Consider the following 43,392-nt stretch of genomic DNA (forward strand, 5'->3'; position numbering starts at 1 on the left):
CCAGGGTAGCTCGTTCCTCCCAACCCTGGGCTTTGAGGCGCAATCCCGTTGGGATAGGGAGGAAGCCCTCCGAACTTGTGGGTAATGCTCAGGGCACGACACCGCTTTTCCTCCACGCCACAAATCCATGAGCGATCCACCCTGCCAAAGGTCCCACACGAACCCCAAGGAAGACCGCGACCTCTGAGGGGTAGAAACAGTCCCATTTCCGTCATCCCTCCCGGCTCCGCATCGCGTCCATTGCGTCCATCGCGGTTTAAAACTCGGGCCTTCCGTGTCCGGCCGTGCCTTAGTAGCTTTGTGTGATAAACTCCCTCACAAAAGACCCGAGTGCCCCATTTCAAGGCAGCCGCCCCACAGAAAAGCGCCTCGCCGCAGGGTCTGGATTCGGAAGCCCCTGACACCCTTTGATTTTGACCAAAAAGAGCCTTGCCATTTGATCGAAAGAACCTTTAATTGGGGGCTCTTCTTGGCGGCTGGATAGCTCAGTTGGTAGAGCAGAGGACTGAAAATCCTCGTGTCGGCGGTTCAATTCCGTCTCCAGCCACCACTTTCAAAAACCCCAATCGATCGGCGGATCGATACCATCGGAAGACGATCAGGCAGAAACATTGAAATGCGTTCGGAGGTGCGGTAAGCATCGCGTATGCTTCACAAGATCCTCCTGGTTTTGGTGGCCTGGGTCACAAGTTCATCCGTCGCACTCGCAGTCACCAACGAGCCCGTGCGCGTCTTCATGCCCGACGGCCAATTCAAGTCGCATTTGTTGCGGGTGTTCGTCACCAAGGATCTTACGCAAGCTGACAAACCCGTCCTGAGCCTGCTGTCGGGAGAATACCTCCTCAAGCAGCGGGCGAATGGTTTTGCACAGGAGGCGCCAGCCGTTGAAGTCGCTCGATTTCAAAACTGGACGGAGCAGAGCCCGACCGGAATCCACATCCCGCACACCGGCACGCTACTCCTTTTCGATCTGCGAGCGACCCCGTTTCCGTTCATCAAGGCATGCATCAGGCCAGACGACCTACATGCTGCCCAAGTTTCTGGACAAACCAAAGTGAACCGGTTGGTGAAGGATTTCCACCATCCGAATTACGGCGCGTGCTCGAGACGACTGCGATGGATGTGGAGTCGGAGGTGTAGGCTCTGCATCAACTCCGTTACGGTTCTGTGGTCGAGGATCGCGCAGGGGGAGGGGGTTTGTCCTTAGAAACGATGCACAACCTTGAATCTGTTTTTAGGTGATCCCTTAGGTGATCGGCCCCTTCGCCGATACCTCATTTGTGGAGACTCGAATCAAAACATCACTCAATCGCGTCAGGATGACCTGCACCTCAGCATTAGCCATCCTCTTACTCCTGGCAAGCGCCCCGGACAGTCATGCCAAGAAGCAAAACTGCGAGCTTTGCCAGCGAGCCATCGCCGACGGCGACAATATCATGATCATGAAGGACAAAGTTCGCAATGTGAAGAAGTCCATTTGTGAAACCTGCTCCAAGCTGGAACATACGTGCACGTTGTGCAACATGCCGATCTATGACAAAAACTATACCGATCTTGGGGACGGCCGGATCTTTTGCAGCCTCGACTCCAAAGATCTCATCATGGATGACGCTCAGGCGGGGCCGATTTTCGACGGGGTCAAAATTGACCTGCAACGCATTTTTGCCCAGTGGGCGCCTGTCCCCGATAAAGGGATAAGCATCCATGTGGTCAGCCAGAAGGAGTTTATCAACGCTCACCGGGACAGCCCCTACAGCCCCGATGCAGACGGATTGCTCGGCATCACCATCTCCAGGAAACCCTCCGCCACCGAATGGGTTCACCAGATCTACATCCTCAAAGGACTCGGAACGGCCCAGTTTACCGCCGTCGCTGCCCACGAAGGAGCCCATGTCTGGCTCAATGAACATGGCACTAGAATTCCTGCTTTGCACGCCGATGCTCGTGAGGGCTTCTGTGAGTTCATCGCCCGCCAAGTGATGTTAGACCGGTCAGTCGGCGATGAGGTGAAGCGCATTGAGAAGAACAACTATTCCCGCGGACAAATCGATGCGTTTATTCAGGCCGACACCCGTTATACGTTCCATCGGACCATTGACTGGGTGCTCAATGGTGCGGACACCTACCTCAACACAGACAAGCTGGATCGCCTGCTGGTGCTCCGAGAAGGAGTCAAGCCCCTCCAGCCCCATCAACCGAAGGAAGCCATCTCCTCCATCCCTTCAACGGTGACGCAACCCTCCGCGCCCACAGCAACATCCCCACCGGTTCCTGACCAGCTGGTGCTCAAGGGAATCAGCCGCGCGGGTCGTAGCTCGTTGGCCTTGATCAATAATCGAACTCTGGGAGTTGGAGAACAGGCAAAGGTGCGCATCGGGGAGAGTTCCGTGGTCATCAAATGTCTCAGCATTAACGCCCAGTCGGTGGTGGTTCAGTGGGAAGGCACAAATCGGAAACAGGAGCTCGTGTTGAGCGGGCCGTAGCCCCACGGTTCGCCCACGTCGCGGTGGGTTAACGGTCGAATCCTGACTCCGATCATGCTGCCCAACGCGCCTGACAATCCATAAGCTGCGGTGGATATTTGAATCCAGGACGGACCTTAGTCCCAACCGACCCGGCGATGGAGCTTTCCTCGATGGAGTAACTTTCACGCCAAGTGCGTCCATGCGTCCAAGAATCCTGGTGCAACCGCGGGGCGGGGATGTGGAATCAGGAAGCAAGGCATCCGTATTCGTAACCAAAACCCAACCTGCCCCCGAAATAACGCGGAAGAAAAAAGGCACGACGAGGTTCAAGCTCTCCAACTTCATTCCACTCCCGATCTCCGAGAGCGTCTCAGTTCAAAGACCATGATGACGCCAGCCATCAATGGGAGGCCGCAGGGCAGAATTCCAGCGACAATCAGCATGCGCTGAGGGTCGGTCTCACCAACCAGCCTGACTTCTTCCGTTCGATCCCCCGAAAAGTGGAACTGGATGCGACTAGGGAAGTCGAAGAGTTTGTTTTGAGCGAGAACGGCTTTGACTGTGAACAGTTCGTTCTCGGGCTGGATGACGTAAACGGGGCGCTCCAGGACCTTAAGAAAGGGAGCGCGATACCGGTCGATGACAACACCCTCCACTACCGCATACAATCGCTTTCGCTGGAATGCCCGATACTCTTGATAGGTGGCGTAAATCACTGGCGCCAGCGGCAAGGCACCCAAAAGGAAGAGGATGATCATCGACCATGCCGGATGCCTCAACATGCCGGCTCGAACTTGCCTGCGCGTCTCCTCAGAAACTTCAATATACATCGCACCTTTGAATCCTAGGAACTCTTCATCAGATGATGAGGACAGATTTATCTGTTTTCGGTAGGTTGGCGAACCAAAAGAGATCCGCAAAGGCTTGAGGGCCTTAGGACGGATCCCTACGAACGAATTTCTGAGCCTAGCCCCTCACCCACCCTGTATCCGTCCGCCTCTTTCGTCTCCTTTCGTTTCTTGCGGCTAATGCTGGAGTCCCTGCTAACAAGGCCCTCGGTTATGAGTAACAGATCCCTTCGTGGCTTTGTGGCTTCGTGTGATATATTCGGCCGTCCCCTTGGGCATCCCACCGATAGGCCGAGACGGCCCACACTACAATTGTGGCGTCGTCCGGAGGCTGAGCTTACCGCTCACTCCGCAAACGATAGAATCGCTGCGACGCTACCCGGGCATCCGGATCCGCGTAGGTGCTGAACCCGGGGGCTGCTTCTTCGTGAGCGACGGGCTGCCAGTCCATCAAATCATCCGAAGCTTCGACGGTGATCATCCCCTGCCCTCCGATCCATTGAATTTGGAAGGAGCCATCCGGGAGCAGGCTCCCTGAACTGATGAACTCCAGGGGCATCGGTGGACCCACCACCAGTTCCGCAGCCTCACTGAGGACGCCTCCTGCGCTGTTTTTCACCAGGACGGTATAGGATCCAGCATCGGAGGCCGAGACCCCATGCAGGGTGAAACCAGCATTGGTCGCCCCCGAAAGTGCCACTTTGTTTTTGGACCACTGGTAGGTGGGGCTGGGTCGGGAGTTGACCGCCACGACGAAGGTGGCGCTCTGGCCGAGCGGCACGATTTGGTTGGTGGGCTGTTGGGTAATCACCGGCAACACCGCCGGCTTCACGGTAAGCACTGCCGCCGTGCTGGTAACACTCCCAGCGCGATCGCTCACGACCACCGTGTAGGAACCTGCGTCGGTTGTCTTGGTGACCGGGAGTGTGTAGACCGATCCTGTCGCACCGAGGATGTTCGCGGTGCCTTTGCGCCATTGATAGCTCAACGGAGCATTCGCTGTGGCGGTGACGTTGAAAGTAGCGCTTTCTCCGACCACCACCGTCAGATTCGTAGGTGCCTGCGTGAGGGTTGGGGGAAAGATCACGGTCAAGCTCGCGTTGGTGCTGCTCACTGAGCCCGCCAGGTTGGTGACGGTCACCGAGTAGTCGGCCACATCCGTCGCCTTCACTGCTGCGATGCTAAACGTTTGCGACGTCGCTCCCGTGATCCGGATACCTCCTTTGAGCCACTGATAACTTAGAGGTGCGGTGCCGGTCGCCAGTACACTGAAGCTGGCGGTCTTGCCTAGGTTCACGATGAGGTTGGTGGGCTGCCTGGTCAGCTGAGGCGGGACTAACACCTTTAACGTGACGCTAGTGCTGGTCGCTTTTCCAGCCACGTTGGTCACCACAACGGAGTAGCCGGCTGCGTCCGTTACCTGAGCGCTCGGAATGAGGTAACTGGCACCCGTTGCTCCCGGGATGGGAACCGTGCCTTTGAGCCATTGATAGCTCAGCGGCGCATTGGCCGTTGCCGTCACCGTAAATAGGGCACTCTGACCTAGGATGACGGTGAGGTTGGTGGGAGCTTGTGTAATCGTTGGTGGCACCAGGACCGTGAGCGTGGCGTTGCTGCTGGTAATCCTCCCAGCCACATTGGTGACAGCAACCGAGTAGTCGGCAGCGTCCGTTGCCTTGGTTACCGCAATGCTAAACGTTTTACTGGTAGCTCCCGCGATCTTTACTCCTCCCTTGGACCATTGATAGCTCAGCGGCGGGGTGCCGGCCGCAGTGACACTGAAGCTGGCTGCCTTGCCGACGATGACCGTAAGATTGGTCGGCTGCTGGATCAACGAAGGAAGGGCCAGGATGGTAACCGATGCGACGCGGCTGGTGACGCTGCCTAACGCGTTCGAAGCCACACATCGAAACTGGTGGCCCGACAGGTTCGTGGTCGTGTTTGGCAACACTAACTGAGGCGATGCCGCTCCCACAAAAACCTCACTGTCAACAACGTTGCTCCACACCGATAGGCTCACCGGTTTCCGTTGCCATTGATAAGTTGGCGCCGGGTTTCCCGTCGCAACCGCCGATAAGGCGAGGGTCTGGCCGACGAGAGCTGTCTCGTTGGTGGGTTGCTCGCTAAAGCTGGGGGAGATTCGATTGGTGAGGGTCCGCACATCAAGTCCACCGACTGTTCCGGACACGAGATCCCACCAGCCGAGAAAATTCTGATTCGCATCAATGGCTGCTTCTCGGACGGGTCCCACTTGGGGAGCAAGAATGAATGCCTGCGTGATCAACGCCGCCGTCCTCCCCGGAACGCTCACCCGAAGATCCCATTTCAACTCTCGACAATCCACAAAATCACCCGCCGGGACAGTGACCCCGCCAATCAGGCCTATCGTTGAAGTGAGTGAGACCACGCCCCCAGGGATAAGACTGCCACCCACCAGCAATTGGGAGCTGGATATTAGAGAACCCCCGCGCAGCGCAGTTGCCGCCGTCAAGATCTGAAGCCCGGGCCTGAATTCGATCAGGAAACCGGAATCCGTAAGGGACTCCAGACGCAACACCCCATCGCCTGTCGAGAGCCGCGCGACAGTTCCGCCCTCAGTGATGCTGAAAATCCGCCGAGTTCCTGCGGACCCGCTCATTGCTACTTGTTCCTGCAAGCTTTGACCCGCGAACTGAAAATTCCGGACATCACCCTCGTTGAGAGGAAACCAAACCTGCACCGGATCCTGTGCCCGACAGACCGATGAGAACATCAACGATAGAGCGAAGACGCAGGTCCAGCCGATCGGAACTCCGGCTCGTTCGCGGAGTCCGAAAAGGTCGAAACAGAGCTGAGGTTTCGATTGACTCAGCTGCCCATTGCTTGCAGTCATAAACGCACTCCCGGTTTCCACCACCGTCGCAGCATTGCTCACGATCGGCGGGTTCACCGTTCAGTTTAGCTGACCTGGTGCGTCACTCTTCGCAGCTGTTGTGAAAGGTCGGTCACATCTTGTTCGCCGCTCTTAACGGGGCTTCAACCTGAAAAACAGATGACTCTCCTCGAGACTGTTCGTGATCACAAAGCGACTACCACGTAGCGTCGCAGTAACCATCCATCGGGCGACGCGTGCTTCGTGATGAAGGCCCTCCATATACCGCAGACCCTAACTGAAATCGCCGAGAGCCTCCACACAAGATTGCAAGGTCTCGAACTCTGGCTCCTTCAGCTCCAAGTCCGACACATATCAGGAAGGGTTTGAGCCACGTTTGAACGGAAGACCGTAATCCCTCTCAGAGTGATGAGCTGATCCATCCAAATCCTTGCCCCTCCGCGCGATCCGTGAAATCCGTGGTTACAACACCGTTTTCAGGTTGAACGCTTGCCTGATCGAGAGTTGAATAGGTCGTGCGCTTGGCCCGGTTTACATCGCTGCTTCTCTTCGCAGCCTGCTGGCTTTTCCTTGGAACAGCCGCGGATCGTGCCGTCCCCTCAGCGCACCTGACCCACAGGCTGTCCGTTTCGACTCGCGAGGAGATCCAAACCTCTCAACAGACGGTTCCACATCGCCAGCTCAGCATCGCGTCAACCAGTCTCAAACAGCAATGCCTGCTGCCGAATAGTATCAAGTTTTCGTCGCCTGTCCGATGGGAACACCGATCCTTGGAGTGCAAACCCGCGTCGTTCGCAGCGGTCGAAATTTCCGCACCACCCGAGTTCGCGAATACCTGGTATTTTACTCTCCGGACCGCGCTCCACCCCCGAGCGCCTTCTCCTGGCTAGTCTTTCCTTTCTTAACGTTCCTGCGGGTCACTCTCTCACGCGCCCCCTCCCGATCGCTCACGCGCTCAGTGGACGCCTTCCTCGTAGAGACCTGCACTCACATTCGAATGACGGCGGGCGATTGCTTACCTGCGCCTCATTGCACAGGCACCTCATCCGTCAACAACCTCAACTCCATTTGATACATGAAAAACGAGACCTGGATACTCCTGATACTTGCAGCATTGCTGCTAGGCACCCCCCTTTGGACGTCGATTTCCGAACGCATTTTTGGCGCTAAGAAACCGAGTCCCCCCAAGAACGATGACATGACGAAAGAGCCTCGAGAGTAGCCAGCTGGTTAGACCAGGGATGGCTTATAGAAGCGGCGAACGACACCGATACGCCGCCCTCGAGCCATCCCTGGTTAAACATGGAAACGTGTCGGGGAGGAAGATTCACCGTTCTTTGATAATCCAGCTGCTCATCCTGAGAGCGCGCCGAGTTGACCCCAGGCCTGGAGGCAATACGTTCACCAAGACCGCCCCAGCACTCCAACCCCGATTTCCTGAACATCTATGAGCGCCCAATTTCCTTCAGAAGAATCAACCGATGGCAGTTTTCAGCGGCAGGAGGACGCGTTCCGAAATTTCGTCGCTGCGGATGCCTGCTCCGCCTTCCCCCTGGAAGCCGGCCGCTACCATCTTTATATCTCCCTCGCTTGTCCCTGGGCGAGTCGCACGCTGATTGTCCGCAACGTCAAAGGGCTTCAGCAAGCCGTGGGGGTGACGGTGGTGGATCCTGTTCGCGATGAGCGCGGCTGGGCTTTTCGGGACGGACCCGGACATAGTCGCGATCCCATCAATGGCTTCAACTTCCTAAGCGAAGCCTACGCCGCCTCCAATCCCAATGTAGCGGGGCGTGTTACTGTCCCGGTACTTTGGGACAAGCAGTCTCGACAGATCGTCAACAACTCCGAGGATGACATCTGCCGAATGTTCAACGACACCTTCGACGCCTTGGGCTCCGGCCAGGTCAATCTATTCCCCCAGGGCATTGAAGCCGAACAGGCGAAGCTTTCGACCTTCCTTTACGAATCCGTGAATATCGGAGTCTATCAAGCGGGTTTCGCGACCACCCAGGCTGCCTATGAGAAACCATGCCGGAAGCTTTTTGCCGCCCTCGACGCGTTGGACGAGCGCCTGGCCACGCGACGATTCCTCTTCGGCGCTCAGATCGTGGAGGCGGATTGGAGGCTCTTTTGCACGCTCATTCGATTTGATGCGGTCTACCATGGGCACTTCAAATGCAACGTCCGAAGAATCATAGACTATAAAAACCTGCAGCCCTACCTCATGGATCTCTATCAGCAGCCTGGCATAGCCGAGACTGTCAATTTCGATCACATCAAGCGTCATTACTACATCACTCATCCGGACATTAACCCGACCCGCATTGTTCCGATCGGCCCGGTGCTGGATCTCATGAAACCACATGGCCGTAACTCGATGGAGGCCTGTTGACATTGGGCAGGGTGAAATGGAAGGTTGCGCCTTCTCCCAGTTCCCCCTCCGCCCAGACCTGGCCGCCGTGGCGATTCACGATACGACGAACATTAGCCAAGCCGACTCCGGTTCCATCGAAATCCCGAGCCGCATGAAGGCGCTGAAAGAGACCGAAAAGCTTGCTGACGTAACGCATATCAAAGCCAGCCCCGTTGTCCGCAATGATAAATTCCAGCTCGTGACTTCCCCGCGGCTCACAGCTTACGTCGATGATCGCCAGCTCCCGGAGGCGCGTGTACTTGACAGCATTGGAGAGAAGGTTCACCCAGACCTGCTTAAGGAGTCCACGGTCCGCGAGCACCTCTGGCATCTGGCCGATGCGCCACTCGATTCTTCGATGACCTGTGTCCCTTTTGAGTTCGACCAAAACCTCTTCAAGGAGCGAGTTCAAGGAGAACACGGCTGGCTGCAACGGCACACAGCCTAAACGGGAAAACGCGAGCAGATCATCGATCAGGAGCCCCATGTTCTTGACCGACTCCCTCAGACGCTGCAAATAACCTCGACCCTCCACGCTCAATAAGGACGTTGAGTCACCTCCCAACAGTTCCGCGTAGGCATCGATATGGCGCAAGGGCGCACGCAGGTCATGCGCTACGGAAGCGTTGAACGCCTCAAGTTCACGGTTGGCATGTTCGAGCTGCACGGTCCTCTCGATGACGCGCTTCTCGAGATCCGAATTGATCTGGCGCAGTTGACGCTTCGCCTCCTCCAGCTCCGTTGTCCGGAGAACCAGCTTTTCATTCGCATCAAGGAGCTGATCGCGCGAGCGTTCCAATTCGAGGTTGCCTTGCTCCAGCTTGTCTACCAGAAGCTCGCTGTATTCCTTCATGACCAGCAGATCAGCTCCCAGGCCAGCCGCCACGGGCTCCGAGGGCCGGACCGTCGTGGTGATCACATTCAGCGAATGCAGAATGGCCTGCATCGAACTAGGCTTGCTGATGAACTCATCGGCTCCAACCTCACGCGCCAGTCTCTCATCGGCTGAAGACGTATGACTACTCGTGTAGACGATGAACGGGAGCCGTTTTAACTTAGGGCTTTTTCGAATCTCATGACAGAGCCTGTACCCATCCATACGGGGCATGAGTATGTCGGAAACAACCGCGTCTACCGGCTGATTTTCCAGGACGTGCAGGGCTTCAACGCCATCGGCCGCCTGCAACGCGGAGTGACCTTCCGCTTCCAAGTTGAGGCGAAGTAGTTTGCGGCTTATTTCGTGGTCATCGACAATAAGGATATTCATACGTGCTATACTGTCAGCAGCCGCGCCGAGCAGGACCCCTCGAGTGCCCTGGGCTTCAGCGGGATCGCTCCCTAGCACAGCTGCTGTCGTCGCCGCCAGGTCTGTTCAATAAACTCAGCGATCTGCGGAAGGATCCGACGGGTATCGATGGGTTTGGAGATATACGCATCACAGCCTGCGTCCAGCGCCTTCTGCTCATCTCCCTTCATTGCAAACGCCGTAAGCGCAACGATGAAAACAGGCACACGCAGCACCTCGGCTTTCAACTTGCGCGTCAGGGTCAGGCCATCCATGCCCGGAAGTGCGATGTCCATCAGAATGAGTTCCGGAGTCATCTTCGTCAGGAGTTCGAGCGCAGATTCCGCATCAACCGCCCCACAGACTGTATAGCCCTCGAAGCTGAGCAGTTCAGTGATGAGCTTCAGGTTCGTTGGATGGTCGTCAACAACGAGGATCGTCGATTTGACGCTAGGAATCTCGGGACGTGTGTTCATGGCACAAAATGCTTAGGGCTTCCTGTTCATGTCGGCTGCGCTCAAGGGCAGCAGCACGGTGAAGGTGCTTCCCTTACCCGGCTGACTTTCCACGCTAATACTGCCACCCTGAAGCTCCACTAATCGCTTCGTAAGCGCCAGACCCAAGCCAGTTCCCTCGAACCTGCGACCCTCACCCGCGTCCAACTGCTCGAACTCTTTGAAAAGTCGATCCAGATCCTCACGTCGGATCCCGATACCACGGTCGGTTACCTCGATCCGTAGCGCGCGACCCTCTTGTGCACTTGCAGTTATGTCCACTTCACTGCCGGGTTGGCTGAATTTCACGCCATTGGAGAGAAGATTGTAGAGCACCTGCTTAAACTTCTGCTGATCGAGCCTGACCTCGCCCAGCTCCGGAGAGATGTTCATAACAGTGGAGACCTGCTTCTTGCGCGCCGCTCCTTGAATGACCGCCCGAACCTCATCGATCGCCTGTCGAATTTGAAATGTTTCCGGCGACACATCCATTTTGCCCGCTTCGATTTTCGCCAAATCCAGCACATCATTGATGAGCTGGAGCAAATGGCCAGCGCTGTGGAGCACGTCTCCCAGATACTCTTTTTGTTTCAAATTTAAGCTTCCAGGTTTCTCGTCCACGAGGAATTCGGAGAACCCGATGATGCCGTTTAGCGGGGTCCGCAACTCATGCGACATGTTTGCGAGGAATCGGTTCTTGGCCTCAGCTGCGTTCTGCAGTTCCAAATTCCGTTGATGAAGGTCTCGCTCAATACGCTTACGATAGGTGATATCCCGAATCGCGCTCATGACGAGCCTTCCTTCGCTGGTGTCGAGCGGGCTGAGGCTAATCTCCACCGGAAACTCTGTCCCATCCTTGCGCAGTCCTCGAAGTTCAAGCCCCGCGCCCATGGCCCGGGTTCGGGGCTCGGCCGAGAAAGCGTCGCGGAATCCGGGATGACGTTCTCGGAAGCGTTGCGGTATCAAGATCTCGATGGGCTGCCCCAGCAATTCCTGTCTTGTGTAGCCAAATAAAAGTTCCGCTTGGGAGTTGACCAACACCACCTTGCCCGTTTCGTCAACGATCACCATTCCATCAGGCGCCGCCTCCAAGAGGCTTCGGAACTTTTCCTCCACCTTCATCCGCTCTCCCATTTCTCGCTGGGAGGCTTCGTGGGCGGCCCGCAGCTCGGACGGACTGGGTAATGCCAAAGCATGCGGCACCAGCCTGGCAAGTAAGACGGCGGTGGGCACCGACGCCAAAGCCGTGATCGCCTTAATGGTTCCGCTCAACCAATACGTTGGATACCAGATGCTCCACACTTCCATCAGATGCGTGGCGCCACAGGCCACGATAAACACCGCGAAGCAAAGAAACATCCAGTTGAAAGGGAGGTCCCGCCTCCTGCGAATAAAGTAAATCAGCGTAAACGGAATGGAGAAATAGGCCAGCGTGATGAGCAGGTCGGAAATGATGTGAAGCGAAAGGATGCCAGGCTGCCAGAGATAGCAATGACCATGCGGCATGAAACCGTCGGAAGAGAACAGTTTTTCAAGCATGCCTGCCATCGGTCCTCCCAACATCAGTCCTCACGCCTAGCCTCCTGCCCAAGCTTGGAATGAGTGCTCTCCGCCTCCGGCGGAGACCCAAGGTCTCGTTTTGTGCCGATATCATCTTCATGATACATAGCCTGGTTTGGCAGAGTCCCCTGCGCCCTGGTCACGAGAAAAAGCTCGTATCGACCAGTCCAATCTTGCTCTGCCTATGACAATAAATGTTCAGTTCGAAGTAAACTGGCAAGCTAATTGACCAGCATCGCAACGATTGCCGTATTATCGTGGAGAGAAGAGCGGGACCACCCAGCTGCAGGAGTTGAGTTGAAACCACCCGCAGACCGCCACCCATCGAAGCCATTTTAGCCAGGAACTCACCTACGGATGCCCTCGATGAAAAAGCGGAAACAAGAGGCACAAGTCACTGCCTGCCCCTACACGGCTGATGGCCAGGGCTTTTTTAGGGATCTTACCTCACGGCAGCGGGGAGGCCACCCGGAGTCGAAAGAAAACCTTGGCATCCCCCGAAAGCTTCGAGATCCGCATCTGCACCCCTCCGGCCCCGGGCAGAATCGCGGGCTCTTCCTCAAAGGGGGACGGCAGGCGCCTCCAATTCAACAGGTCGGAGCTGACTTCAAGGGTCCATGCACTAAAATCCGCCAGCGGAAGATCAATCCGGAGACTGAGGGTGGAGGTTCCATCCGATTCCAACCGCAGAGTGGGTCGAAATTCTTGATGGTCATCCAACTGACGCAGGTAGGCGGTGAGGTTGGCTAGGTCGGTCGCCGAAAGGCTCACTCCACGATGGGCCAACACGGCATCGGCAAGGGTCGCCGCCGAGCCATCATGCAAATAAGGTGGAGTCGACCACAGCCCGCGCAGAGTCGGGGTGTCCAAGCCAGCCAGGGGCGATCCCAATCGGCCTCCGCTCGATGGCTTCAGGGTTCCCACGTCATGGGCGACCCCAATGGCACTGTCGGTCATCTGGCTTCCAGCGTGGCAGCTGGCGCATCCCTCCCGCTGAAACACCATTTGTCCAGCGATGCCGGCAGCACTCAGGCTCCCACCCGAGTTGCGTTCGGGGCTGGTTCCGTGGGACGTCAGCGATTCCAAATAGGCCGCCAAGGCATCCAGGTCAGCACTCAGACCGGCTTTGCGATCTCCCATCGACTGAGAGCGGGTACCCCCATGAAAATCAGCGTCCGCCATGAGCCCCCTGCCCAAGGCGAATCCTCGGATCTGTCCTTCGAAATCCTGCACCTCGTCAAAGTTTCCCGTCCAGTGCAACGGACCTTGCGCCGTCCCGCCGTGGCCTCGGAGAACAATGGTGTTGCGAAGACCTTCCCCAAATTGGGTGAAATCCCAGGTCCGACCATCCTGCCCACCTTCGTTGTGACAGCTCGCACAGCTCATGTACTGCTGGAAAGCCAGGCGGGCATCGCGGGCGTCGTAAAACAACTGCTTACCGCGGAGAACAGCCAAAGGAAGTTTCTCCTCGCCGACGCACTCCAGGATGACGGGCGCGGGCGGAGGCTGTTCCGCTCCGTTCTGAAGTGCAGCCACATCATGCACGGTAACAGTGCGGTCCATGAAGTTGTGCGCAAAGAGGGTCGAACCGTCAGGCGACAGGACCACCCCCTGAGGTGCGCGGCCCGCCGGGAACCGAAGGATCTCTCGCTTGCTCCAGGCATCCACCACCGCAACTTCCCGACTTCCTTCAAGGGCCACAAAGAGAAACAGCCCGGTCGGATCAAAGACGGCGGCGCTGGCCATCCCCGCATTATCGAAGTCCACCCGACCCGCCAAATCCTCCACACCCGTCCCGATCACCACCCGGGAAACGATGCTGCGCAGGGTCATGTCATGGGTCAGCGGAGTTCGGCTTCGCAACATCCCACGCAGGATGTTGTCCTGCTTCGATGGGATCCAAGCGGACAAGCCGTCCGGCGAAATGGCCGCGGCACCAAGATAGTTGGGAACCCCTCGCGCCGAGTTGGAAGTGTCCGGTCGCTCGCTGTGATGAAGAATGTTCGTGGCCAAGATGGCCAGGCTGGATGGCTGGAGAACCAGCATCTGCCCGCCAAAGGAAACGCCGCCCACCCGGGACTGAGGTGTAGCTGTCTGCTCGCCCGGCTGAGGTGGAGTGATAAAGCGCGTCGCCAACAAGCGAGTCGCCCCCGCCGAAAGCGACAGATGCCGCACATGCAAACCCACTCTCGCTGAAGCAAGCACTTCTCCCGTCGAGGGCCGAAGCTGCAGGATCTGCCCCCCCAATTCCAGAGCCACATAGGCGCGCGTACCGCCGGGATCGAACACGAGGCCGAAGGGCCTGGACCCCGCCGGTAACTCCAGCGTGCGAACCAAGGAAAAGTCCGACCTGAAGACACTGATCGTGGCGCTCTCCGAGTTCACCACCCACACGCGACGATCCGGGCCGAGGGCAACTGTGCGCGGTTCCCTTCCAACCGGCACCTCCGCGAGACGGGACCGAGTCGGCACATCAAAAATGGAAACACTATCGTTGTCAGGGTTGACAACCCACAGCCGCGGAGACACTCCAGTCTGTTCCTCATACAGCAAACTCGCGGAAGCCACCGGACGGCCGGCAGTGGGCGACCCAAACACGCCCTGTCGAAAGCTGGCCGTCACCTGACGTCCCGTGTCGTCTCTTGCGGTGACCACGACCAGGAACCGTCCGGGCGTCGAGAAGGTGTGACTCACCGAAGGAGAATCCGAGAAAACGGAGTCGGGGGTGCCATCCCCAAAGCCCCACTTGTACTTCACGTTCAATCCCCCGTTGGCTCGCGCGGTCAGAGATGCCGCCGTATTGACACGAATCGCCGGCCCGGCCAATGGATCCAAGGTCAATGTCGGTTTGACCTCCCACGCCAGCTCGACCCTGACCGCAGGGGTGTTGCCGTCCGAAACGCTGATAATCGGCGTGTAACGGCCCGAAGCCGTCGCAGCACCCGAGATCAATCCCGAAACAGGATGGATCGTGAATCCCGGGGGAAGGTCAGTGGCGCTCCATTGCAGTGGGTCGCCGTTCACGTCGGATGCCTGCATCTGCAAGACGAACGGCGCACCCACCACCGTAACGGGGCTGGACGGCGGAATGAGGATCGGTGGGGAGGGGGGTGCCAGGGTGTTCACCGTAAGGCTCCACGACTCAATGTCGTGATGATTGGTCAATCGCCCCGTCGCTCCGGCAAACCCGAACCACGCCTGCTCACCAACCGTGGCCGGCAAATCGACCTCAACCGTCATCACCGAGGTGCTCGGACGCTGGCTAACGACGCCTTCAGCTAAATACACCTCAAGCCGCCGAGCGGGTCCATCGTAGGTTACCCACAGGGTGTGGCTCTGTTCATTCTCCAAATCCCAGCCCGGCGTCCAAGTCGCGACATGATTCGTGGTGACTCCATTCAGCAGGATACCCAGATGATTGCCATTCGGATCTCCGGATCCCTGATGGTTGTCAACCTCCACTGCCACGCTCCGTTCCACCCCGCGATACGCCAAATTCCCACCCGTTCCGCCTAGAGCATCAGGGCCATTGCCCTGAACCACAAACGCAAGCCCGTCCGCACCGTCGGCCGCACCGTGAATGCGAAAAACCCAGCGCGTCGCAAAAGAGGTGTCGGCCCCCATGGGAATGGCCGAGGAAAGGTAAGCAGAGCCCGCTTGAAGGGCGGCATTGGTGGCGAGCTGGAGCACCGAGCCGAGGATCGCGGCCTTACCGTTGAGGGTGAGTCCGGTGGCATCAGCAAAGTTGGCGAACTGCCGGTGCAGATGAAAGGGATCCACCACCCACCGGAAGACCGCCGTATCCGTCGTGTTTCCATCCGTCAAAGTAACGGTCACACGAGCCGACGCAGTCACCGCTGGAACACCGGTAATGAGCCCCGTACCCGGATTCAATGAAAGCCCGCTCGGAAGCCCGACGGCCGTCCAGGTCAAAGTGCTGCCTTCTGGACCGCTGCCCACGAGTTGCAAGTTGATTGCCCGTCCCGCCGACGAGTTTTGATCCCCTAGCGACCCAATGTGAACCGCCGGATTCGGATCTACCTGAACAATCTTGGAAATCGAATGGACGCCCGCTGAATCGAGGCCGAAGAGCATCCAATACCCTGGGGTCATCACGTTGAGGTTGGATCGGGCAGTAAGGTGGTAGACTCCGGGGGCCGACTCCACAAACGGAAGCGAGAGATAACGAAGATCGGTGTTCACCGAGTGGGTCATGGCCGACAGCTTGATGAAGCTGAACTTGCTCATCCCAGGCGTCCCGGAAACCGTGAACGTGGTCGCGACGCCGATCTTCAATGGAGCGGTGTCCAACCGAGGACGGCTCGCCAGGCTGCCATCCGGATTGAACAAGTTGGGGGGCGTGTAAATCTGCGCATCCCGATGGTCCGCGGAGTTTCCCGCCAGCCCACCTCCACCCGACAGAATTCGACCATCCGGTAGCAAGAGCGCAAACGAATGGTAATTTCGGGGAACCGAGGCGTCGGCGGCGGGCCGCCACCTCCTCGTGCTAGGGTTCCAGATCTCGGGTGTCAGGATCGACCCCGTGTCGCTGAATTTACGTCCCGAGGTGTTGCCGCCGAATACCATCACCTCGCCGTTGGGCACGAGGACCGAGTTGGCAAATTGCCGGGGAAAGGCCATGGAGGCGTTGGATGCAACCGTGGGGGGAGTCGCGCTGAGGTCGATGGTGAAGGAAGAACTCGAACTGGTTCCGGTGGTGGTGTCATTGGGATTTTGAGTCGTGTTGACCCCTCCGCCGGCCACCAAGATCTTCCCCTCGTCGTACAATGCCCACACGCCCTCCTTGGGATACAGGCTTCCCGGCACTCGCGCGCCCGCAGTGGTGAGGGCTCCCCCTCCATCGGAGTCGATCCAATGCATGGTGCGGGTTGGCCCGAAGTGCAACAATCGGCCGTTGGGCGCCAGAACCAAAAAAGGATGCCAAATGTTGATGTATCCAGGCTCCCTTAACACGATGTTCCAATCGATGCTCGGCAGACGGCTCCAGCCAACGGACTCATCCCAAAGCTCAGTGGTGCTAGATCCTCCGCTGCCGCTGGCGGTGAACGCTTGACCGCTGGGTAGCGCCACAGTGGTGTTGTACCAGCGACGGTCGTTCATGTCCGTAAGCGGCGTCCAGGTGTTGCTCCGCCAATCAAAGAAACTGGACAGGACTGTCACACTCCGACCGCCATTCACTAAAAGCCGCCCGTCGGGTAACAACACCAACCCACCGCAGAACATATCATGCGAAGGATGATTGTATTCCTCAAATCGTCCGGTGGCCGGATCCCAAGTGGCGGCATAGGTAAACTCCGGTCCGTCAGGAAAAGTGGTCCTCTCATTCGAAGCAAAGCTGAGGATGCGTCCGTCCGGAAGAGTCGCTACCGAGACAGGAATATGCGGCGTCCACCGGATGACGGCACTCCAGTCTCCCAACACGATCCGCTGGGTGGGAAGTGGTGGCGGGGGCGCCGGCGGAGGCGGAACAGCGGGCAACAACGACGCTACCTCCGCGGCAAAACGATCATCTTCGGCATGGCTTTCGAAGTCAGCGTACAACCACGCGGGTGTGAGCAAGACAACATAACAAGCCAATACGACGCCGAAATCGAGGGAACAGCAACCGTGGTTTGCAGTGATGCGGTTCATTGGAGTTCTTTCAGGATGCCGCAGCGGCCGTCCTGGCTCATATCAGAGCCATCCGCGCCTGGCAATCTCCGAACACCGGTGGCGTGGGAGTCCGCGGGCCAAAGGCCCAACACCATCCCAGCCTGGGGTGACAACCCCAGGTTCCTTCCCCCCACACTCGCTGAGGGCTGACAGCCCGCACCATCACGGGAATCACCCGCTGAATTCACCCTAAATCTCTCCCACTTCCAAAAACACCCGCTCTCCCTCACGGCTTCGCCAAGATCGGTCCGATATACTCGGTAGCTACCACCACGTCATCGAACCAAACCTGAATTCGATGCCCGGACTCCTTCTGGGTAAACACATAGAGCCAGACATAGTTCACCTTCAGTTCGGGCACGGTTCGCCATCGATAGCCCTCGAAAGGGGCGCCACCTTCCGGCACGGTAATATATTCCCGATCCCCCTTGGCATCGCTCCAACGAACCCCATTGCCACCCTTACCCGGCTCGAACTTGTCGAAAGTCCAACGGCCTTTGGGAAATCCTTTCCCGAGATGGGCAACGAGTTTGCCATCGATCCATAAAGCCTGCTCCCCGTTGGATTCACCCACATCGTTCATCTGGATCATCTGTTCGATGCATATCCAGCGCCCCTTCTCGACCTTGAGCTTGGGATCATGGATGAAGCTGTTGCCCCAGGTTTGACCGCGCGGCGGACTTCCACGCATCTCGCACCAATAAGTATAGAAATCCCAGGTCCACGCTTTGCCAAAGGGTTCAATTCCGGACCAGAATGACTTCGCGCCATCGTTACGGATTCCAGCCTTCACACTGGGCCAAGGGGTCGCCGGAAAACTGCCGCCCAGACATGCCCCAAAATGATGCAATTCACCCGAGTTCGTGGCGAACTTCACGTAATAGCGGGCGAAGATGCGATCATACCCGAAGCCGCCCTTGGTGTTCTTGAGGCGCCGATAGAGAGATCCGCCCGGCCCACTCTGCCGGTCCATCAGCAGCGAGTGCCTGCCCGAGCTGCCCAGCGGAACGTCGTCCGCGAAACTCAGATCACGCTTCGCTCCTACGTTCTCCCATTGGGCCGCCAACGTCGCCACGTCTGCTTGTTCAAACGCCTCCACCTGAACCACCCGAGGATCGCCTGCAAGCCCAACGTCGCCAGGATACTGAGATGCCAGTCCCGGCCCGGAAGGAAGCCCAGCGGCGCCGCTAAGGCTGCCAGAGACCAAGCCAAATGTGATCACCACCACCATCGCCCACAACTGACTGGGGGCAGGCTTCATCTGGGTTTCCAGGATTAAGGGGGAACCAATCGTTCGTCGTTTCATGAATTCTTAGTGGAGATCGAGGGAACTCGAAAACCTTATCACGACGCTGCACCATTCCAAGCGCGATCAGCTCCCTCCCAGGAACCACGCCTCACCACGCGGCAAACTCTGCCCGCCCCCTCAGAGAATCCCCCCATCACCAGGCTCAGGCCCTCGGGATCGGCTGATGGTTGATGGCTGATGCTGGTCCAACAAAAATAGACTCGCCTAAGCCCAGCCCACGCCTCTATACACGGTGCATCGAAATTACCCCCGGAACGAGTTGTGAGGGTCCAAACTCGTCGCAGTTAACCCAAGTGTTGGAAACCGCAGCGAATCTGCATCCGAACGTGATTCCAGCTCCAGCAGCAATCCAAACCTGCACCTAGCCATGGCTACTTCATCGACACCATCCACCTCAACAATGGACCCTGCCCCCTCCCTCTCCACCCAGAAGGTGCTCCAACTGGAGCGGCGTCGCGGGTTGTCCTATCGCCAGTTTATTGAGGAGCACGCGATTCCACGCCGACCCGTTGTTCTGGAGGATGCCATCAAGGACTGGCCAGCCCTCAAAAAATGGTCGCCCGACTTTTTCCGTACAAGATACGGGACCCGACAAGTGACCATCGACCGGAAGACCCACTCCCTCGCCGAGATCATCGACCTGGCCGAAAGATCCACTCCGGACAACCCGGCGCCTTACTATCGCAACATCGTGGTCCACGAGGCCTACCCGGAGCTCCTCTCAGACCTGAGCCCCATGCCAGATTGCTGCACTCCCAACTGGTACCACAGCGCAGGGTTCGTCCTGCTCCGCAAACTCAAGCTCATGATGGGCGGAGGCGATTATGAGTTGTTTATCGGAGGAGCCGGCAGATCTTTCCCTTACCTTCATTTCGATGCGCCCGGTGCACACAGCTTTCTCAGTCAAGTCTACGGCCGAAAGTTGCTGGTGCTCTTCTCGCCTCAGGATACCCCGTTTCTCTATGCCAAAAAAGGCGGCAACTTCTTCAGCTCCGAGCTGAACGACTTGGATCGGCCGGATCTCACACGATTCCCTCTCTTTCCTCAAGCCACGCGCATCGAAGCGGAAGTTCATGCGGGCGATACCTTGTTCATACCGTGTGGCTGGTGGCATAGCGCTCGGATGCTTAGCTTCTCCATCACTCTTGGCATCGACGTGGCAAATGCGACGAACTGGGACTTTGTCACAGACTTTATGTCGAAAGTGGCCTACCGCCAGAAGCCGATCCTAGGCCGGCCCTACATCGCCTACGTGCGTGCGGTAGGCGCCTTAAAAATGTGGACCGAGTCGCTCGGTCGCAAAAAGTAAGGACCACCGAGGCCTGGCCGGGAATGAGAGTGTGATTCATTCCGAGTGAGAGCAGACGAGATCCCCCTCCGGGGTCCCGGAAATGCGGTCGACGGCTTTCGTCTTTACCCCCAATAGACAAGTTGGGCAACGCTAACGTTTCTCACTTTGTCGGCAGGGCCCGAACCCGCAGGGTTCAAAGAGATGTAGCCGGGGGTGCTCGCACCCCCGGGACTGTTAAAATGACGGAGCATCGCGCAGCGATGCCACCGGCTTCTGAGACTTCCATCACCCGACTCAAGGAACCTAAGCAGTTCGACAGTCCGTTCGCCGACCGGTAGCACGCCTTTCAGGGTGCTTTTCAACAGAGGGGCGACAGACCGGGGGGGGGTCGCGGCGCCCCACGCCCCGGCGAATCTCTTTGAACCCTGCGGGTTCCCGGCCGCGGATTCAGGAACTCGTTCGAAGAAGTGAGCATCTCCTGCATCTGGTCTAGTCCGGCTTTTTGGAGGTAAAGCTCAGAGAGCGCTACCGCACTCCACATTCGTCATCTGCAACGCAAAGCGCACTAGAGCATGGGCGGTAACGAAAACCGGGGTGCTCGGTTTCCCAGGCACCCCGATCGCAACTTAGCAGCATCGCTGCGTGTCTACTGGACTCGAACTCGGAAGAACCCGACCGCAGGCCCAGTTGTATCCCGAGTGAACTGGAGCGTACTCCCATCACCTGCCCTGGTCTCAAGAGTCGACCAGGTCGCTGTGCTCAGATTGGCCTTCCCTTCCAGAACATAGCTGCTGCCCGGCTCCGAAACGAACTCGAACCGGAGCTGACCGGAAGGAGACGGGACTGGCGTGAGCACAAGATCGCTCGCCTTGAGCCGGTAGCGAGCCTCCAGCGAGGTGTTGTCCAGCAGCAGCAACGATACCGCCGTCGCAGCGGCGGCCTGGGGCTGATTGTTGATCACCCAGCGATCGAAGGCATACCGGCCATACTCCTTCGGAGCCTCGAGTGTGACTTGCGAGAAGGGCGTGAAGACTCGCAGAAAATCTCCCTGCCCATCCTGCCGGTTGTTCACGTCGGACTGACTGACAGTAATGACGGGTTGAAGGTCCTTTGATACCTTGACGGCCAACTCACGAACATTGCTTCGGGTGGGTGTGTAGTCGTACTGAATCTCAAACAGCAGATCGTCGATGATGAAGTCGGTTCCGTTGTCGCTGGTTACCTGCTTGGTGAGCAGGATCTCGGCATGGGCAGCCGGCAACGAGTAGAACACGACGTCCGTGATTGGCACCGGCAGTTGTCCCAGCAGCACGCCGATCAGGGACTGCTGCGCCGCGCTGAGTGTGCTGTTCACCGTCTGGCCGGTCTGGCCGTCATGGATGGCACTCCATGTGATGGGATTCACGTTCTCGCTTTGATAGTGCCGAAACAGGAGGGTTCGTCCCCCGGTGGTCAGCCGTGAGTCACCCTGATGCTCGTAATTCAAGCGCATCAACGCCAAGGATCCGATCGGGCCGTCAGGTCGAGCCGCCAGCACCCGGGTCCGCAGATCAGCCAAACGCACATTCTCATCACCCGCATTGATCAGGCCCAGCTCCTTTAAGTTGAGCAAAACAAACCCCTGCTCATTCAGCTGCTGGCGCTGTTGGGTGCTGAGCCGATAGCTCTTGGGCAGCGAACGGGATGGCGCATTCACATTGTCGAGCGATTGAGCCACCAGGTCGCGCAGCTCGCTGATAAAAATGCCCTTGAGCGTTTCAAAATCGGCCGCGGAAAGAACATGCGATGTATTCGCTTCGACCAGCTGCTGGAAGCGAACGAACAGCCGATTGAGCTGCAGGTTCCCGTTGAACGGACGGAGCTGCCGATATTGGTAAGCCTTCGCCAGAAGATACTGGTATTTCACCATTCGATCCCGCGCGCGACGTTCCATTTCCTTGATGTGCATCAACGCTCCATGGTCCAGGACGTTCAACCGCGCGCTGATCCGATCCTCCAGCTCGTGCGTCGCCACCAGGTTCTGGGCGATGCTGCTGTTGAACGCGCTCACCAGCTGCAGGGATCCAGCCAGCTCCTGAGCATACGCCTCCTTCTCCGCGCTCAAGGATTCAACCTCCTCGGCCATGCCCTGCATGTCCACATCCGCGGCTTTCAGCTTCTCGAGTTCGGCTGCCATCTCCTCGCTGTCCACCTTGGCGGTCTTGAAAATGGCTGCCAACTCCTCGAGTTTACTGCCCGCGAATTTGGCACACTGCCCCAAACGCTTGAGCCGCTCCTTGCGTGTCTCCTTGGCCTCCTCCGACAGTGCAACCAAACCGGAGGTCTCCTCGGCAGGAGGAGCATTGGTCTTGAAGCAGAACGTAATGTTTACGTTGGTCGATAGTTCCATCGCCTGGGGAGCCAGCGCCTTGGCGCTCTCCACCGGATGCTCCGTGTCCACCTGGGCTAGCAAGCCCAGGCCCGCCCCGACGATACCCACCGCCGGCTGACCAACCGGGACGAGTTGAGCAACAACCGATAGCGCCCCAGCAATCTTTTTCCAGGCAGGAACCCGATGCCTTTCTCGCACGTTCCGCCGCGCCCGATCCTCCAGCTCAGCCAGCCTCTTGGCGATGTTGCTGGTCGTCATCGAGATCCGGAATGCCAGGCTCTCAGCGTGACTCTTCAGGCGAGGAATGGCTAACTGCGCCTCGTCGAACTCCGTCTCCAGCCGATCGCGTTCCGCTTCCAGTCCGGAACGCGCCTGCTCCGTCGCCACCAGGGACGCCTGGAGGTTGGTGGCCGCATGGTTGAGCCAATAGGTCAAATACAGGATGGGGACGGACTGGTTCACCTCATTCTGAAACGCCAGCAGATTAGCCTCAAAGGAGAGCATCGGCACCCACCCCGCAGGATTTCCGAAATAGTCGAGGTTCGAGTCGAGACGATAGATAAGACTGCCAATCTCAGTTTGAAGCTGACCCAGATTCAGTCCCTCCGAAAACTGCTCCTCCGTCGTAAGCGAGGTCGGCAACTCGGCGGATTCATACGCTCGCAGCAACTCACGATACTGCCCCAGGATTCGACGAGCCTCTTCGAAGCGGCCATTCAGGTAGGCATCCTTGGCGTACTGAACGACGCTATGAACGGAATAGGAGTGCAACCATGATCCCGGGGTTGGCAAGAGCTCCACTCGCCCCGGCTGCCCAGCGACGCCGGCCGGAGGAGCAGCCGCTAGTCCCGGTTGCTTGTCAGCGGTTTTGTCCTCGTTGGTGACCTTCTCGGCCCCGTTCACTATTCGAGTATTGGTCACCCGGTGTATAAACCGGTTGGTCAGCGGTGCGCCGCCCTGATACTGGATTCCAACGGGCCCAGCCGCGCCTCCCGCCAAAACCGCGAATTCACCAAGACTCAGAGTGGACCGCAGAATGCCACCGCGCCCACCAGTTCCGGGAACCCCGGCAGGCACCCCGTTCTCCCCCTTTGCCGGCACCGCGTTTCCACATACTGATAGCGTCCTTCCATTGAGCGTCTCCCTCCAATACATCAGGACGGCAGACTGCCCGTGAAATCCGCAGATTTCGATCCCAGCACGCACAGTCAAGTTGGTCCAATCAGCTGACCCAAACTCGATCTCCTCGCCATTGCGCCCATCCCTCCCCTCTCCCCCGGGACCCCCGTCGCCGCCGCCGAGTACGAAACGATTCGAAGCGTTGTCACTCGAAAAGAACCTTTCCACATGGACCGTCACATCCCCAGCGTCATGACCGGAATATCCAGGGTTTCCCACGCTCAGGTTGTCGCCCCACACCGCCCCCGCAGGACGCGCTGTCCGTGCGAGCGGCGTCGTGTCAATGCGACCCTCGCCTTCAAAGTGAAGCTCACGCGCCCGAATGACGACCTCCGTCTGTGGCAAAACCAATGGATGCCGAATGATGATCTTGTCCGCATAAAGGTTGACCCGGCGCAGATTCCGCCGACGGTTGAACTGCCTCAGAAGCCCCGCCGGATGATCCTCCGCGAAAACCAGTGTCTGTCCCGAAATGCTCACCTCATAGGTCTCCGCTGTCGCATTATTGAAGCTCACCACCCCTCGAGGTATCTCGCTGATCTGCATGTAGTCCCGGCTGGTGTCATCCGGCATCGGCCGCTCGTACTGCAACACCGAGTCTTCCGGAGTCAAAGATCGAAGCGGAGTCACCTCGAAGCTCCCAACCACACCCCGCGGAGTGACCAGACGAACCTCAAAGGGTAGCCGATCGCTTGAAACCGGCAGATAACTGATCCGGCCGCTGGCCGGATCGTATTCGAGGTCTCCCACCGGATTGGGAACCGCTACCAACTGCAAAGCCGCACCTGGCCCCGGACTCTCCGGATCATCCGCATTGTCCGTGTGCACGATCAGCTCGAGCCGGCTCCCGATGCGCACGCGTTGCTCCGGTACCTCCCGGAAATAGAACCGTGGGAGACGTCGATAACTGACCGTGATACCGGTCTCGCCCCCCCCTATGATCATCACCTCCTCCGGTGATGGCTCCACCCATCCAGGTAAATCCTGGAAGGTCAGAGAATGATTCCCCGCTCCCATATTGGTGACCGACGTCCCGGATGACTGGAATGCCCCTCCGTCGACTGACCACCCCGCGCCATCAGCAACCGCTTCCACCGGCTCTACCATCACCCGAACCGCTCCAGGAATGCTCAGCAGGCCTGAAGCCGCCGACGATCGTCCAGGCATCAGGGCGCCGCACAATAGGCCCAACCACAGAGCCAATGTGCACAACTCCCATCTCAGCACGTTCCCGCAAGGCGTGGAGCGCGGAGGAACATTCGGTTGAATCCACGGCAGATGGCGTGGCGTGGGTCGGGAGTTCCCCAAGGGTGCCGGACGTTGGGGACAGAGCTCGGTTGCTTTTTGTTTCTGTGGAGAAGGATTCTTCGATGGACGACTCGTTTTGTGCTGGTTCATAGGACAGTAACAATCCGTTGGTGATGCGTACTGAGGTGTGCGAATTCCGGTTCCGCACGTGATGCTCAAATACTTCACACTCCTCTCCCACGCCGTTGGAGAAACGTTACAAGAAATGCGCGAAGGGTTTCTCCCTTGGAAGGGCAACGGACGCGCTCAAGGCCACCATCAGCGGCTTGGCCAATCCACACCAAGCTCGACCATTTGTTGGCGCAGAAGCTGCCAGTCCCAAATCTGTAACCTCTCCAAATCCACTGTCACCGCCAAAAACCGGCCGTCTGCGCTCACCGCCCGCGGAGCATACCCCGCCGGCAGTTGAAGCCAGGGCTCGAGGCTGCGGATGCCGTAAAGCCCTGAATCCAAGACGTCCTGCGTCAACCATACCCCCGCGCCACCAGGCTCAAACAGAAGCTCAGAACTCGGCTCCAAGGGGAGGCTCAGGGACCGCACTGGCCTCCATTCCCTGGCATCCAAGAAGGTGACGCCACTTCGGCTGGTGACCGCTAATTCGCTGCCATCGGGGACAAAGGCATGAGCAATGACGTTCATCCTAAAGTCGACCCACTGGCTTTCTCCCCAGGGCGCCACCCGATAGATCTCCACGCCAGTCCGCCGCCGGGCTGCCATCCACTCCCCGTCCGGCGAGACGATTCCTACCATGAGACCCAGGTAGGGGGATCTCCAAACATCCAGCTCCGCAGCGCCAATCGATGAACTAACGAACCCGGACTCAACCGAGAGAACAAAGCGATTGGAGGTGAATTGTGCCCAGTAAACACGGTCGACTTCAGGCACGCGAAGCGGAGTCAAGAGGGGCGCAGCAGTACCACCTCCAACCGACCGCTGAATCCGCCACCGGGCCAACGCCCGGCGCGAATGGCACCAGAGCTCCTGGCTGTCAGGGGAAAACAAGGGACGAGAATGCTCATCCTCCAGAGGAAAAATCGGGGGCGCATCCGTGTCCAAACTCCACAAACCGACCCGACTCAACCCACCCGCCGCAAGCCAACGGCCATCCGGGGAGAAGGAGACGTGCTTCAAACGATTTCCTAAATGGCCAACCAACTCGCGCTGGGGGGTGACGAATTCTGGCGTGTAGATCCGCAGCCCGGTCCGGGTCCATGTCGCCCACCGCCGCCCGTCCGATCGGAATTGGATCTGCTCTCCCCGCAACGGAACCGTCAGGGCGCGACGCTGGGTCCGGTAGTCCCAGCCAACGATCTCCCGCTCGTCGCTGCCCGTGAACAGAAAGTTTCCGTCCGGACTGAAGACGGCGGAGCGAACAGAATTTTTGTGGCGGCCGATCGGGCGGGTGTCATCGGAAATCCGGTCATGCACATGGACTTCACCATTGCGAGCACCGGCCACCAGGGAGAGGCCGCTGGGATGCCACGCGAGACTGTCAACCCAAGCCGTCAGCTTGGATTTCACGACCTCTCCCGAACAGAGGTCAAAGATGGTGGTGAACCATGGCCGATGGACCCGATGCTGCGCCACAAAGCTTCGTCCGCCGGGGGCGAACTCGAGGTGATGAATCGAACCCAGAATAGGGAAGGTCGCCATAACCTTCCCTCGTTCCAAATCAAACAAGCTCGCCTGGCTCTCGCCCGCATCAGCCAGTATTTGCGGCAAGGAAGGGTGAAAAGAGAACGCTCCGAACTGGGTCTGAGGAAGCTCCAGCAGCAGTCGCTGCGCGTCCACATCCCATACCTGGACACGAAACGAACTCGAACTACCAGGTGGCTTCAACCTCACGCCTAGAAAGCGGCCGTCCTGGCTCCAACGCGCGCTCAGAACCGTTTGACCGCCTCGCAATGGGAAGGCAGAGGTGAGATGCAAATCGGCGGCCGAACGAATCTCGATGGCGTTGGTTCCGTCCCCAGCAGCGAACCGCAAGAAGCCGGGATCGAGCACGGCGAAAGTGCAGCTCGGGCTGAGGGCAATCTCCCGATCGAACCGCAGATCGGGCAACGCCAACGCAGCCAATGCCTCGCGACGGAGTTCCACCGAGTTGGAGATCCCCGCCGCGGAGCGCACCGCCTGCAAGGCCTGAACACGCTGCCCCAAAGAGCCGCTGCGCACTGTAGCTCGAGCCTCACCCAGAAGAGCCCCGTACAGCTGGTCTTGAGCTGTCCTCTCCGCCGCCTCCGCCCGCGCCCGCAGACGGGTCTCCTGCCACCGAGCCGACTCGGCGGCATCACGTTCGCTCTGAATGCGCACTACCGCCAGCGACGCCCCCCAGCCGCCAGCCACCAGGAGAAGAATAATTGCCAGAATCGATGCTGCCAACGCCGGCTTGCGCCGACACCAGCGGGCGGCCCGCTCGAACCAGCTCACCGGACGAGCCTGGATGGGCTCCTTCCGCAAGACGCGTCCTAGCTCATCCGCCAGCACCTGTGCCGAGCCATAACGACGCTCCGGCGCCTTCTCCAGGCACTTCAGACAGATGGTCTCCAAGTCCCGCGACACCGACGGATTCAACAGTCGGGGCGCTACCGGATCAGCCTCCACCGCTAGGCGCAGCGTTTGGGCCACAGTCTCTGCCAGATGCGGAGGACGCCCCGTGAGCAGATGGTAAAGAATGGCCCCCAGGGAATAGATGTCGCACCCCGGTCCGGACGGACCGCTTCCACCGTTGGCCTGCTCCGGAGCCAGATAGTTGGGCGAACCCATGACCTGTCCCGGCAGCGTAAGCTCCGAATCCTCTGCCACCCGCTTCGCCAGACCGAAATCCGTGATATGCGGTTGGCCATCGTCATCCACCAGAATGTTGGACGGCTTCAGATCGCGATGCAGCACCCCGCGCTCGTGCGCATACTGCACCGCCTGAGCCAAAGTCCTGACCAGCCCCACCGAGGAACCCAGAGAGGGTGAGTTGTCCCGGCTCAAGTCGGCCAAACTCTTGCCCGTAATCAGCTCCATGGAGAAGAAGGGTTGCCCTTCACTCTCTCCAACCTCGTAGATCGAGACAATGTTCGGGTGGCTCAGGCTGGCCGCAGCCTCCGCCTCCCGCTGAAATCTCCTGAGAAATGCCTCACTGGCAAAGGCGCCTCCCAGCAGCACTTTCACGGCGACCTCGCGGTTCAAACTCACCTGGCGAGCCCGATACACGACCCCCATGCCTCCTCGGGCTATCAGTTCCAGGATTTCATAATCTCCCAAACGACGCCGCAGGGCCTCCACGCCAGCCCCATCAGTCTGAAAAAGGCCATCCCCGCTGGCATCGCCCAAGTCCAAAAGGCAGATGGGGCACAGCCCATCCATCCAGTGAGACTCGGGTAGTCCACAGGAGGAGCAGTTGACGAACTCTTGGCTCATGCTCAGACGCGACAGTGGTTCACTCAACTGTTCTCTCAAAAAGCAGAAACGTTACCAAAAGGTTGTCGACTCAAGACCACCCGTTCACTCGCTCAATACCCGCCGTAGATACCGCAATTCCTCATCCACCTCCTCCGGAGAAGCCACTGTCTGCTGAATCTCCTGGCGCAACAGCTCGCCAAACCGACGGCGAAGGCGATGAACAGCGACCCGCACCGCCCCCTCCCCCATTCCCAACCTCCGGCCCAACTCAGCCGCCGAGGCAGCCCCGCGATCCCCCGATAGCTGGGTGCGGAGTTCCTGGAAGAGACGCTGACGTCCATCGGACCTAAACTCAGCCTCCAAGGCCTTCATCGCCTGGCTTAGCACCGTCAAGGCCCACTGATGGAGAAACGCCTTCTCCGGAGTTCGCGCCGGGTCGACGGTCTCCGCCTGGTAACGCTCCTCAAGCTCCGGCCCATCCAGTGAAACGAATCGAAACTGACCCCCACGCTTTTGCCGATGCGCTCGCGTCCATTCCCGAGCCAAGAAATAGTCCAGGAAGGCCAGCAAAAAGGTCCGGAACCGTCCCTTGGTTCGGTCGGCCAGACGCACTTGATCCTTCGCAATAAGCTGGGCAAAAAACTCCTGAGTTAAATCCTCGGCATCATCGGGGCCATACCCTCGGCGACGCACATACACATAGATGGGAGCCCAGTAGGCTTGGCATAAAGTCTCCAGTGCCAGACGAGAGGTAACCGAATCGGACTCGCCCGCGCTGAGCACCACAGTCCAATGCGTCGTCGCAAAGATCCGCCTTCCCGGCGGGATCGCATCGGCCGTAGCCCGGAAAGAATTCGCAAACTCATTTGCCGTTAACATTCGTAGTCAGCTTCTACCACGCTCCCTCCACCTCGGCAAGGGGGGGTGGCCGCTCACCCCACGCCAAACGCAACGCAATACACCAAAAGGGGCAGCGCCTGGGTATTGATTCCAGGTCCGGCGTTGGCACAACAGCTGAGGCTCTCGACTGCGTCGGGTCGTGAAACGCTGTGGCGGGATGCAGCAGACCCAGACGCTTCGGGAGGGGCTTGACGCGTGGGAGTGCTGCAGCCCTCCCTAAGCATTACCCACAAGTTCTTCGACCAAATGCTAGAATCCCGTTGGGATAGGGACCGAAGCACTCCGAACTTGTGGGTAATGCTGTGAGCCCTCTATAGCTTTTCCGCCCCCCCAAGCCCTCTCGTTACGAGTCTTCTGGCGTTGGTCAAGTGGAGCCCCTAGAGTAGACCGGCGCGCGAACGACGCGGCGGCAGAGCGCCTCGCGGTCGAGCCCCGGGGATACCAAATGCATCACGTTACGTTTCTTCAGGATTTGGCGATGGTGATGATCGTGGCCGCGCTGGTCACGATTCTCTTCCATCGTTTTAAGCAGCCAGTGGTTCTCGGCTATATCCTCGCCGGAGTCATTATCGGCCCGCATACCCCTCCCTACCCGCTCATCCACGAGGAGGATACGATCAAAACCTTGTCCGAGCTGGGAGTGGTTCTCCTCCTGTTCTCCCTCGGTTTGGAATTCAGCCTGCGCAAGCTCAAGGAAGTCGGAGGCACCGCCTTCATAGCGGCATTCCTGGAGATACTTCTCATGGTTTGGGTGGGATACGAGATCGGCATCTTCTTTGGCTGGTCCACCATGGATAGCTTGTTCCTTGGGGCGATCCTGTCTATCTCCTCGACCACGATCATCGTCAAGGCGCTCGGCGAATTGGGCAAGACCAAGGAGCGCTTCGCTCAGCTCATCTTCGGCATTCTGATCATCGAGGACATCCTCGCCATCGCAATGCTCGCACTGCTCTCAGGCATCGCCATGACCGGAGGCCTCCATGCGGAGGAAGTGGGACTCACCTTGGGCAAACTCGCCATCTTCCTGGTCGCCGCGCTGGTCGCTGGGCTGCTGGCTGTCCCCCGCCTGCTGGCATACGTCGCGCGGTTTCGAAGTAATGAGATGATGCTGATTACCGTGCTTGGCCTGTGCTTCGGCTATTCGCTGCTCGCGGCAAAGCTCGGCTATAGCGTGGCTCTGGGCGCATTCCTTATCGGGGCTGTCATTGCCGAGTCCCGCCAGATTCACCAGATCGAGCGACTCATCGAGCCGGTTCGGGACATGTTCAGCGCCGTTTTCTTCGTATCGATCGGGCTGCTGATCAACCCCGCCATGCTGAAGGAGTATTGGATCCCGATCCTCGTCATCACTGTGGCCGTCGTGGTCGGAAAGATCATCGCCTGTTCCTTCGGGGCGTTCGTGGGAGGACACGACACTAGGACCTCTCTCCGCGTAGGCATGGGGCTGGCGCAGATCGGTGAGTTCTCCTTCATTATCGCCTCGCTGGGCCTCACTCTGAACGTGACCAGCAAGTTTCTCTACCCGGTCGCCGTCGCCGTCTCAGCCCTCACCACCCTGCTCACCCCTTACCTGATCAAGAGCGCCGATGGGGTGATCAATCAGTTCGACCGCATAGCGCCGAGACCCCTGGTCCATGCGCTCGAACTCTACACCGAATGGTTGGGCCGGCTCGGCCAGCGACACTCAAACATGGCCACTCGCCTCCGACGTCGCTGGATGGCTCAGATGGCTCTCAATGCCGCCCTCATAGCGGCGGTGTTCATCGCGGTGTCGTTCTTCGCGCAGAACCCTCCCGGCTGGCTTCGTCAACTTCAGATCGGCGAGGACTGGCTTAGGGCGGTTCTCTGGTTGCTTGCCGTGATCCTCTCCCTGCCGATGTTCATTGCCACGTCAAGAAAGCTCCAAGCACTGGGGTTGCTCATCGCCGAGACCAAGATTACCGAACTCTCCGACCGCCAACGCACGCAAGCCGTTCGATCGGTGGTCGCCGCCGTCATTCCCATGGCGGGCACCGTGGTGCTGGGCCTCTACGTCATTGTCCTAAGCTCGGCACTGCTGCCCACGTTCAAAGTGTTCCTTGGGTTGCTTCTGGCTGCCGGCCTGATTAGCTGGGTGCTGCGGCGTTCGTTTATCAAGGTGTATGCCTCGGCCCAAGCTGCACTGCAGGAAACCCTGTCTCAACCAGCGGCCGAGGACGAGGAGGCTACTCGCGAGACCGCCGCCAACCCACTGCGTTCGCTGCTCCGGGAGGCAGACCTGGGTAAGGTCGAAATCCCCAAAGGTTCATCTGCCGTCGGAAAGCTCATCCGCGATCTCCAGATTCGGACCCATACCGGGGCCAGCATTGTGGCCATCGAGCGCGCGGGGGAAAGCGTGGTCAATCCCGGTCCCGAAGTGCAACTCCGCGAAAATGATCAGGTGCTGCTGCTGGGCACCCAGGAACAACTCGAGTCAGCCACCCGACACCTCTCCGGTTAAAGCCTAGGTTCCGTGTCCGATGCCCAAATAGTTTTGTGCCCCGCTCTCGAATTGTGCTACCATGACGCTCCATGTCACCGAAAGGATCCAATCCAATTTCGATGCTGCGAAAGATCTCGCTGGCTGAAGGTATCTCCTACCTGCTGCTGCTGGGCATCGCCATGCCCCTGAAATACTGGGCGGGCCTCCCGCTGGCCGTCAAGATCGTGGGGTCGATCCACGGAGCGCTATTCGTGGTTTTTTGCGCAGCCCTGCTGCGCGCGCTCGTGGTTGCCCGCTGGCCGCTCACACGGGCAATGTTGGTCTTTGTGGCCTCCCTGATTCCGTTCGTGCCGTTCTGGCTTGATCGGCGAATGCGGGTTTGGGAATCGGAGTTCCCAGGTGGCCGGAAGGACGCATAAGCCGCGACGTCTGAAGGGACGCAGAACAGACCAGTTCCAGAGAAACCTAAGAGTTCACGGAGAGAGGGCCGTCGGAACCGACCCATCCCTTACTCCACCACCCACTGATCGCCCGCCTCGTCACGCTCGTTTTGATCGATACCCAAATAGGACCGAGCTTCACGCAACGCCCGCTCATAGGTCTGTGCGTCCAGCCTCATCCGATTCTTCCGCCCCAGGGTATCCTCGTACTCGAGGGAATACTGGTCTTCTCCCTCGTCCAAAATGATTGCCCACTTTGTCACGATGAGGCCAAGGGGTTGGAGGGAAACTCAGCCGAAACGGGGCGGATCAAAAAAGCCGCGACCCGCTCGTTTCCATCGGTCACTTCTTCGCGGGTCATACCCAAAGCCAACCGTTCACACTGCAAGGCCGAGCCATCGTAGCCCTGCCCTGCAGCCAGATGATACCACTTGTACGCCTCAATCCGCGACTCCGCATGGTCCATTAAGTCGGTGCCGACGCTGTGACGGTGATAGCGGGACCCAAGGTTGAATTGCGCCCCCGCATCGCCCCCCTCGGCAGATCGGCGAATCCAGTGCACTGCCGTCACATCATCCTGCGGCCGCCCTTGCCCGTGCGCAAACATTTGACCCAGATTAAACTGCGCCAAGGGATGATTTTGATCAGCCGCCTTCCGATACCAATGAGCTGCTTGGTCCAGTTGAGGCGCGGCAGTGGTTCCGCTGCTGTAGTGTAAACCCATGGCAAACTGCGCATCCGGATCACCCGCTTCCGCGGCAACCTCGGTAGCCTTTACCCCCGCACCGGTCGGTGCGGACTGAAACAACCGTCGATACCAAGACATCAAGCCCATGCTCCTGAGGATCTGCCGATCCAAGGGGATAACAAGCAGCATTTTCCGAATTCCAATTTTGGGTCCATTCACCCAAGCTAGCCCAGCAACAGCAACACCCCGCCATGAAACCCTCCACTCTCACTCGACGTCAATTCGTAGGCCGTTCGATCCTCACCAGCGCCGCGCTGGCCACTCAGTCCGCATCGCTGGTGAGCCCTGGGCGCAGCCACGCCCAAAACTCTCCTGGCGACCGGGTGATTCTGGGCCTCATAGGCGCCGGAGGCCGGGGCGCAAGCCACGCCAACGCCATGAGCAAGCTACCCAACGTGGAATTCAGGTATATCTGTGATGTCTCTCAGGATCGTGGAGGCGATCTGGCCAAGGCATTGGAGAAGAATCAAGGGCGTGCCCCTCAACGGGTCACCGACATGAGACGGGTTTTCGAGGATCCCCAGGTGAACGCAGTGGTGATTGCCACGCCCGACCATTGGCACGCCTTGGCAACGATTTGGGCCTGCCAAGCTGGGAAGGACGTCTACGTCGAGAAAAGCCCCTCTCTCACCGTTTGGGAAGGCCGGAAGATGATTGAAGCCGCGCGGAAGTATCAACGCATCGTTCAGGTGGGTTTTCAGAATCGCAGCGGTCCCTATGCTGCTTCCGCCCGCGAGTACATTCAAACCGGCAAGTTAGGAAAGATTGTCCACGTCAAAGTGTATAACTTGCTGGAGGGCCGCAAATGGGAGCCCAAGCCAGACAGCGAAGCTCCCGCTGGGCTCGACTGGGATGCTTGGCTCGGGCCGGCTCCTTACCGGCCATACAATGCGGGCCGTCATCTCGATTGGCACCCCTGGTGGGATTATAAGGGAGGGGCTTTGGTAGACGATGGAAGCCATCAACTGGATTTGACCCGAATGGTTCTTGGAGATCCGAGCCATCCCAAGTCAGTCCTATGCGTAGGCGGCAACTATGCCTTCGGTTCTCGGCGGGAGGTTCCTGAATTCCAATGTATCACATACGACTACGGAGACTTCTCCATGACTTGTGAAAGCGGCAACGCCACTGGCTATATGCGAAAGTTCCCGAGCGAAGTTCGCTATGGTGACAAATGGCCGCACTGGCCTACGAGTGCGACCCGGGTGGAGATTTATGGGACCAAAGCCTTGATGTATCTCGGTCGACACGGATGTGGTTGGCAGGTTATGGAGGAAGGCGGAAAAATTGTAGCTCAGGACAAGGGCTATTTCCCTGACAAGTGGCACCAGCCCAACTTTATCGATTGCCTGCGTTCTCGCCAGCGACCCAACGCCGACATCGAGCAGTCCCATTTCTCTGCGTGCCTGGTGCACTTAGCGAACACGTCCTATCGGATTGGCCAGACGCAGCTGTTATTTGATGGTGCCACTGAACGTTTCACGAACAGCGAAGCCGCGAACCAGCTTCAGAAGCCCAACTATCGAAAGCACTACCGGATCCCAGAAACCGTCTAAACCCAATCCTCCATCCCCCATGCACCTTAGCCCGTGTCCCGCAGCGCCCCATCCCAGCAGGGACAGGCCTCTTCCAAGCCTGCCTCGCAGACAACGATTCGAACTCTGCCCGCCAACCAGATCGGGTTCATCCGGAAAAGGATCGATCAGGGACAGGCCTCATCGGACGAATGCCAACTTCAAGCTCAGGCCCGCGAGGAAGGAACACGAGGGACTCCTCTGATTCGATCTGGTTTCACGAGAGAGCTACGGGACGGGGCATCAAACCCGATGCAACAATTTTATATACAAACTTCTATGGTCAAGCAACTTGCCGCTATAATCGCGTGTCTAGCCTGGATTAATCCCCTTGCCGCAGCCCTTGCATCCGAGGCAGTCCTGGCCCCCCACGCAAGCGGACCAGAAGCCCTCATAGGGTATACCCAGCTGCGTACCGACTTGCCGGGGGGACGCCATGCGAACGTCAGAACCATGCGAGCCTCCGTAGCCAACCTCGACGGGACGGCAAATCGGATCGTTGCGGGGACGCTGGTTGATGGGCCCGATGCTTGGACCCAATTCGCCGGTTGGTCGCCCGATGGGAAGCAAGCGATCATCTCGCGGGGATGGCAAAGCCCTGAGAACGCGCGCTGGGAGGAGGAGCATAAGAGCTTTCGGATGGAACCAGGCCAATGGGCGTTGGACTCCTATCTCCTGGATCTCGAATCGGGACTACTCGCAAACGTCACGGGAATCGATCGGGTAAGTCACTACAACGGGGGATTGTTCTTCTTGCCGGATGGTAAGAGACTGGGGTTCACCCCCTTGATGAATGGTCGTTCTAGGCCGTTCGTGATGGACCTGGATGGACGCAACAAGCAGGACGTTTCGGGAAAGGAGGCCGGTTTTGCCTACGGATACAGCTCGTCGCCAGACGGACAGCTGATCAGCTATCATGAGGACTATCAGATCTTCATTGCCAATCAGGATGGATCGTCAAAGCGCCGCATCGAAACGGGGAACAGCTTCAACTTCGGGCCTCAGTGGTCTGCCGACGGCAACTGGTTGCTCTTCCTAAGCGGGGTAAGAGGCAACAGCCATCCATATGTGGTTAAACGTGACGGCACAGGGTTGAAAAAACTAGCGGATCTCAACGGATACCAGGGATGGATTTTGTTTCTGGATGTGCCCGACTTTCACGAAGGAAGCAGCGATGTGCCGGTCTGGTCCATCGATGGCCACATGGTCTTCTACACTGCCAAAACCAACCAGAGTGTAGAAATTTATCAGGCAAGCCTAGATGGGACCATCAAGCAGCTTACGAAGTCGGCCCCTGGAACCTTGCACTACCATCTCCAACCTGCTCCGAATGGAGAATCGCTTCTGTTTGGTTCCAAGCGGCAGGGGGTCCGACAAATCTACACCATGAGCCTGGCAGATCACACCGAACGCCGAATCACTCATCTCCAACCAGGCCATGCCGCCATGTGGCCGCACTGGAGGCCAAGTGTTAAGGCGACCAAGACCCCGTCGAAAGTCTTACCGTTGAAGGGGACAACCATGAGAATCAAAGGACACGAGGCTTTCTTGATAGCTCCACCGGATCCTGGCTTCTCCAGGACCAAGCGCTGGGTCTGGTACGCGCCCACCCTTACCAACCTGCCCGGAAAGGAAGAGCGATGGATGTTCGAACAACTCCTGAAAGAGGATATCGCCATTGCAGGCATAGACGTAGGGGAATCATACGGCAGCCCCGATGGCCAGACGTTGTTCTCCGAGCTCTATGAAGAACTCGTTCAAAAGCGTGGGTATGATCACAAGCCGGTGCTTCTGGGACGGAGCCGTGGGGGACTGATGACCCTGAGTTGGGCAGTCAACAACCCAGACAAAGTAGGTGGCTTTGCCGGAATCTATCCCGTATGCAATCTCGTAAGCTATCCAGGCTTGGCGCGAGCCAGCGGAGCCTATCATCTCAGCGAATCGGAACTGAAGGAGCATCTGGGGACCCATAACCCTATCGAGAACCTTCAGGCGCTGGCCCAAGCCAGAATTCCACTATTTGCCATTCACGGGGATAAAGACACGGTAGTCCCGCTCGACGCAAACTCTGGCCTGCTGAAGGCCCGCTACGAGGCTCTGGGAGGCGGCATGCAACTCATTGTACCACCAGGCCAGGACCACAATATGTGGGAGGGCTTCTTCCAATCCCAGGAGCTGATACGTTTCATCGTCCAAACACTTAAATCACCCAACCGCTAACCTCACCTGCGAAACTGGGCGGTCCAAAACACTCAAGGTTTAGTTTCAGCTTCAGCGATCAATCGATGAAATCTACCCATCCAGTAGGGTAGCAAGAACGCCGCACCGTCATCCTCCAACCGCCCGTCCCCACCCGCATCGGGAAGGAATGGATCCGCATTCCACTTCTTGAAACACCGCTCATCAGCGGGCAACGCCTCGAGCAGCACTCGGTGTCCGAAACGATTCCGTCGTGACGAAAAACTTAGATCCGTACGATGGCTATTCTCCTGCCGCCAGGTCCGACGATCGGTAGGAATCTGATGCAAGTTTTCGATGGCACCGGGCAAATCCACAAATCCCGGGTCCACGCTCCCGTAAACGAACGTGTAGAACGAGGATTTCTCACGCTTGACGAGCGTGTAGTGACGGCGTGCGGCCTGAAGAAGTGCCGCACGATAGCGCGGGTCCTTCTCCAGCTGCAGAATTGGATACCAAGCCACAAAGCCAAGTTGATTGTCTGAATGATTCTCCTCATCAGGAAAAACCTTCTTTGAAAGCAGGACATTGTTCAAGTAGCCGTGCTCGTGAATCAGCTTCTGGTAGTGCTGTGAGTATTTCGAGTCGCCCGTGATCGAATGTGCGACCTTGAGAAAGGAAAGAATCTGCAAGCTGTTCAACCCGTTCTCTAGATAGTCCTCTGGAACTCCGTTGAGCGATTCCGGATTCCAAAATCCCCAACGCGTTCGCTTGCCATTCCAATCGATCAGCTGATAATTGTTGTCCACAATGTAGTCCGTGATCGCTCGGACTTGACGGACACAAAGCTCCCGTTCAACCGGATCATGACGGGCGATGTGCTCGAAATAGACATGGAACGCAAGATAGTGACCATCAATCTCATCGCTCGAGGTGTCGCTTTTCCAATAGACTGCACCATCCAAAGTGGGTCGCCATTGGGCAGACTTCGTTCGGCCAATTTCAGCAGGAACTATACTGCGAGCCACAAGCCCAGGCTTGCCTGAAATATTTTGGAGACGATACAGGGCATGCATGCTCTGTCGCGCGGAACCTCGAGCGCCTTCCTCGCCAGTAGCCCCGAAACAGAGCGACATCGCCGCGACATGATACGCAGTCCAAAGGCCATCATTGTCATCATCCTCAATCAAGCAATTTTGAGGACGACGCGCATCATCGAGCACACAATCCGCCACCAACCCGAGTCGTCGGTGCCGCTCGTTGAGCCGCGCCTCCATCACTCGGGCCTTTTCCTCCAACCGGATTTCAACAGCCTCAATCTTGCCAACACCCTGATCGGTCAGGAAATACGCAGGCATCCCGCCGGGAGCCAACTGGATTGAACGAACTCGATCCCCGGGGAGATACCGCAAACCCTGTCGATACCACCAGCGTCGCCCTTCAGCATATGGACGGTGCAGAATGGCTCCTTTCGTGGTGCCAATCCATAGGTTGTCCTGAGGATCCATGGCCAGGGCGGTAACCTCCTCCACGGGCAATCCATCACGTCCACGAACGTGGGTCCAATCACCACTAACGGCGCGAAGACTCAACCCAAGGGGAGTTCCCACCCATAAAACCCCCTTCGAATCGACGGCTAACCCGGTGATGCGAGTGGCCAACGGCCCTCCTAATCCGTAATGCTCGTGACGGATCGGGATACTTGGATCGGAACGAGCTTCAAACAGACCCTGACCGGTCCCGATCCATTCCCCCCCGCTGCCATTGGTCACGGAGCACAAAACATCGGGAAGCGGAACCCGGCTCGGGTGTGTACCCAACACCGCCACAACTTGCCCCGCGTGGAATTCCAAACGGTTGGCGACCTTCCAAATGGACGGAAGAATCGAGTCGACCGGCGACCCACGATGCTCGACCGCCGGCAACACGGTAATCGGCAGATTACGAGGGACTGCGACGTCCTTCCAGGGAGGCATTACATTCGACAATCGAAGTGGCAATTCCGCAGCACCCACCGCGCTGGCCAGAAATCCCCAGAGCAAAATTGTTTTCATAAGAATCCTACCCACAAGTCAGCAGGGCTAAAACAATCCTCCCAGACATAAGTCTGGCGGGCAAGCTGCGTAAGCGGGCAACGAACCCGCGAATTTGGCTCGCACGCCCGGTGCGTGATCCGTCATAGCTTCCGTATGCCCTCTGTGCTAGTGCGAACGTGGATCAGCCTTTTCCTGGGCCTTGGTATTCTCGGGATTGGACGCACTCGGGAAGTCCAGGCTGCCTCATCACGCCCCAATTTCCTGATCATCCTAACAGATGACCATGGTTATGGAGATGTATCTACCTATGGTGAGTCCGACGTGCGAACGCCCAACCTCGACCGACTCGCGCACGAGGGCATGCTTTTCACACACATGCGGGCCAACGCAACCGTCTGCTCTCCTTCGCGAGCGGCGCTGTTGACGGGGTGCTACCCGGACCGAGTTGGGGTTCCGGGCGTCATCCGCTCAGACCCCACGGACTCCTGGGGCTGGTTCGCACCTCAGTCCGCGACCCTGGCGCACCATCTACGAGTTGCCGGGTATCGCACCGCAATGGTTGGGAAGTGGCACTTGGGTCTGAACTCACCAAACCTCCCAAACGAACATGGATTTCATCACTTTCAAGGATTTCTGGGCGACATGATGGACAACTACACCAACCATCTTCGGCATGGCGTCAATTACATGAGGCTCAACGGGAATCCGATCAGACCCGTGGGCCATGCGACCGATCTTTTCACCCAGTGGACTATCGACTACCTGAAGAGCCAGGCCAAGAGCCGCAAGCCATTCTTCCTCTATGTCGCTTACAATGCGCCCCATTTTCCGATGGAACCGCCGGCTGAATGGCTTGAACGCGTGAAAAATCGAAGTCCTGAGTTGACCGAAGCGCGCGCCCGCAATGTTGCCCTGATCGAGCACTTGGACGACGGCATTGGAAGGGTGCTGGAAACGCTGCGCCAGAGCGGCTTGGCCCATAACACCCTGGTTGCGTTCAGCGCGGACAACGGAGGATCGAAGGCTCACGCGCAAAGCAACGCACCGTGGCGGGGAGGCAAGCAAGACCACTATGAAGGAGGCTTGCGGGTGCCCTTCATCATTCGGTGGCCAGGCACGGCGACCGCTGGCTCTCGCAGTGCCTATGCCGGGCTTGTTTTCGACCTATTTCCGACACTAATGGAGGCGGCAAACTTGAGGATGCCTCCCGGGCTGGATGCTGTGAGCCTGCTCCCCTTAATCAAAGGGTGGCCCCCACCGGCAACTGAGCGCGATTTATATTTTGTACGCCGGGAAGGAGGATCCACCTATGGTGGGAAAACCTACGAGGCACTCATCAGAGGAGATTGGAAATTGCTGCAGAACTCACCATCTCTCCCCATGGAACTCTACAACCTGCGTGAGGATCCCTTCGAAAGGCATGACCTGATCAAGACACAACGAGCAAAGGCGGCCGAGCTTGGAACGGCCTTGCGTAGTCACATTCAACGCGGCGGGCGAACGCCGTGGCAGCCACCGTTACAACGATGAACCCCCTGATTCTCATTTCTCTACCCTGTTATGTAGCCATCCTGGTGCTAGCAACCGCCGCGGCTCCTGTGGCGAATCGAGTATCACAGAAGCCGAACATCGTCCTGATCCTTGCTGACGACCTCGGATTCTCAGATCTTGGTAGCTATGGAAGTGAGATCGAAACTCCCAATCTCGATAGCCTAGCCAGCGGAGGGCTGCGATTTACTCAATTTTACAACACCGCACGGTGCTGGCCATCGCGGGCCGCTTTGCTCACCGGATACTACGCCCAACAAGTTCGGCGGGACGCCGTTCCCGGTGTGCGCAGTGGTGGACAAGGGATTCGTCCTTCATGGGCCAGACTGCTGCCAGAGATGTTGAAGCCCCTTGGCTATAGATCCTATCATTCAGGAAAATGGCACGTGGACGGAGCTCCTTTACAACAGGGCTTTTCCCATTCCTACCGATTGGAGGACCACGACCGGAACTTTTATCCGAAACTGCATTTTGAGGACGACAAACCGCTTCCGCCGGTCCAGCCCGGGACCGGTTACTACACCAGCACGGCCATCACCGACCATGCCCTAAAATGCTTGGACCTGCACAGCCAGACCCAACCGGGACAACCCTTTTTTAGCTTTGTAGCGTACACATCCCCTCACTTCCCACTCCAGGCTCCGGAGCAGGATGTGGCCAAGTATAAAGACCGGTATCTCAGCGGCTGGGATAAATTGCGGGAACAGCGCTGGCAGCGCCTCAGAGCCATGGGCCTCGTGGATGGCCACCTGTCCGCGCCAGAGCGCGAAGTCGGCCCCCCTTATGCGTTCCCTGAGGCCATCACCACCCTCGGATCCAACGAGGTGAACCGTGCAGTCTCCTGGGACAGTCTCACTCTGCCGCAGCGTCGTTTCCAGGCCGACAAGATGGCAGTTCACGCTGCTATGGTTGACCGCATGGATCAGGAGATCGGAAGGATCATGAATCGAGTCCGCTCCTTGGGCCAGTGGGAGAACACCTTGTTCTTATTCCTTTCGGATAACGGCGCGAGCGCTGAGATGATGGTGCGGGGAGATGGGCACGATACCGAAGCGGTGTGTGGTACGGGGGCGACTTTTCTCAGCCTCGGGCCTGGATGGTCAACGATGGCGAACACCCCCTTTCGCCGTCATAAAACCTGGGTCCATGAGGGAGGGATTTCGACCCCGCTCATTATGCATTGGCCGCAAGGGATACCTTTGTCGAGCCGAGGAACGCTCCGTCACTCTCCGGGCCATCTTGTCGACCTGGTTCCTACTCTGCTCGAAGTCGCGGGCGGCAGATCCCTGGACACATGGAATGGGGAACCAGTTCCGCGGCCGCCCGGAGTGAGCTTCCTCCCGGTGCTGAACCATGACCGTGCCGTGGATCACCCTGCCATTTGGTGGCTCCACGAGAACAACCGCGCTCTACGTCTTGGTGATTGGAAAATAGTCGCCTCCGGAGCCAACGGAGACTGGGAACTCTATCATCTCAGCGTCGATCGAACCGAGACCCAGAATCTAGCTCAGATTAAACCGGAAAAGCTGAAGGAGCTAAGCCTCATTTGGTCGCGGATGACCTCGAACCATACCATGACTGCCCGAAGCGATTCCAAGCATCCCACGACGCCCTCCGCAGGCCGAGTCCAGTAAACCGAGCCCCCCACTCCCAAGACCAAACCACGAACGGCCAGGGACAGGCCTCACTTAGTGGTCCTCTGAACACAGTGCCTATGTGTGCCCCTTTTGGACATCAGCCCTGTGTTGTTGATTGCCTGCGGTTATTCGAGCCCAGCCAACGGGCTGGATGCCGTTGCGTTCGAATCGCTTGAAGTCTCCTAGCGGCCAAACCTGGCGGTTTGCCCAGCTCATCCTTTACCTTCTCCCCTTGCTCGTTCCCTGGTTCCTCGCCCCGATCCACCTCTCACCCAAAGATCTCACGCCCTAGTTTTCTCAGTGAATACAACTCCTGTCTCAACCCCGCCACCCTGGGAGGCTCCCTATCGCTCACCCTCACACCTATCCGTCCTTGGTTTCCCTCGATCAACTCCTTCATGAACCGTCGACCTCCTAACACCGCCCCATCGCTCAAATACCGGATCCGGCAGGTCACATAGTCCACCATGTCCAGTCTTCCCTCATTTCTCAACACCTCCAGCACCGCTCCGTGATCGATTACTCCCCTGACTGCTTTACCCGCCTGGTCCAACGACTCCCGCTGTTCATCCCCCGTCCGGTAAAGCGCCATCCGATACTCCCTCAAGGCCTCCTCCTCACTTATTCCTGGCCGTCTACCCGCTGACTCCACCAGCCTTCGAATCCCCTCCCGAGCTCGACCATCACCCCCTACCGCCCGGCCATACCCGCTCCACCGGTAATCCTTAGGATCTTTTACCTTCCCAGCTCTCACCGAATTCAAATCCACGTAAAGTCCGGCCATCAGTAGCGCCAGTTCGTCCCCCTCCACCACAACGCTTTTGAACCGTTCCTCCCATAGAGTCCCCTTGCGCTCATGCCGACGGTTGTAGCTTTGAGAATACCTCTGCTTGACCTCCTTCATGAACTGGCTGATGTCCCACATCCTCGCCCAATACTTCCCCAAGAAGCGCTTCTCCCCTTCCTCATCCTGGCGCTGTCGATAGTTGGCAATCCGCCGCTCGATCCGTTGGATATCGGGGGGATGCTTGAGTTGCTTGAGTTTGCCGATCAGCTCCTCAGCCGAGGGCAGGAGTTGAGGCCGCCGCGGAACCTCCACTACCAGGTGAAAATGATTGTCCATAAAGCCAAAGGTCAACACTTTCACCCCGCAAAAGATCTCCGCATCACGCATGATCGTGTGCAGCCGCTCCTTCTCGTCCTCCGTAAATATGAATTGTCGGTCCACCACTCGCGACATGCAGTGATAGTAGCCCACCGCGTGGCTGAGGGGAACCTTTAGGCGTCCTTGGCGCATAAAGCGGCCGTAACTGATCACGCCCCCTCAGGTCTGCGCAAGACTTTTTACCAACAATTCAGCAATCATGCGGGAGTGGAGCTGCCACACCCAACCTAGGCCTGTCCCTTCTCCT

At 58.2% G+C, this 43,392-nt stretch carries 24 protein-coding genes and 1 tRNA gene; 11 read left to right on the forward strand and 14 right to left on the reverse strand.

The annotated features are described in order from the left end of the window. Positions 1–474 precede the first annotated feature (474 nt). From JNN07_00610 to JNN07_00620, 3 genes are all read left to right on the forward strand, one after another. A tRNA-Phe gene (locus JNN07_00610) sits at positions 475–550 on the forward strand. A 96-nt stretch (positions 551–646) separates the two neighbouring features. Then, positions 647–1,207, forward strand: coding sequence for a hypothetical protein (locus JNN07_00615; GenBank protein ID MBL9166222.1), 561 nt, complete (start codon positions 647–649; stop codon positions 1,205–1,207). 112 nt (positions 1,208–1,319) lie between these two features. Next, on the forward strand, positions 1,320–2,483 hold the full coding sequence (locus JNN07_00620; protein ID MBL9166223.1) for a protein DA1: 1,164 nt from the start codon (positions 1,320–1,322) through the stop codon (positions 2,481–2,483). 323 nt (positions 2,484–2,806) lie between these two features. Here the strand turns inward: JNN07_00620 and JNN07_00625 are convergent, their stop codons facing one another. Continuing rightward, positions 2,807–3,295 carry a hypothetical protein gene (locus tag JNN07_00625; GenBank protein MBL9166224.1) on the reverse strand — a complete coding sequence of 163 codons (489 nt, stop codon included), beginning with the start codon at positions 3,293–3,295 and terminating at the stop codon, positions 2,807–2,809. A 355-nt stretch (positions 3,296–3,650) separates the two neighbouring features. Beyond that, positions 3,651–6,242: an immunoglobulin domain-containing protein gene (locus JNN07_00630; protein MBL9166225.1), complete on the reverse strand. Its 2,592-nt coding sequence runs from the start codon at positions 6,240–6,242 to the stop codon at positions 3,651–3,653. A 1,390-nt stretch (positions 6,243–7,632) separates the two neighbouring features. On the opposite strand from JNN07_00630, the gene JNN07_00635 reads away from it, so the two are divergent. Further along, entirely contained in the window at positions 7,633–8,577 is a 945-nt protein-coding gene (locus tag JNN07_00635) for a glutathione S-transferase family protein (protein MBL9166226.1), read from the forward strand. Here JNN07_00635 and JNN07_00640 read toward each other — a convergent pair. The 5 genes from JNN07_00640 to JNN07_00660 all read right to left on the reverse strand — a co-directional run bounded on the left by JNN07_00640 (position 8,537) and on the right by JNN07_00660 (position 18,916). Beyond that, positions 8,537–9,865 carry a response regulator gene (locus JNN07_00640; protein MBL9166227.1) on the reverse strand — a complete coding sequence of 443 codons (1,329 nt, stop codon included), beginning with the start codon at positions 9,863–9,865 and terminating at the stop codon, positions 8,537–8,539. The genes JNN07_00635 and JNN07_00640 overlap by 41 nt on opposite strands. A gap of 71 nt (positions 9,866–9,936) precedes the next feature. Then, positions 9,937–10,359 (reverse strand): response regulator, encoded by a 423-nt coding sequence (locus JNN07_00645; GenBank protein ID MBL9166228.1) that lies wholly within the window; start codon positions 10,357–10,359, stop codon positions 9,937–9,939. 12 nt (positions 10,360–10,371) lie between these two features. Continuing rightward, complete coding sequence (locus JNN07_00650; GenBank protein MBL9166229.1) at positions 10,372–11,916, reverse strand: PAS domain S-box protein; 1,545 nt, start codon at positions 11,914–11,916, stop codon at positions 10,372–10,374. A 468-nt stretch (positions 11,917–12,384) separates the two neighbouring features. Beyond that, positions 12,385–17,589, reverse strand: a complete 5,205-nt coding sequence (locus JNN07_00655; GenBank protein ID MBL9166230.1) for a DUF1929 domain-containing protein — start codon at positions 17,587–17,589, stop codon at positions 12,385–12,387. 247 nt (positions 17,590–17,836) lie between these two features. Continuing rightward, on the reverse strand, positions 17,837–18,916 hold the full coding sequence (locus tag JNN07_00660) for a hypothetical protein (protein ID MBL9166231.1): 1,080 nt from the start codon (positions 18,914–18,916) through the stop codon (positions 17,837–17,839). A 403-nt stretch (positions 18,917–19,319) separates the two neighbouring features. On the opposite strand from JNN07_00660, the gene JNN07_00665 reads away from it, so the two are divergent. After that, complete coding sequence (locus tag JNN07_00665; GenBank protein ID MBL9166232.1) at positions 19,320–20,228, forward strand: cupin-like domain-containing protein; 909 nt, start codon at positions 19,320–19,322, stop codon at positions 20,226–20,228. 628 nt (positions 20,229–20,856) lie between these two features. Here the strand turns inward: JNN07_00665 and JNN07_00670 are convergent. From JNN07_00670 to JNN07_00680, 3 genes are all read right to left on the reverse strand, one after another. After that, positions 20,857–24,927 carry a hypothetical protein gene (locus tag JNN07_00670; GenBank protein MBL9166233.1) on the reverse strand — a complete coding sequence of 1,357 codons (4,071 nt, stop codon included), beginning with the start codon at positions 24,925–24,927 and terminating at the stop codon, positions 20,857–20,859. A 399-nt stretch (positions 24,928–25,326) separates the two neighbouring features. Then, positions 25,327–28,476, reverse strand: a complete 3,150-nt coding sequence (locus JNN07_00675) for a protein kinase (protein ID MBL9166234.1) — start codon at positions 28,474–28,476, stop codon at positions 25,327–25,329. Positions 28,477–28,560: 84 nt separating this feature from the next. Continuing rightward, positions 28,561–29,337 (reverse strand): sigma-70 family RNA polymerase sigma factor, encoded by a 777-nt coding sequence (locus JNN07_00680; GenBank protein ID MBL9166235.1) that lies wholly within the window; start codon positions 29,335–29,337, stop codon positions 28,561–28,563. 466 nt (positions 29,338–29,803) lie between these two features. Between JNN07_00680 and JNN07_00685 the strand changes: the two genes are divergently transcribed. Continuing rightward, positions 29,804–31,837, forward strand: coding sequence for a cation:proton antiporter (locus JNN07_00685; GenBank protein MBL9166236.1), 2,034 nt, complete (start codon positions 29,804–29,806; stop codon positions 31,835–31,837). A gap of 71 nt (positions 31,838–31,908) precedes the next feature. Continuing rightward, positions 31,909–32,238: a DUF3817 domain-containing protein gene (locus JNN07_00690; GenBank protein ID MBL9166237.1), complete on the forward strand. Its 330-nt coding sequence runs from the start codon at positions 31,909–31,911 to the stop codon at positions 32,236–32,238. 89 nt (positions 32,239–32,327) lie between these two features. On the opposite strand, the gene JNN07_00695 is transcribed toward JNN07_00690, so the two are convergent. Together JNN07_00695 and JNN07_00700 are read right to left on the reverse strand one after the other, a co-directional pair. Then, positions 32,328–32,522: a hypothetical protein gene (locus JNN07_00695; GenBank protein MBL9166238.1), complete on the reverse strand. Its 195-nt coding sequence runs from the start codon at positions 32,520–32,522 to the stop codon at positions 32,328–32,330. Further along, on the reverse strand, positions 32,519–33,136 hold the full coding sequence (locus JNN07_00700; protein MBL9166239.1) for a sel1 repeat family protein: 618 nt from the start codon (positions 33,134–33,136) through the stop codon (positions 32,519–32,521). Before JNN07_00700 ends, JNN07_00695 begins: the two co-directional genes overlap by 4 nt. A gap of 62 nt (positions 33,137–33,198) precedes the next feature. Here JNN07_00700 and JNN07_00705 point away from each other — a divergent pair, with 62 nt between their 5' ends. Beyond that, positions 33,199–34,563, forward strand: a complete 1,365-nt coding sequence (locus JNN07_00705; protein MBL9166240.1) for a Gfo/Idh/MocA family oxidoreductase — start codon at positions 33,199–33,201, stop codon at positions 34,561–34,563. Positions 34,564–35,034: 471 nt separating this feature from the next. Continuing rightward, on the forward strand, positions 35,035–36,801 hold the full coding sequence (locus JNN07_00710; GenBank protein ID MBL9166241.1) for a PD40 domain-containing protein: 1,767 nt from the start codon (positions 35,035–35,037) through the stop codon (positions 36,799–36,801). Between the two features lie 32 nt (positions 36,802–36,833). Here the strand turns inward: JNN07_00710 and JNN07_00715 are convergent, their stop codons facing one another. Beyond that, complete coding sequence (locus JNN07_00715) at positions 36,834–38,813, reverse strand: hypothetical protein (GenBank protein MBL9166242.1); 1,980 nt, start codon at positions 38,811–38,813, stop codon at positions 36,834–36,836. A gap of 135 nt (positions 38,814–38,948) precedes the next feature. Between JNN07_00715 and JNN07_00720 the strand changes: the two genes are divergently transcribed. After that, positions 38,949–40,325, forward strand: coding sequence for a sulfatase-like hydrolase/transferase (locus tag JNN07_00720; GenBank protein MBL9166243.1), 1,377 nt, complete (start codon positions 38,949–38,951; stop codon positions 40,323–40,325). Then, positions 40,322–41,977: an arylsulfatase gene (locus JNN07_00725; protein ID MBL9166244.1), complete on the forward strand. Its 1,656-nt coding sequence runs from the start codon at positions 40,322–40,324 to the stop codon at positions 41,975–41,977. The genes JNN07_00720 and JNN07_00725 overlap by 4 nt, the downstream gene beginning before the upstream one ends. A 271-nt stretch (positions 41,978–42,248) precedes the next feature. Here JNN07_00725 and JNN07_00730 read toward each other — a convergent pair whose 3' ends face one another. Further along, complete coding sequence (locus tag JNN07_00730; protein ID MBL9166245.1) at positions 42,249–43,277, reverse strand: transposase; 1,029 nt, start codon at positions 43,275–43,277, stop codon at positions 42,249–42,251. Between the last annotated feature and the right edge of the window lie 115 nt (positions 43,278–43,392).

Source organism: Verrucomicrobiales bacterium (assembly GCA_016793885.1).
Taxonomy (GTDB): Bacteria; Verrucomicrobiota; Verrucomicrobiia; order Limisphaerales; family UBA11320; genus UBA11320.

What these genes read in the sequence shown, in the direction of transcription:
- JNN07_00730 (MBL9166245.1), bottom strand. Translation starts at nt 43,277, where the DNA reads ATGCGCCAAGGACGCCTAAAGGTTCCCCTCAGCCACGCGGTGGGCTAC.
- JNN07_00710 (MBL9166241.1), top strand. Translation starts at nt 35,035, where the DNA reads ATGCGAGCCTCCGTAGCCAACCTCGACGGGACGGCAAATCGGATCGTT.
- JNN07_00660 (MBL9166231.1), bottom strand. Translation starts at nt 18,916, where the DNA reads ATGAAACGACGAACGATTGGTTCCCCCTTAATCCTGGAAACCCAGATG.
- JNN07_00645 (MBL9166228.1), bottom strand. Translation starts at nt 10,359, where the DNA reads ATGAACACACGTCCCGAGATTCCTAGCGTCAAATCGACGATCCTCGTT.
- JNN07_00650 (MBL9166229.1), bottom strand. Translation starts at nt 11,916, where the DNA reads ATGCTTGAAAAACTGTTCTCTTCCGACGGTTTCATGCCGCATGGTCAT.
- JNN07_00620 (MBL9166223.1), top strand. Translation starts at nt 1,320, where the DNA reads ATGACCTGCACCTCAGCATTAGCCATCCTCTTACTCCTGGCAAGCGCC.
- JNN07_00665 (MBL9166232.1), top strand. Translation starts at nt 19,320, where the DNA reads ATGGACCCTGCCCCCTCCCTCTCCACCCAGAAGGTGCTCCAACTGGAG.
- JNN07_00625 (MBL9166224.1), bottom strand. Translation starts at nt 3,295, where the DNA reads ATGTATATTGAAGTTTCTGAGGAGACGCGCAGGCAAGTTCGAGCCGGC.
- JNN07_00690 (MBL9166237.1), top strand. Translation starts at nt 31,909, where the DNA reads ATGTCACCGAAAGGATCCAATCCAATTTCGATGCTGCGAAAGATCTCG.
- JNN07_00675 (MBL9166234.1), bottom strand. Translation starts at nt 28,476, where the DNA reads ATGAGCCAAGAGTTCGTCAACTGCTCCTCCTGTGGACTACCCGAGTCT.
- JNN07_00635 (MBL9166226.1), top strand. Translation starts at nt 7,633, where the DNA reads ATGAGCGCCCAATTTCCTTCAGAAGAATCAACCGATGGCAGTTTTCAG.
- JNN07_00680 (MBL9166235.1), bottom strand. Translation starts at nt 29,337, where the DNA reads ATGTTAACGGCAAATGAGTTTGCGAATTCTTTCCGGGCTACGGCCGAT.
- JNN07_00685 (MBL9166236.1), top strand. Translation starts at nt 29,804, where the DNA reads ATGCATCACGTTACGTTTCTTCAGGATTTGGCGATGGTGATGATCGTG.
- JNN07_00725 (MBL9166244.1), top strand. Translation starts at nt 40,322, where the DNA reads ATGAACCCCCTGATTCTCATTTCTCTACCCTGTTATGTAGCCATCCTG.
- JNN07_00670 (MBL9166233.1), bottom strand. Translation starts at nt 24,927, where the DNA reads ATGCCTGGACGATCGTCGGCGGCTTCAGGCCTGCTGAGCATTCCTGGA.
- JNN07_00720 (MBL9166243.1), top strand. Translation starts at nt 38,949, where the DNA reads ATGCCCTCTGTGCTAGTGCGAACGTGGATCAGCCTTTTCCTGGGCCTT.
- JNN07_00715 (MBL9166242.1), bottom strand. Translation starts at nt 38,813, where the DNA reads ATGAAAACAATTTTGCTCTGGGGATTTCTGGCCAGCGCGGTGGGTGCT.
- JNN07_00700 (MBL9166239.1), bottom strand. Translation starts at nt 33,136, where the DNA reads ATGCTGCTTGTTATCCCCTTGGATCGGCAGATCCTCAGGAGCATGGGC.
- JNN07_00640 (MBL9166227.1), bottom strand. Translation starts at nt 9,865, where the DNA reads ATGAATATCCTTATTGTCGATGACCACGAAATAAGCCGCAAACTACTT.
- JNN07_00615 (MBL9166222.1), top strand. Translation starts at nt 647, where the DNA reads ATGCTTCACAAGATCCTCCTGGTTTTGGTGGCCTGGGTCACAAGTTCA.
- JNN07_00705 (MBL9166240.1), top strand. Translation starts at nt 33,199, where the DNA reads ATGAAACCCTCCACTCTCACTCGACGTCAATTCGTAGGCCGTTCGATC.
- JNN07_00655 (MBL9166230.1), bottom strand. Translation starts at nt 17,589, where the DNA reads ATGAACCGCATCACTGCAAACCACGGTTGCTGTTCCCTCGATTTCGGC.